This window comes from Janibacter sp. GXQ6167 (assembly GCF_041365945.1).
Taxonomy (GTDB): domain Bacteria; phylum Actinomycetota; class Actinomycetes; order Actinomycetales; family Dermatophilaceae; genus JBGFSK01.
In genome coordinates, this window is the sequence record NZ_JBGFSK010000002.1 from 292,381 (window position 1) to 349,320 (window position 56,940).

52 protein-coding genes and 3 tRNA genes (1 of these 55 only partly in view) are annotated in these 56,940 nt (G+C 69.1%); 31 read left to right on the plus strand and 24 right to left on the minus strand.

The annotated features are described in order from the left end of the window. Window positions 1–1,069: pyridoxal phosphate-dependent aminotransferase (locus AB8K43_RS04220; protein WP_370891808.1), on the plus strand; the 1,069-nt coding region annotated here is incomplete at its 5' end. A 15-nt stretch (window positions 1,070–1,084) separates the two neighbouring features. Here the strand turns inward: AB8K43_RS04220 and AB8K43_RS04225 are convergent. Continuing rightward, a complete protein-coding gene (locus tag AB8K43_RS04225) occupies window positions 1,085–2,536 on the minus strand; it encodes a sodium/glutamate symporter (RefSeq protein ID WP_370891810.1) in 1,452 nt (483 codons plus the stop codon). A gap of 174 nt (window positions 2,537–2,710) precedes the next feature. Here AB8K43_RS04225 and fbaA point away from each other — a divergent pair, with 174 nt between their 5' ends. From fbaA to AB8K43_RS04240, 3 genes are all read left to right on the plus strand, one after another. Next, entirely contained in the window at window positions 2,711–3,739 is a 1,029-nt protein-coding gene (gene fbaA / locus AB8K43_RS04230; protein ID WP_370891811.1) for a class II fructose-bisphosphate aldolase, read from the plus strand. Beyond that, window positions 3,740–4,144, plus strand: coding sequence for a DUF3151 domain-containing protein (locus tag AB8K43_RS04235; protein WP_370891813.1), 405 nt, complete (start codon window positions 3,740–3,742; stop codon window positions 4,142–4,144). 380 nt (window positions 4,145–4,524) lie between these two features. After that, a complete protein-coding gene (locus tag AB8K43_RS04240; protein WP_370891815.1) occupies window positions 4,525–5,301 on the plus strand; it encodes a hypothetical protein in 777 nt (258 codons plus the stop codon). A 21-nt stretch (window positions 5,302–5,322) separates the two neighbouring features. On the opposite strand, the gene AB8K43_RS04245 is transcribed toward AB8K43_RS04240, so the two are convergent. Next, window positions 5,323–6,612 carry an adenylosuccinate synthase gene (locus AB8K43_RS04245; protein WP_370891816.1) on the minus strand — a complete coding sequence of 430 codons (1,290 nt, stop codon included), beginning with the start codon at window positions 6,610–6,612 and terminating at the stop codon, window positions 5,323–5,325. 208 nt (window positions 6,613–6,820) lie between these two features. On the opposite strand from AB8K43_RS04245, the gene AB8K43_RS04250 reads away from it, so the two are divergent. Continuing rightward, window positions 6,821–7,003, plus strand: coding sequence for a DUF5302 domain-containing protein (locus tag AB8K43_RS04250; RefSeq protein ID WP_370891818.1), 183 nt, complete (start codon window positions 6,821–6,823; stop codon window positions 7,001–7,003). A 68-nt stretch (window positions 7,004–7,071) separates the two neighbouring features. Here the strand turns inward: AB8K43_RS04250 and AB8K43_RS04255 are convergent, their stop codons facing one another. After that, entirely contained in the window at window positions 7,072–9,267 is a 2,196-nt protein-coding gene (locus AB8K43_RS04255) for a UvrD-helicase domain-containing protein (RefSeq protein ID WP_370891821.1), read from the minus strand. 91 nt (window positions 9,268–9,358) lie between these two features. Then, window positions 9,359–10,366 (minus strand): LuxR C-terminal-related transcriptional regulator, encoded by a 1,008-nt coding sequence (locus AB8K43_RS04260; protein WP_370891822.1) that lies wholly within the window; start codon window positions 10,364–10,366, stop codon window positions 9,359–9,361. A 237-nt stretch (window positions 10,367–10,603) separates the two neighbouring features. On the opposite strand from AB8K43_RS04260, the gene purD reads away from it, so the two are divergent. Genes purD through AB8K43_RS04275 form a run of 3 tightly spaced genes read left to right on the plus strand, consistent with a single transcriptional unit; the run spans window position 10,604 to window position 13,396 of the window. Next, the gene (gene purD, locus AB8K43_RS04265) at window positions 10,604–11,872 is read left to right on the plus strand and encodes a phosphoribosylamine--glycine ligase (protein ID WP_370891824.1); all 1,269 of its coding nucleotides are present in this window, start codon (window positions 10,604–10,606) and stop codon (window positions 11,870–11,872) included. Window positions 11,873–11,913: 41 nt separating this feature from the next. Continuing rightward, window positions 11,914–12,384: a hypothetical protein gene (locus AB8K43_RS04270; protein ID WP_370891826.1), complete on the plus strand. Its 471-nt coding sequence runs from the start codon at window positions 11,914–11,916 to the stop codon at window positions 12,382–12,384. Window positions 12,385–12,427: 43 nt separating this feature from the next. Then, entirely contained in the window at window positions 12,428–13,396 is a 969-nt protein-coding gene (locus AB8K43_RS04275) for a phosphoribosylaminoimidazolesuccinocarboxamide synthase (protein ID WP_370891828.1), read from the plus strand. Here AB8K43_RS04275 and AB8K43_RS04280 read toward each other — a convergent pair. Further along, window positions 13,393–14,448, minus strand: a complete 1,056-nt coding sequence (locus tag AB8K43_RS04280; RefSeq protein WP_370891830.1) for a tocopherol cyclase family protein — start codon at window positions 14,446–14,448, stop codon at window positions 13,393–13,395. The two genes, AB8K43_RS04275 and AB8K43_RS04280, sit on opposite strands and share 4 nt — an antisense overlap. Before the next feature lie 130 nt (window positions 14,449–14,578). On the opposite strand from AB8K43_RS04280, the gene AB8K43_RS04285 reads away from it, so the two are divergent. Genes AB8K43_RS04285 through purL form a run of 5 tightly spaced genes read left to right on the plus strand, consistent with a single transcriptional unit; the run spans window position 14,579 to window position 18,474 of the window. Then, entirely contained in the window at window positions 14,579–14,785 is a 207-nt protein-coding gene (locus tag AB8K43_RS04285) for a CopG family transcriptional regulator (protein ID WP_370891832.1), read from the plus strand. Further along, window positions 14,785–15,174, plus strand: a complete 390-nt coding sequence (locus AB8K43_RS04290; RefSeq protein ID WP_370891834.1) for a type II toxin-antitoxin system death-on-curing family toxin — start codon at window positions 14,785–14,787, stop codon at window positions 15,172–15,174. Before AB8K43_RS04285 ends, AB8K43_RS04290 begins: the two co-directional genes overlap by 1 nt. Window positions 15,175–15,221: 47 nt before the next feature. Continuing rightward, a complete protein-coding gene (gene purS / locus AB8K43_RS04295) occupies window positions 15,222–15,512 on the plus strand; it encodes a phosphoribosylformylglycinamidine synthase subunit PurS (RefSeq protein ID WP_370891836.1) in 291 nt (96 codons plus the stop codon). Further along, window positions 15,509–16,180 carry a phosphoribosylformylglycinamidine synthase subunit PurQ gene (gene purQ / locus AB8K43_RS04300; RefSeq protein ID WP_370891838.1) on the plus strand — a complete coding sequence of 224 codons (672 nt, stop codon included), beginning with the start codon at window positions 15,509–15,511 and terminating at the stop codon, window positions 16,178–16,180. Before purS ends, purQ begins: the two co-directional genes overlap by 4 nt. Next, on the plus strand, window positions 16,177–18,474 hold the full coding sequence (gene purL, locus AB8K43_RS04305) for a phosphoribosylformylglycinamidine synthase subunit PurL (RefSeq protein ID WP_370891840.1): 2,298 nt from the start codon (window positions 16,177–16,179) through the stop codon (window positions 18,472–18,474). Before purQ ends, purL begins: the two co-directional genes overlap by 4 nt. A 9-nt stretch (window positions 18,475–18,483) precedes the next feature. On the opposite strand, the gene AB8K43_RS04310 is transcribed toward purL, so the two are convergent. After that, on the minus strand, window positions 18,484–19,329 hold the full coding sequence (locus AB8K43_RS04310) for a spermidine synthase (protein WP_370891842.1): 846 nt from the start codon (window positions 19,327–19,329) through the stop codon (window positions 18,484–18,486). Window positions 19,330–19,331: 2 nt separating this feature from the next. Next, window positions 19,332–20,891, minus strand: coding sequence for a M1 family metallopeptidase (locus tag AB8K43_RS04315; RefSeq protein ID WP_370891844.1), 1,560 nt, complete (start codon window positions 20,889–20,891; stop codon window positions 19,332–19,334). Between the two features lie 50 nt (window positions 20,892–20,941). Between AB8K43_RS04315 and AB8K43_RS04320 the strand changes: the two genes are divergently transcribed. Further along, a complete protein-coding gene (locus tag AB8K43_RS04320) occupies window positions 20,942–21,310 on the plus strand; it encodes a sterol carrier family protein (RefSeq protein ID WP_370891846.1) in 369 nt (122 codons plus the stop codon). Window positions 21,311–21,630: 320 nt separating this feature from the next. On the opposite strand, the gene AB8K43_RS04325 is transcribed toward AB8K43_RS04320, so the two are convergent. Next, on the minus strand, window positions 21,631–22,689 hold the full coding sequence (locus tag AB8K43_RS04325) for a Gfo/Idh/MocA family protein (RefSeq protein WP_370891848.1): 1,059 nt from the start codon (window positions 22,687–22,689) through the stop codon (window positions 21,631–21,633). 18 nt (window positions 22,690–22,707) lie between these two features. Here AB8K43_RS04325 and AB8K43_RS04330 point away from each other — a divergent pair, with 18 nt between their 5' ends. Genes AB8K43_RS04330 through AB8K43_RS04350 form a run of 5 tightly spaced genes read left to right on the plus strand, consistent with a single transcriptional unit; the run spans window position 22,708 to window position 27,160 of the window. Further along, on the plus strand, window positions 22,708–23,619 hold the full coding sequence (locus AB8K43_RS04330; protein WP_370891850.1) for an LLM class flavin-dependent oxidoreductase: 912 nt from the start codon (window positions 22,708–22,710) through the stop codon (window positions 23,617–23,619). Between the two features lie 5 nt (window positions 23,620–23,624). Continuing rightward, window positions 23,625–23,888 (plus strand): hypothetical protein, encoded by a 264-nt coding sequence (locus AB8K43_RS04335; RefSeq protein WP_370891851.1) that lies wholly within the window; start codon window positions 23,625–23,627, stop codon window positions 23,886–23,888. Window positions 23,889–23,919: 31 nt separating this feature from the next. Next, window positions 23,920–25,458 (plus strand): amidophosphoribosyltransferase, encoded by a 1,539-nt coding sequence (purF, locus tag AB8K43_RS04340; protein ID WP_370891853.1) that lies wholly within the window; start codon window positions 23,920–23,922, stop codon window positions 25,456–25,458. After that, complete coding sequence (gene purM / locus AB8K43_RS04345; protein WP_370891855.1) at window positions 25,455–26,564, plus strand: phosphoribosylformylglycinamidine cyclo-ligase; 1,110 nt, start codon at window positions 25,455–25,457, stop codon at window positions 26,562–26,564. The genes purF and purM overlap by 4 nt, the downstream gene beginning before the upstream one ends. 5 nt (window positions 26,565–26,569) lie before the next feature. Further along, window positions 26,570–27,160 carry a response regulator transcription factor gene (locus AB8K43_RS04350; RefSeq protein ID WP_370891857.1) on the plus strand — a complete coding sequence of 197 codons (591 nt, stop codon included), beginning with the start codon at window positions 26,570–26,572 and terminating at the stop codon, window positions 27,158–27,160. Window positions 27,161–27,258: 98 nt separating this feature from the next. On the opposite strand, the gene AB8K43_RS04355 is transcribed toward AB8K43_RS04350, so the two are convergent. Then, a complete protein-coding gene (locus tag AB8K43_RS04355) occupies window positions 27,259–27,456 on the minus strand; it encodes a DUF3073 domain-containing protein (RefSeq protein WP_370891859.1) in 198 nt (65 codons plus the stop codon). Window positions 27,457–27,884: 428 nt separating this feature from the next. Between AB8K43_RS04355 and AB8K43_RS04360 the strand changes: the two genes are divergently transcribed. From AB8K43_RS04360 to AB8K43_RS04390, 7 genes are read left to right on the plus strand one after another with little or no spacing between them, the layout of a single operon-like run. After that, window positions 27,885–29,180 carry a cell wall-binding repeat-containing protein gene (locus AB8K43_RS04360; RefSeq protein WP_370891861.1) on the plus strand — a complete coding sequence of 432 codons (1,296 nt, stop codon included), beginning with the start codon at window positions 27,885–27,887 and terminating at the stop codon, window positions 29,178–29,180. 16 nt (window positions 29,181–29,196) lie between these two features. Continuing rightward, complete coding sequence (locus AB8K43_RS04365; protein WP_370891863.1) at window positions 29,197–29,883, plus strand: hypothetical protein; 687 nt, start codon at window positions 29,197–29,199, stop codon at window positions 29,881–29,883. Continuing rightward, entirely contained in the window at window positions 29,880–30,413 is a 534-nt protein-coding gene (locus AB8K43_RS04370; RefSeq protein WP_370891864.1) for a MauE/DoxX family redox-associated membrane protein, read from the plus strand. Before AB8K43_RS04365 ends, AB8K43_RS04370 begins: the two co-directional genes overlap by 4 nt. After that, window positions 30,410–30,913: a hypothetical protein gene (locus AB8K43_RS04375; protein WP_370891865.1), complete on the plus strand. Its 504-nt coding sequence runs from the start codon at window positions 30,410–30,412 to the stop codon at window positions 30,911–30,913. The genes AB8K43_RS04370 and AB8K43_RS04375 overlap by 4 nt, the downstream gene beginning before the upstream one ends. Further along, window positions 30,910–31,425 carry a hypothetical protein gene (locus AB8K43_RS04380; protein WP_370891867.1) on the plus strand — a complete coding sequence of 172 codons (516 nt, stop codon included), beginning with the start codon at window positions 30,910–30,912 and terminating at the stop codon, window positions 31,423–31,425. The genes AB8K43_RS04375 and AB8K43_RS04380 overlap by 4 nt, the downstream gene beginning before the upstream one ends. Next, the gene (locus AB8K43_RS04385) at window positions 31,426–31,617 is read left to right on the plus strand and encodes a hypothetical protein (protein WP_370891868.1); all 192 of its coding nucleotides are present in this window, start codon (window positions 31,426–31,428) and stop codon (window positions 31,615–31,617) included. A 54-nt stretch (window positions 31,618–31,671) separates the two neighbouring features. Next, on the plus strand, window positions 31,672–32,199 hold the full coding sequence (locus AB8K43_RS04390; RefSeq protein ID WP_370891869.1) for a hypothetical protein: 528 nt from the start codon (window positions 31,672–31,674) through the stop codon (window positions 32,197–32,199). On the opposite strand, the gene AB8K43_RS04395 is transcribed toward AB8K43_RS04390, so the two are convergent. Genes AB8K43_RS04395 through AB8K43_RS04410 form a run of 4 tightly spaced genes read right to left on the minus strand, consistent with a single transcriptional unit; the run spans window position 32,196 to window position 37,204 of the window. Next, on the minus strand, window positions 32,196–33,305 hold the full coding sequence (locus AB8K43_RS04395; protein ID WP_370891871.1) for a glycosyltransferase family 4 protein: 1,110 nt from the start codon (window positions 33,303–33,305) through the stop codon (window positions 32,196–32,198). The two genes, AB8K43_RS04390 and AB8K43_RS04395, sit on opposite strands and share 4 nt — an antisense overlap. Further along, a complete protein-coding gene (locus AB8K43_RS04400) occupies window positions 33,302–35,056 on the minus strand; it encodes an ATP-binding cassette domain-containing protein (RefSeq protein ID WP_370891872.1) in 1,755 nt (584 codons plus the stop codon). Before AB8K43_RS04400 ends, AB8K43_RS04395 begins: the two co-directional genes overlap by 4 nt. Next, the gene (locus AB8K43_RS04405; RefSeq protein ID WP_370891874.1) at window positions 35,043–35,945 is read right to left on the minus strand and encodes an ABC transporter permease; all 903 of its coding nucleotides are present in this window, start codon (window positions 35,943–35,945) and stop codon (window positions 35,043–35,045) included. Before AB8K43_RS04405 ends, AB8K43_RS04400 begins: the two co-directional genes overlap by 14 nt. Then, window positions 35,942–37,204, minus strand: a complete 1,263-nt coding sequence (locus AB8K43_RS04410) for a nucleotide sugar dehydrogenase (RefSeq protein WP_370891875.1) — start codon at window positions 37,202–37,204, stop codon at window positions 35,942–35,944. The genes AB8K43_RS04405 and AB8K43_RS04410 overlap by 4 nt, the downstream gene beginning before the upstream one ends. Window positions 37,205–37,333: 129 nt before the next feature. Between AB8K43_RS04410 and AB8K43_RS04415 the strand changes: the two genes are divergently transcribed. The 3 genes from AB8K43_RS04415 to AB8K43_RS04425 are packed head-to-tail and all read left to right on the plus strand — an operon-like array spanning window position 37,334 to window position 40,643. Beyond that, window positions 37,334–38,419 carry a glycosyltransferase gene (locus AB8K43_RS04415; RefSeq protein ID WP_370891877.1) on the plus strand — a complete coding sequence of 362 codons (1,086 nt, stop codon included), beginning with the start codon at window positions 37,334–37,336 and terminating at the stop codon, window positions 38,417–38,419. Next, window positions 38,416–38,973 (plus strand): hypothetical protein, encoded by a 558-nt coding sequence (locus tag AB8K43_RS04420; RefSeq protein ID WP_370891879.1) that lies wholly within the window; start codon window positions 38,416–38,418, stop codon window positions 38,971–38,973. Before AB8K43_RS04415 ends, AB8K43_RS04420 begins: the two co-directional genes overlap by 4 nt. A gap of 41 nt (window positions 38,974–39,014) precedes the next feature. After that, the gene (locus AB8K43_RS04425; protein WP_370891881.1) at window positions 39,015–40,643 is read left to right on the plus strand and encodes a glycosyltransferase family 4 protein; all 1,629 of its coding nucleotides are present in this window, start codon (window positions 39,015–39,017) and stop codon (window positions 40,641–40,643) included. Window positions 40,644–41,206: 563 nt separating this feature from the next. Here the strand turns inward: AB8K43_RS04425 and AB8K43_RS04430 are convergent. The 8 genes from AB8K43_RS04430 to AB8K43_RS04465 all read right to left on the minus strand — a co-directional run bounded on the left by AB8K43_RS04430 (window position 41,207) and on the right by AB8K43_RS04465 (window position 49,680). Then, on the minus strand, window positions 41,207–43,369 hold the full coding sequence (locus AB8K43_RS04430) for a glycosyltransferase (protein ID WP_370891883.1): 2,163 nt from the start codon (window positions 43,367–43,369) through the stop codon (window positions 41,207–41,209). Then, window positions 43,366–45,777, minus strand: a complete 2,412-nt coding sequence (locus AB8K43_RS04435; protein ID WP_370891885.1) for a glycosyltransferase family 2 protein — start codon at window positions 45,775–45,777, stop codon at window positions 43,366–43,368. Before AB8K43_RS04435 ends, AB8K43_RS04430 begins: the two co-directional genes overlap by 4 nt. Further along, window positions 45,774–46,100, minus strand: coding sequence for a hypothetical protein (locus tag AB8K43_RS04440; RefSeq protein ID WP_370891887.1), 327 nt, complete (start codon window positions 46,098–46,100; stop codon window positions 45,774–45,776). The genes AB8K43_RS04435 and AB8K43_RS04440 overlap by 4 nt, the downstream gene beginning before the upstream one ends. After that, window positions 46,097–47,179, minus strand: coding sequence for a non-hydrolyzing UDP-N-acetylglucosamine 2-epimerase (wecB, locus tag AB8K43_RS04445; RefSeq protein ID WP_370891889.1), 1,083 nt, complete (start codon window positions 47,177–47,179; stop codon window positions 46,097–46,099). The genes AB8K43_RS04440 and wecB overlap by 4 nt, the downstream gene beginning before the upstream one ends. Window positions 47,180–47,259: 80 nt before the next feature. After that, entirely contained in the window at window positions 47,260–49,302 is a 2,043-nt protein-coding gene (locus tag AB8K43_RS04450; RefSeq protein ID WP_370891891.1) for an acyltransferase family protein, read from the minus strand. A 92-nt stretch (window positions 49,303–49,394) separates the two neighbouring features. Next, window positions 49,395–49,471 (minus strand) — tRNA-Phe (locus AB8K43_RS04455). Window positions 49,472–49,509: 38 nt separating this feature from the next. After that, window positions 49,510–49,583 (minus strand) — tRNA-Asp (locus tag AB8K43_RS04460). Between the two features lie 24 nt (window positions 49,584–49,607). Beyond that, window positions 49,608–49,680 (minus strand) — tRNA-Glu (locus tag AB8K43_RS04465). 169 nt (window positions 49,681–49,849) lie between these two features. On the opposite strand from AB8K43_RS04465, the gene AB8K43_RS04470 reads away from it, so the two are divergent. Beyond that, window positions 49,850–51,928 (plus strand): acyltransferase family protein, encoded by a 2,079-nt coding sequence (locus AB8K43_RS04470; protein WP_370891892.1) that lies wholly within the window; start codon window positions 49,850–49,852, stop codon window positions 51,926–51,928. 27 nt (window positions 51,929–51,955) lie between these two features. Here the strand turns inward: AB8K43_RS04470 and AB8K43_RS04475 are convergent, their stop codons facing one another. The 3 genes from AB8K43_RS04475 to AB8K43_RS04485 all read right to left on the minus strand — a co-directional run bounded on the left by AB8K43_RS04475 (window position 51,956) and on the right by AB8K43_RS04485 (window position 56,662). Beyond that, the gene (locus AB8K43_RS04475) at window positions 51,956–54,028 is read right to left on the minus strand and encodes an acyltransferase family protein (protein WP_370891894.1); all 2,073 of its coding nucleotides are present in this window, start codon (window positions 54,026–54,028) and stop codon (window positions 51,956–51,958) included. 149 nt (window positions 54,029–54,177) lie between these two features. Next, complete coding sequence (locus tag AB8K43_RS04480; protein ID WP_370891896.1) at window positions 54,178–55,221, minus strand: PHP domain-containing protein; 1,044 nt, start codon at window positions 55,219–55,221, stop codon at window positions 54,178–54,180. A gap of 4 nt (window positions 55,222–55,225) precedes the next feature. Then, complete coding sequence (locus tag AB8K43_RS04485; RefSeq protein WP_370891897.1) at window positions 55,226–56,662, minus strand: GuaB1 family IMP dehydrogenase-related protein; 1,437 nt, start codon at window positions 56,660–56,662, stop codon at window positions 55,226–55,228. 47 nt (window positions 56,663–56,709) lie between these two features. Here AB8K43_RS04485 and AB8K43_RS04490 point away from each other — a divergent pair, with 47 nt between their 5' ends. Further along, window positions 56,710–56,940, plus strand: partial view of a cation:proton antiporter gene (locus tag AB8K43_RS04490; RefSeq protein WP_370891898.1) — the 5' portion only. Its footprint extends 1,086 nt past the window's final position; only the first 231 of its 1,317 coding nucleotides appear in the window; its start codon is at window positions 56,710–56,712; its stop codon lies beyond the right edge, outside the window.

Here is a 56,940-nt window from a genome sequence, read left to right on the forward strand (position 1 = left end):
CGGCGGCGCGCCGCCGGCCGTGTCCCGTGCCGCGGCGGCGCTCCATCAGGCGGGGACCGCGCTCACGTACACCCCAGCGCTCGGGATCGCCCCCTTACGCGAAGCGATCGCCGGGCATTACCGGCGCTGGTATGACCTCGATCTCGACCCAGCGCGGGTGGCGATCACGACGGGTTCATCGGGTGCCTTCGTCCTCGGGTTCCTCGCCGCCTTCGAACCCGGGGATCGGGTCGCGCTCGCTCGGCCCGGTTATCCGGCGTACCGCAACATCCTGATCAGCCTCGGCTGCGAGGTCGTCGACCTCCCCTGTGGTCCCGAGGTGAGATATCAGCCGACGCCAGCACTCCTGCAAGCGGCGCACGACGAGGCTCCGCTCGCTGGCGTCATCGTCGCGTCGCCAGCGAACCCCACGGGCACCATGGTGAGCCGGGAGGACCTCCGCGCGATCACCACCTGGTGCGCGGCGAAGGGGGTTCGCCTGGTCAGCGACGAGATCTATCACGGGGTGACCTATCCCGTTGCGGGACAGGCAGATCCGCGAGGCGTGTGCGCCTGGGAACTCGACCGTCAGGCGCTCGTGATCAGTTCGTTCAGCAAGTACTGGGGCATGACCGGATGGCGCCTCGGGTGGATGCTGCTGCCCGAGGACCTGGCGCGTCCGGTCGACGCGCTCGCGGGCAATATCGCGCTCTGCCCGCCAGCCCCGGCGCAGTACGCAGCGGTCGCCGCCTTCACCGACGAGTCCTATGCCTTCTGTGAGGCTGCGGTCGCCGAGTTCGCGGCGACGCGGGCCCTGCTGCTGGAGTCCGCGCCGAGTCTCGGCTGGGGCGTGAGCGCCCCCGCGGACGGCGCGTTCTACTACTACGCCGAGCTCGGCGAGCACCTCGCCCCCTTCGGCAGTTCGGTTCACTATGCGGCCGAGTTGCTCGAGCGCGAAGGGGTGGCGCTGACCCCCGGCACCGACTTCGACCCGGTCGACGGCGACCGGACGGTCCGACTGTCCTTCGCGGCGGGGCAAAGGGCCAACGAGACCGCGATCGAGCGGATCGTCGCCTTCCAGGCCCGCTAGTCCAGCCCGAGCGGGCTAGGTCGCCTCGACGGCCTCTTCGGCTTCGGCAGCCTCCTTCTTGTTGCGGCCGAAGAACCACAGGCCGAGACCGATCGAGAGCGCAAACATGATCGTCATCGCGATCAGAAGGGGATACGGTCCGGTCGCGTAGATCAGCGGGATCGCGGCGGCAGTGACGAGCCCGCCGCCGAAGATCGGCTCGAAGACCAACTGTTTGTAGCCGAAGGCCTCGAAGGCGGGGCTCTCGGACTCGGGGTCGGTGATCCGCATCAGGATGAGCCCGGTCGCCGTCACGCCCATGGACTGCCCGAAATCACCGATCCCACGTTCGAACCAGTACCGCGGGATGATGCGCGGCGCGAAGATCACGAAGATCGCGACGTTGAAGGCGATCCCGACGATCGCGAGGATGACGAAGGGGGCGAAGTTCGACCCAATCGCCGAGAGGGAAAGCGTCGCGAGCGCCGAGAGGATGAGGAAGTCCAGCGCGAGACCCTGGATCCGCAGCATGATCTGGTGATCCACGAGGTGCGCCGCGCCCATCTTCTTGGCGATGAGTTGCAAGATCACGCCGCCGAGGAGCGCGAGCGGGAAGAGGGGGACGAAGGTGAAGAGCTCGAAGGCCGCGTCCTCACCGCCGTAGGTCTGGGCTTCGACCCAGCGCAGCGCCTCGAGGATCACCCACCCGATGAGGATCGCGACCGCGACGATCGCGACGTGGAGCGAGAGCGGCTCGATCGAGGCGGGGCGGGTGGTCATCTCGCCGGCGGGGTAGTTCTCATCCTTGGCGAAGAGGCCCTTCTGCTCGTCGACCGAGGCCTTGACATCCCCCTTCAGCAACTCGGTCTTGCCGCTACGCACGCCCCAATTGATCAGGGCGATCCCGATGATGATGCCGGCGAGCAGGCCCACGGTGGCCAAGCCGAGAGCAAGGTCGGCGCCGTCTTCGAAGCCGAGCTCCTCCATCACCCCGCGCATCCCCGCGGCCGTGCCGTGACCCCCTTCGAAACCGATCTCGAGCAGAGCGCCCATCATCGGCGACGAGGAGAAGAAGGGGACGAGGATCAGCACCGCGACGAGCAGGCCAACGACGTACATGCCGGAGCCGAGCGCGAAGCCCAGCGAGAGCTGCGGCCCGACGAGCGTCGCGGCGCGCTTCGGGGTCGGGATGTCTTTGCCGAGGAAGAGGGTCGCAAAGACGATGCTGATGAGCAGGCCGGGGAGGGCTGCCCACACGTCCAGCATCTCCGGGGTGAAGATCCCCGCCTCGCTAAAGCCGTCGTAGCCCGCCTGCTCCGCGAGCGCGCCGAGCACCTGCGGCCCGAGCAGCAACGCGAGGACGCCAGCGATGATCGAACTCGGGAGGAAGAGGCGTTGGACGAAGCCGACCTTGACCCGGATGACCTTCCCGACCAGCAGGAACAATCCGAGGATGAGGAGGGCGAATCCGATCTGATCGGCGGACATGAGATCCCTTCGGTCAGCGGCGTTCTGTCCTCGGCAGTCTCCCGGTTCGGTAGCGGCGGGCGCTACCCCCAAGGGTGGGTCCAACGGGTGGGGCCAGGCCTTCACCCCCTTCACCGGGACGTGAAAGGATCAGGGGGACGGCAGATACAGTCGACCGCTCGAAGGAGAGCCCCCATGCCCATCGCCACCCCCGAGGTCTACCGCGACATGCTCGACCGCGCGAAGGCCGGTTCGTTTGCGTATCCCGCGATCAATGTCACCTCCTCGCAGACCCTCAACGCCGCGATCCGCGGCTTCGCCGAGGCGGGCTCGGACGGCATCGTCCAGGTCTCGACGGGCGGAGCCGAGTACCTTTCCGGCCCCACGATCAAGGACATGGTCTCGGGTTCCCTCGCTCTCGCCGCGTACGCCGAGATCGTCGCCGCCAAGTACGACGTCAACATCGCGCTGCACACCGACCACTGCCCGAAGGACAAGCTCGACGGCTTCGTGCGCCCCCTTCTGCAGGCGAGCGCCGAGCGTCGCGCCAAGACCGGGCTGCCGATCTTCCAGTCGCACATGTGGGACGGCTCGGCCGTGCCGCTCGATGAAAACCTCCAGATCGCGCAGGAGCTCCTCGCGCTCGCCAAGGCCGCCGACATCATCCTCGAGGTCGAGATCGGTGTCGTCGGTGGCGAAGAGGATGGCGTCGCCAACGAGATCAACGACCAGCTGTACACGACCCCCGAGGACGCGCTGAAGACCGTCGAGGCCCTCGGTCTCGGCGAGAACGGGCGCTACATGGCGGCCCTCACCTTCGGCAACGTGCACGGTGTCTACAAGCCGGGCAACGTCAAGCTGCGCCCGGAGATCCTGAAGCAGTGCCAGGACGCGATCGTCGAGAAGTACGGCAGCGAGCATGGTTCCAAGCCGCTCGACCTCGTCTTCCACGGTGGCTCCGGCTCGACCGAGCAGGAGATCTCTGACGCGGTCGACTTCGGCGTGATCAAGATGAATGTCGACACCGACACCCAGTACGCCTTCACCCGCCCGGTCGCCGGTTGGATGATGACGCACTACGACGGCGTCTTGAAGGTCGATGGCGAGGTCGGCAACAAGAAGCAGTACGACCCGCGCGCCTGGGGCAAGGAAGCCGAGGCCGCGATGGCCGCTCGCGTCGTCGAGGCCTGCGAAAACCTCCGCAGCGCCGGGACCCACGCCTAAATGGCCGAGCACAACCTCCTCGGGATCCCCCCGACCTACCTCGACGTCGATCCGGCCGCTGAAGCGATCGCGGCCGGTGAGGCGCCGACCCAGGTGGCCGCCGATCACCCGACCTCGAGCCTCGCCTGGGCGGTGCTCGCCGAGCAGGCCCTCGAGGCCGGCCGGGACGTCGAGGCGTATGCCTACGCGCGTACGGGGTACCACCGCGGCCTTGACGCCCTTCGCAAGGCGGGGTGGCGCGGTCAGGGACCGGTGCCGTGGTCGCACGAGCCCAACCGCGGGTTCCTTCGCGCGCTCGCGGCGCTGGCCCGGGCCGCCGGGGCGATCGATGAGGCGGACGAAGAGGCGCGCTGTCGCCAATTCCTCGCCGACTCCTCCGCGGAGGCCGCGGCCGAACTGCTCTAAACGAGATCGCACACGACGAAACCCACGGGTGTTGCTCCCGTGGGTTTCGTCGTGTGCGGGGACCTGTGGGGTCCGTCGCGGGAAACTCCCGATTTCTCGTGGAGTTCCAGGGGATTCCCGGAATTTCCGGGGACAAAGGCCGGATCGTGTGGAGACAGACGAAGGGGGCCATTGGCGCCACGTTCGGTCCGAAAACCGAACGTGGCGCCAATGGCCCCCTTCGCTATGCGCGGGCCCCTGCTCCCGAGCATAAAAGAGGGGGACGCCGCCTCAAGAAGTCCCCTGATCCACGTAAGGCGGCGTCCCCAATGCGTTCATCCTGCCGCATCGAGACGGATTCGTCATGTCACTTAGAGGTCACTGGCACTAACCTGTCAAATATGGCCCGATCCTCGTCCGGCGACCCGCTCTATCTCCTGGAATCACTGGTCGCGCAGGAAATCGCTCGGCTCAGCACTCGGCGCGAGCAACTCGCCGACGCCGGCGACGCTCTGATGGTGCTCCGCGCGCGCATGCACCACGTGGACTTCGGCGATGAAGACGTCGGAGTGGAGTGGCTCGAGGCCGACTTTGCCGCCTCGATGGTCTCGCGGCTCGCCGATATGGTCGACCGCGTCGATCAGGTCACCTTGACGACCGAGGTCGGGTCGGCGACCGACGAAGAGGTCTATCGCCGCAACCGCGAGAAGGCCCTCGCCGGCCAGCGGCAGCGCACGATCTACCACGAGGACCTCCTCGCGACCCCCGAGGGCCGCCGCGCCGTCGATGGGATGAAGGGCCTCGGCGAGCATCGGATGAGCTCGCGGATCGGGACAGAATTTGCGGTCTTTGGCGACGACGCGGTGATCACCCTTTCGCGTTTCGGGCAGGCCGAATCCCGCTATTTGATGATCCGTAATCCCGCCCTCATCGCCTGCTTCGCCGCGTGGTTTGAGGGGGTGTGGGAGTACTCACCGGTCGTCTATGTCGATGAAGACCAGCGCGAAAAGACCCTGATCCGATTGCTCGCGCTCGGCCATAAGGACGAACTCATCGCCCGCCATATGGGCATCGCGTTGCGCACCGTGCGTCGCCGCATCGCCGGGCTCATGAGCGACTACGGAGTGACGACCCGCTTCCAACTCGGGGTCGCTCTTGCCCAAGACGATCGCGTTTAGGCAGCGACGGACGAGCCGATCTCAGCGATCGAGAAGGGGGTGCCGCTCGATGATCTCGTGGCGGCCCGGGCCGACGCCGATCGCCGAAACCCGCGCGCCGATTAACTCCTCCACGCGCAGGATGTAGGCCTGGGCATTGGCGGGCAGATCCTCAAAGGTCCGGGCGCCGGAGATGTCCTCGCTCCACCCATCGAGGTATTCGTAGATGGGCTTGGCGTGGTGGAAGTCGCTCTGGTTGACCGGCATCTGCTCGTGGCGCACCCCGTCGACGTCGTATGCCACGCAGATCGGCAGCCGCTCGAAGCCGGTCAAGACATCGAGCTTGGTCACCACGAAGTCGGTGACCCCGTTGATCCGGGTCGCGTAGCGCCCGATCACGGTGTCCATCCATCCGCACCGGCGGGGACGGCCCGTGGTCGTCCCGAACTCGGCGCCGTTGTTGCGCAGCGTCTCGCCGTCCTCGTCGAACAGTTCGGTGGGGAAGGGGCCCTCGCCCACCCTCGTCGTGTACGCCTTGAGGATCGCGATGACGCGGCTGACCCGGGTCGGGGGGATCCCCGATCCGGTGCAGGCGCCACCGGCGGTCGCCGACGAGGAGGTGACGAAGGGGTACGTGCCGTGGTCGACGTCGAGCAGGGTCGCCTGGCCGGCTTCGAGCAGGACGTTCTTGCCAGCCGCGAGCGCCTCTTCGAGGACCAGCGAGGTGTCGGCGACCATCGGCCGCAACCGCTCGGCGTACGAGAGGAGCTCGTCGACCACTTCGTCGGCCTCGACCGCGCGGGTGTTGTAGATCTTCGCGAGGATCTGGTTCTTAAAGCTGAGGGCGGCCTCGACCTTCTGGCGCAAGATCCCTTCGTCGAAGAGGTCCTGCACGCGCACGCCGATGCGGTTCATCTTGTCGGCATAGGTCGGGCCGATCCCGCGCCCGGTCGTGCCGATCTTGCGCGCCCCGAGGAAGCGCTCGGTCACCTTATCGAGCGTGCGGTTGTAGGGCGCGATGACATGGGCGTTGGCGCTTACCACCAGGCGCGAGATGTCGACGCCCCGCGCGGCGAGACCGTCGAGCTCTTCGAAGAGGACCTCGAGGTCGACCACGACACCGTTGCCGATCACCGGGACCACGCTCGGGGTGAGGATGCCCGATGGCAGGAGGTGCAGGGCGTACTTCTCGCCCTCGATCACCACGGTGTGGCCGGCGTTGTTGCCGCCGTTGAACTTCACGACGTAATCGACGTCGCTCCCGAGGAGGTCGGTCGCCTTGCCCTTGCCTTCATCGCCCCACTGGGCGCCGACCAGCACGATCGCCGGCATGTTAGGTCTCCTTGTGGCCGAATCCCTGACGGCCGTCGCGGTCGAGACATGTCGCCGGGGCCTGCCCATCAGGCGGCCCAGGCGACTGGGTCAGTCTACCGGCGGGCAATAACCGGTTGCGCCCTTGCGGTCAGGCTGCGAGCGTGTTCGGACCAGCGGCCGCGGTTCGCGCGGTATCGCGTGGCGAGTGCAAGGAGGTGGTGCACCCGTGTCGAAACACGAGAGCGCACCGGAAGATGTCAAGGCAAAGTTCCGGGAAGCGTTGGAGCGCAAGGCAGCCCACGGTGGCGCGGATGTCTCCGCCGACGGTGGCCATGGCAAGGTCGAGGAAGCTCACGGCCCGCAGACCACGGCCACCCAGCAGATGTTCCGTCGCAAGTCGGGCGGCTAACGACGCGTCCAGGCGAAGGGAGTGGAGGCGACTTCGCTCCCTTCGCCGTCCCCACTGCCGAACGCGGCTTAGGGAAGGGGACGCAGGACCCGCATCCGGTGCGCTGCGCGGGTCAGGGCGACATAGAGGATGCGCGCGCCGCCGGGGGATTCGCGAATGATCGCATCCGGGTCGACGACAACCGTCGCGTCCCACTCCAGGCCCTTGGTTGACATCGGGTCGAGGACCACCACGCGGTCATCGGCGAGGTCACTGAGCTCCTCGCGATAGCGGGCGGGGGTGATCACCGCGATCGAACCGTCGACCTCGTCCCGCAGGGCGGCGAGCGCCTCGCGAGTGACCACTCGTACCGAAGGTGCCGACGGGGTGAGGGCATCGCCGAAGGACATCTCGACCGGGTCGACCCCGACCTCTCGCACCGCCTCGGGGATATCCGCGTCGGGTACGACCGGCACGATCACGCGCCGGGCGTAGTCGAAGATCTCGCGCGCATTGCGGTAGTTGGTCCGCATGTGGAAGGAGCGCCGCTCCTGGTTCCCGTACGCCTCGTCGCGCGCACGGACCGCTTCGGCGGCATCGGCCCACGACGCCTGGGCGGCGTCGCCAACGACGGTCCAGGAAGCGCGGCGCCCCCTTCGTCCGACCATGCGCCACTGCATCGGGGAGAGGTCTTGAGCCTCGTCGACCAGGATGTGCGCGTAGTCCGCGGACCGATCGATCCGGCCGTGGAGCAACCGCTCTCGCGCCTCGGTCGGGGTCACGTGCTGGGAGATGCGGACCGGGGCGATGGCGCTGCCCATGGTGCGCAGTTCCTCGACTCCATCGAGGGAGTCGATTTCGTAGAAGCCGCGCTCCTCGGCGACGGCTTCTTCGACGATGCCGAGTCGCACGGAGAGTTCGTCGACGAGGGCAGCGTCGGCGACCGTCCAGGACCCGAGGTCGAGCGTCTCGCGCATCGAGTGCGCGAGCGCGGCGGCATCACCTTGACTGAGCACCCCGCGGGAGACGCGGTAGGTGAGTTCGGTGTCGGTTAGCCAGAGCAGGACCTCGCGGGGGTCGAGCTGCGGCCACCACGCCGCCATGAAGTCATCGACCGCGAGCGACTCATCGAACGCCTCGAGGAAGTCGGCGCGGTCGCCGTCGCGGTGTGTGGCCCAGGCCGCCTCGGCGAGGAGCGTCCGAGCCGCGGCTGCTCCCTGGTTGCGGGTGCGATCGCGCAGGACCTGGGTGCGGATCCGCGTCAGGACATCGCCGCTGAGCCGGATCGCGATCCCACCGACGAAGACGCGCAACTCGGTCGGGGCGTCGGGCACGGGTTCGGCGGCGAGGCGCTGGAGGACCGTGCGCATCCGGAGCGATCCCTTGATCGCCGCCACCTCGGGAGGATCGAGGCGGGTCGCATCGATCGCATCGACCACATCGCCGAGGGCCCGCAGCACGACCGAATCCTCGCCGAGCGAGGGCAGGACCCGCTCGATATAGGAGGTGTACGCGGCGGAAGGTCCGATGACGAGGATGCCGCCGGTCTCGTAGCGCCGCCGGTTGGCGAAGAGGAGATAGGCGGCGCGGTGGAGGGCGACCACGGTCTTGCCGGTCCCGGGCCCTCCGGTGATCTCGGTGACTCCGCGGTCGCTCGCGCGGATCGCCTCGTCCTGGTGGGCCTGGATCGTCGCGACGATGTCGCGCATCTGCGATCCGCGCGTGCGCGTCAGGGCGGCGAGGAGCGCGCCGTCGCCAACGATCACGAGGTCGTCGGGAGCCTCCGGCACCATCAGGTCGTCCTCGACGCCAACGACCCGATCATCCTTGGAGCGCAGCACACGGCGCCGGATCACGCCATGGTTGTCGACCGGTGTCGCCCGGTAGAAGGGGGATGCCGCCGGCGCGCGCCAGTCGATGACGAGCGGCTCATACTCATCGTCTCGGACGCCAAGGCGCCCGACATAGCGGACCTCACGATCGGCGGGGTCCATCGTCGCGCCGTGGTCGAGGTCCAGCCGCCCGAAGACGAGCCCCTCGTGCTGATAGTTAAGGCTCGCGAGGCGGCGGGCGGCGTTGTAGACCAACGCGTCTCGCTCGAAGAGGCCCGACATTTCTTCATCGCGGACGTCGCCGGTGCGATCGGTCCGACCGCGGGACATGCCATCGACGGCAACGAGGTCGGCGCGCCGACCGGCCTTAGCGAGTTCGGCGTAGACGCGATCCAGGTGGGCCTGTTCGGTGGCGATCTCGGCGTCTACGACATCGACGGGAGCGTCGGTCACGGTACCTCTGAAGGGGGTGCGGGTAGGTATACGGCGAACTCCCAAGTCTAACGGGGGGATCGACCTGCTGTCCTCGAGGTTGTCGGGCGTCTCACACGAGGTGTCGGCGGGCCGCCTCGACCCCGACCTGCAGTCGCGAACTGGCCCCGAAGACGGCCATCAGGTGCCGGACGCGCCGCTCGACCGTCCGGGTGCTGAGGTCGAGCTGACGGGCGACCGTCGCATCGGAGGCGCCGCCGGCCAGCAAGGCGAGGATCAAGCGGTCCCGTTCGCTCAGGCCATGGTCGTCGCCGACCCCCCGACCTTCCGGCAAGGGGACGCCGGCGCCGAAGTAGCGGCGCACGAGCAGGGCAAGGGCCGCGATCATCGGGCCTCCGGTGAGGGCGACCGATCCGCTGCCGCTGGGATCGATATTGGTGACCTCGATGACCGCGGCGCGTTCGTCGACGACGATGACGGAGAAGGGCAGAGCCCAGAGGGTGCGGGCCTTCTCGCCAGCGGCGACCCGGCGGCGAAGGACGGGCAGGACGCCCTCGCTGTCGAGCAGGGCCACGTCGTAGACGCTCTGGCGCAGGAGCGGCTTGCCGGTGCTGTCGACGAGGCTCTGGTCGTGCTCGGAAGAGGTGGGGTCGAGCATGGCTCGGGTCCGAGGGGAGTCCGCGCGGGCCGCGATGATCGAATGCTCCGCGTCCGCGACGATCGCCGACGTCGCGGACTTGATCTCGGCGACCGACGACAGGGCCTCGGCGCGTAGGCCCGCGGCGTCGACCTCCGCACCCTCTCGAGCGCGCCGATGGAGCATCGCCATCGAGCTCGCGGACGCGCGAGTGCGTCGGGCCTGCCGCTCGATCTCCGCGGCGTAGGCGTTCAGGGCGGCCTCGGGTGGGGGGACCTCGATCGTGCCGTTCTCGGTGATCTCAATAAGGCCGCGGGAGCGCAGGACCGGCAAGGCGCGGGTCACCACATCCGGGGAAACACCGGTCGCGATGATCTCCCCAGGGGTCGACGACGGGTGGGTGACGGCGGCGAGGTAGACGCTCGTGACGTCACCCTCGGTCATGGCATCGCCCAGAAGCTCGGGCAGTTGTTGCAGCGGCATCGCATTATTGTGGCGGATATCCGACAATGACGGAAGTGCGACAGGGTTGGCCTTGCGTCCGGGCGGGCAGTTTGTTTGAATCCTCACTACCGACCCGTCCGCGGGTCGAAGAGTGTGGCGCTGGTATCCCCCCCGTAACCAGCCCGCGCTGGGGCGCAGATCCGGCAGATCCCCCCTGCTTGCCGGGTCTGCGCCCTTCGCCGTCTCCCCTGCCGCTGCTCGATAGGCTGACGCATCGTGAAGGCTCTTGTCATAGGAACCGGTGCCCGCGAGCACGCTCTGGTGCGCTCCCTCGCGGCCGACCCCGACGTCGACGCGGTGATCGCCGCTCCCGGGAACCCGGGCATGGACGCGATCGCGCTCTGCGTCCCGGTCGACGCCACCGATCCGGACGCGGTGGTGGCGCTCGCGGCCGAGCATGCGGTTGACCTCGTCGTGGTGGGGCCGGAGGCGCCACTCGTCGCCGGGGTCGCCGATGCGTTGCAGGAGGCGGGGATCACCTGCTTTGGGCCGTCGGCGGAGGCTGCGCGGCTGGAAGGGAGCAAGGCCTACGCCAAGGAGGTCATGGCGGCCGCTGGGGTCCCCACCGGAGCGGCGCGGGTCTGCACCACCGAATCCGAACTCATCGCCGCCATCGACGAGTTCGCCGCCCCCCATGTGATCAAGGACGACGGGCTCGCGGCGGGCAAGGGCGTGGTCGTGACGCTCGAACGCGATGCGGCGATCGAGCACGGTCTCGGATGCCTGGCGAAGGGGGACGACGCGCAGGTCGTCGTCGAGGAGTACCTCGACGGCCCGGAGGCCTCTCTCTTTTGTATCTGCGATGGGACCACCGTCGTTCCGCTCCACCTGGCCCAGGACTTCAAGCGGGTGTTTGACGGCGACGAAGGGCCCAATACCGGTGGGATGGGCGCGTATTCGCCGCTGGAGTGGGCACCCGACGGGTTGGCCGAGGAGATCGTGCGGACCGTCGCGCAGCCCGTGGTCGACGAGATGGCCCGCCGCGGCACCCCCTTCACCGGCGTGCTCTATGTCGGTCTTGCGCTCACTGCGCGCGGCCCGCGGGTGATCGAGTTCAACGTGCGCTTCGGTGACCCGGAGACCCAGGCTGTCCTCGCCCGCCTCGAAACCCCCCTTGGCCGCCTCCTCCTCGCGGCGGGCCGCGGCACCCTCGCGGCGCTTGAGCCGCTGCGCTGGAGCGATCGCAGCGCGGTCACGGTGGTCATTGCCGCCAAGAACTATCCGGGGACTCCGGTGACCGGCGACCCGATCAGCGGTCTCGACGACCTCGACGGCGCCTATGTCCTCCACGCCGGGACCGCTCGCGATGATGACGGCGTGCTGGTGTCCGCCGGTGGCCGGGTGCTCTCCGTCGTCGCTCTCGGCGATGACCTGGAACAGGCCCGGACGGCCGCTTACGGTGCGGTCGAGCAGATCGACCTCGAGGGTTCTCACCACCGCACCGATATCGCGTTGCGTGCCGCCCGCGGGGAACTCTCGGCGTAGTCCTTCGGGAACCGGTCTCGCCCCGCTCGCGTCCAATGGGCATGACAACGAGACGGTTCCCCTTCTTCCTGGCCCTGATCATCGGCCTGGCCGGGATGCTCACCGCCTGCGGGGGCGGCGCATCGGGCACGGAGCGCCCGGCGCCCGAGCCGCGCTACGAACTGATCGTCACCACCAAGGATTGGAGTGGTTGGCTCCCTCAGGACGCCCCGCAGCCGGGGCCGCAGACGGCCAGACTCACGGTCCGGCCGCAGGCGAGCCTCACCGTCTCCACGGTCTCTGGGCCGCTCACCCTCACCATCGCCGAGGTCCGAGAGGACTCGGTCGTGATCGAGTCGGATACTCCGCTCGCCGCCCAGAGCACCAGCGGCTCTGAATGGTCGGTGGGCGACCAGACCCGGCGGTGGGAGATCCGCGAAGGGGGAGAGATCCGGGCGATCACCCCCACGCTCGACGGCGGGACCGAACTGCGGATGACGCTGGAGCCATTGGCGGACGGCGGCCAGCGATAGCCGGCGGCTTGATGCCGGGCGCGGGTGCGCGAAGATGGCTGCCATGACCGCCTCGCCCGACGCCGCCCCCTTCGACCTGCCCGGCTACGCGCACATCTACTCCGGCAAGGTCCGCGACCTCTACGCACCGCTCGGTGACGACGGCGCGCCCCGGAGCGACCAACTGCTGCTCGTCGCGAGCGATCGGATCAGCGCCTACGACTACGTGCTGGCGACCCCCATCCCGGACAAGGGTGCGGTGCTCACCCAGATGTCGCTCTGGTGGTTCGAGCAACTCGCCGATCTGGTGCCTCACCACGTCATCTCCACCGATGTGCCGCCGGCCGTCGCTGGCCGCGCCGTCCTCGTCGAGCGCCTCGCGATGCTCCCGGTGGAGTGCGTGGCGCGCGCTTATCTCACCGGCGGGGGGCTCGCCGAGTATCAGGCCGACCGGACCGTCTCTGGGGTCGCGCTCCCCGAGGGGTTGGCGGACGGATCGCGCCTTCCCGCGCCGATCTTCACTCCATCCACGAAGGCCCCCATCGGTGAGCATGACCAGCCGCTGCCCTATGAAGGGGTGGTCGCCGAGATCGGTGAGACGCTCGCCGCGCGCGTGCGAGACCTGACCGTCGCGATCCTGGCCCGCGGCAACGAGATTGCGACCGAGCGGGGCATCATCTTGGCCGACACCAAGGTCGAGTTCGGGCTGCGCGGGCTCGCGATCGATGGCGAAGAGGATGTCGCTGCGGCCGTGCGCTCGCGCGGCGCGGACGCCGAGATCGTCCTCGCCGACGAGGTGCTCACGCCGGACTCGTCGCGCTTCTGGCCGGCCGAGTCGTGGGAGCCGGGAAGGGCGCAGCCGAGCTATGACAAGCAGTACGTCCGCGACTGGCTGACCTCTTCTGCTTCCGGATGGTCCAAGTCCTCCGGCGAAGCACCGCCGGCGCTGCCCGACGATGTCGTCGAGCAGACCCGAGCGAAGTACGTCGAGGCGTATGAGCGCCTGACCGGCCGCACCTTCACCCCCTTCTAGACCGACGGGGGAGCGCTCACGGCACCCATTGGGGCGCCGCGACGTCGCAGCTCCGCCTCCGCGCGATCGAGCCCGCCATGCTCCAGCCCGGCGAGGTTCGATCGGCCGGACCACACCACGCGCGATCCGCGCCGCACGACGACCGCGAGGGTGCCGCCGAGGTGTTCGATGGCGCCAGCGGTGTTGCGCTGCTCCGCCGGAAGGGGGACGGGGAGCACGTGGGCAGCGCTGAGGGGTGCCTGCGCTTCGACGTCGATCGTCCAGTCCTCCCCGAGCCGCCGCGCGTGCCCACGTAGCGACCAGGTCTCGTCGCCCACCCGGGCCCGTACGGGCGAGGTGACGGGGTTGCCCTGGCGCAGGATCGTCCCATCGGGCAGCCGCACGACGAGCCCGGTCACCTCGGTGCGTAGCGGGCCGGAGTGGACCTCGCCACCGGCGAAGGCGACGCATGCGGCGGGCTCGTCAAAGCCCTGCGCCTGCCCCCACCACCAGGCATCCGGGAAGCCCTCGCGTCCCCAGTTCTTCTCGCCGTACACCTGCGCGCCCACGATCTGCCAGGTCCGGCCATCGAGGGTCGCGGTGCCGTCGGCGCGGCCGCCAAGCAACCAGGGGTGCCAGTACTGATTGAGTGCGGGCACGCTGTGAAAGTAGCTCGACCCGCCGTAGGGGCGCATCGGCCACCGAATCGGCTCGCTCACGCGGACATCGATCCGACAGTCGGGCCCAAGATCGACCGTGAGCCGGGCATCGTCAGCGACGAAGGCATCACCGGCCGCGACCGATAGCCGGTGTGGATCGGCGAAGGCCCCCTCGTGGGCCCGGATGCTGAGGTGCCCCCCAGGATGGTCGGCGACTCCGAGGGTGGCCCAGGCCCCCTTCGGTCCCTGGTTGATCCCGATGAGCGCGACCAGCGCACGGCCGCTCACGGGGTCACTGATCCGCCAGAAGTACCCCTCCATGGCGCCGCCGTGCGTCCCGAGCGGGTCTCCGAAGGGGAGGTCGGCGCCCCCTCGTCGGTAGGCGGTGAGCAGATCACGCAAGGGGTTCGGCATTGATCGACCCTAGCGGCGGGACGCTGAAGGCGAGGTTTAGCCGGTGTCGATCTTACGGATGGGGTCACTGCCCTTGCCGACGGTGTTGCAAAAGAGCTTGGCGAATGGTATCGAAGTGATACCATTGGCCATGGCCTTCACGCTGCGTACCGACGACGAACTCGAAGCCGCCCTGGACGCGATCACCTCAGCGGAGGGAATTTCGCGCCAAGACGCGGCGCGACGAGCGATTCTCGAAAAGGCGCAGCGTGACGGCCTCCTTGAGCGCGTTGAGGTCAGCGGCGCCGCGATGATTGAGCGGTGGGGCGCGGTCCTTGACCGACTCGGATCGGTCTAGTGCGCCTCCTCGACCTGGATTCGCTGATCCGACTGACCCAGATGCTCGGCGCCGGGCCCGTGAAAGACCCGGGCCTACTCCAGTCGGCGGCGCTGCGTCCCTCGACGACGGTGTTCGGAGAGGATGCCTACCCCACGATCGAGCTCAAAGCGGCGTCCTTGCTTCACTCCATCGTGAAGAACCACCCCTTGGTCGATGGCAATAAGCGACTCGGATGGCTCGCATGCGTGGTGACCTTGGACCTCAATGGACTCGACCCGTCGCTTAGTCATGACGGGGCGTTTGATCTGGTCATGGAGGTTGCCGCTGGTGACCTCGCGATCGCTGAGATCGCGCGGCGGCTTCAGGCTGAGCCCCGGGCGGACGGGGGCGCGCCTAGCGGCGCCTAGACTGGGCGGCGGACCCTCCCTTCCACACGCCTTCAGGAGCTACGCCCGTGGGACGCATCGTCGTTGACGTCATGCTCAAGCCCGAGATCCTCGACCCGCAGGGACAGGCCGTGCGCGGCGCCCTTCCGCGGCTCGGGTTCGACCAGTTCACCGATGTGCGGCAGGGGAAGCGCTTCGTGCTCTCCGTCGACGGGGAGGTGACCGATGAGCATTTGGCGCAGGCGCGTCAGGCCGCCGAGACCCTGCTCTCCAACCCGGTCATCGAGGACGTCGTCGACGTCCACGAGCTCACGCACGACGAGCCCGAGCAGGCCCCGGTCACGGGAGCCATCGCGTGAAGATTGGGGTCGTTACCTTCCCCGGCAGTCTCGACGACCACGACGCGCGCCGGGCGATCGACCTCAGCGGCGGGACATCCGTCGCGCTCTGGCACCGCGATGCCGATCTGCTGGGCGTCGACGCGGTGGTCCTGCCGGGCGGCTTCTCCTACGGCGATTACCTGCGCGCCGGGGCGATCTCGCGATTCGCTCCGGTGATGGACGAGGTCATCGCGGCGGCGAAGGGCGGGATGCCGGTCCTTGGGATCTGCAATGGCTTTCAGATCCTCTGCGAATCCCACCTGCTGCCCGGCGCGATGATCCAAAACAACCACCGCACCTTCGTCTGCGCCGACCAGCGGCTTCGCGTCGAAAACGCCGAGACCGCCTGGACCTCCGACTTCGAGGCGGGCCAAGAGATCACCATCGTGTTGAAGAACCAGGATGGCCAGTTCGTCGCCGACGAGGCCACCCTCGATGAGTTGGAGGGCGAAGGGCGGGTCGCTTTCCGCTATCTCGGCACGAACCCCAACGGCTCCTCCCGCGATATCGCTGGGATCACCAACGAACGCGGGAACATCGTCGGGCTCATGCCCCACCCCGAGCACTGCGTCGAGGCCGGTTTCGGACCGAGTCTCGATGGGCGCGGATTCTTCACCTCCGTCTTGAAGCAGGTCATCGCCTCGTGAGCACCCCCCTCGACACCGTCAGCAACGCCGAGCAGACCCCCGAGGTCGACCAGCCCTGGGCCGACCTGGGCCTCAAGGACGACGAGTACGCCCGGATCCGCGAGATCCTCGGGCGCCGCCCGACCATCGCCGAACTCGCGATGTACTCGGTGATGTGGAGCGAGCACTGCTCCTACAAGTCCTCCAAGGTGCACCTGAAGACCTTCGGCGACCTGCCCGATGAGACCCCGCTCGGCAAGACGCTCGCCGGGATCGGCGAAAACGCCGGGGTCATCGACGTCGGTCAGGGCTGGGCGGTCACCTTCAAGGTCGAGTCGCACAACCACCCGTCCTATGTCGAGCCCTACCAGGGCGCCGCGACCGGGGTCGGCGGGATCGTGCGCGACATCATGGCGATGGGCGCTCGGCCGATCGCGGTGATGGACCCCCTTCGGTTCGGCGCGATCGATCACCCCGACACCGCCCGGGTCCTGCCCGGCGTCGTCTCGGGCGTCGGCGGGTATGGCAACAGCCTCGGCCTGCCCAATATCGGTGGCGAGGTCGTCTTCGACTCCTGCTACCAGGGCAACCCCCTCGTCAACGCCCTCTGCGTTGGTGCGCTGCGGCACGAGGATCTCCACCTCGCCAAGGCCTCGGGGACTGGCAACAAGGTGATCCTCTTCGGCGCCAAGACCGGCGGCGACGGGATCGGTGGCGTGTCTGTGCTCGCGTCGGAGACCTTCGACGAAGGGGGACCGACGAAGCGCCCAGCCGTCCAGGTCGGCGACCCATTCGCCGAGAAGGTGCTGATCGAGTGCTGCCTGGAGCTCTACCGCGCGGGCGTGGTCGAGGGGATCCAGGACCTCGGCGGTGCCGGGCTCTCCTGCGCCACGTCCGAACTCGCTTCCGCCGGTGACGGCGGCATGCAGATCGAGCTGGACCGCGTCCCCCTTCGCGACTCCACCCTGCGGGCCGAGGAAATCCTCATGTCCGAAAGCCAGGAGCGGATGATGGCGGTCGTGACGCCGGAGAAGGTCGACGCCTTCCTCGCGATCACCGACAAGTGGGATGTCGAAGCCACCGTGCTCGGCGAGGTCACCGACTCCGGTCGCCTGATCATCACCTGGCACGGCGAGGTGATCGTCGATGTGCCCCCGCGTTCGGTCGCGCACGATGGACCGGTGTACGAGCGCCCGATCGCCCGGCCCGACTGGATCGATGCCGTGCAGGCGGACACGAGCGCCTCCCTTCCGCGCCCGGCGGACGATGAGCTCGGCCAGGTCGTGCTTGACCTGCTCGCCTCGCCCAACCTCTGCGACAAGACCTGGATCACCAACCAGTACGACCGCTACGTGCTGGGCAACACCGCCCAGGCGATGCCCGCCGACGCCGGCATCGTGCGGATCGACCCGGATACCGGGCTCGGCGTCGCGGTGTCCACCGACTGCAATGGCCGCTTCGGGCGGCTCGATCCCTACGCCGGCGCCCAGCTCGCGCTCGCCGAGTCGTACCGCAATGTCGCGACCTCGGGCGCGCTGCCGCTCGCGATCACCGACTGCCTGAACTTCGGCTCGCCCGAGGACCCGGCCGTGATGTGGCAGTTCCAGCAGGCGGTGCAAGGCCTCTTCGACGCCTGCCTCGAGCTCGGCATCCCGGTGACCGGCGGCAACGTCTCCTTCTACAACCAGACCGGTGATGTCGCGATCCACCCGACGCCCGTCGTCGGTGTCCTCGGCGTGCTCGACGACGTGACGAAGGGGGTCGGCGCGGGCTTCGCGGCTCCCGGCGACATCGTCGTGGCGCTCGGCGTCACGCGCGACGAACTCGACGGCGGCGAGTGGGCGCACGCGCTCCACGGTCACCTCGGCGGTCGTCCCCCGGTCGTCGACCTCGCCGCCGAGAAGGCGCTCGCCGACGTGCTGGTCGCGGCCGTGCGTGGTGGGTCGATCACCTCGGCGCACGATCTGTCCGACGGTGGTCTCGCGATCGCGCTCGCCGAATCGGTCATGCGCTACGGCGTGGGCGCCTCGATCGACCTCGCTCCGCTCACGGGCCGAGATGAGGTCGACACCTTCACCGCGCTCTTCAGCGAGTCGACCGCGCGGGCGATCGTCACGGTCGCTGGCGAGGAGCAACTGGCCCGCATCGTGAGCCTCGCGGCCGAGCACGGGGTCGAGGTCGCACGCCTTGGCAAGACCGACGGGGATCGTCTGGTCGTCAAGGGTGCCTTCGACCTCGGCGTCGAGGAGATGCGCTCGGCCCACCGCGCGACGATGGCCCGATACTTCGGCGAGACGGTGACGATCACGGCCTGATCGGCCGCGTCAGCGCACCCGCCAGCGTCCGGCCTCCGGCGCTTGCGGGGGCGTGAAGTCCTCGCCGTCGCGAAGGGGCCGGGCCCCGGTGGTCCGGCGCGCGAGCTCCTTCGGAGACAGCACGCCGGTCGGGAAGGGCCAAAGGCCCACCTGGCGCCGGATCTCGTCGCAGTCGAGCGACCCGCCGCGCCGCGCCACGAGCACGGTGTTGCCGTATCGCCGACCCTTTAAGACCTCGTGAGTCGCGATCAGGGCGACCTCGCCGCGCGGGCCGCCGCCCCCTTCGACCGCTTCCCGCAGGCCTGCGGCGACGCGCCCGAGATGGCGCATCCCCGGTTCGTCGGGGCAGTTCATCAGCACGACCCCGCCGGGGCGCAGGACTCGCACCACGTCGGCGAACCACTGCGAGGTGACGAGTTCGCGGGGGACGCTGCCGCCGGCGAAGGCGTCGATCACGACCACCTCCGCGCTGTCCCCCTTCAGCGCCGTCATGCCGGTGCGGCCATCGACGGGGCGGACCCGGATTCGGTGACCACGTGGGAGGGGGAGCTCGGCGCGGACGCGTTCGGTCAGGGCGGTGTCTGGTTCGAGGACGATCTGCGGCGATCCGGGTCGGGTGTGCTGCACCCAGCGCGGCAACGTCAGGCCCGCGCCTCCGACATGGGTGATCCCGATCCGGGGATGGGTGCGGGCGGGAAGAAGGGCGTCGATCGCTGCCGCGAAGTGCTGGACGTACTCGAAGACCAGAGCCCCCGGATCGTCCGGGTCAACATAGGACTGGGGCTGATCGCCCACGATGACGGTGACTCCGCCGTGCTCGTCGCGCTCGAAGCGCACGTCGCTTGGCTCGGCCACGGTCAGTTGGAGTCACCATCTTGCTCAGGGCCGTAGGGGGGCGATCCCGGATAGGGCACGCGCTCGATGCCCTCGAGGCCGGCGGCCTCGGTCGGCTCCGGACGCTGCGGGGTGTCGAGCCAGATCGTGAAGAAGTCGTCGAGGTCTTTGCCGCTGACCTTCGCCGCATGCTCGCGGAAGGCATCGTCGGTCGCGGTGTCGCCCGCCCGCTCCTTGGCCCAGGTGCGGACGATCCGCTCGAAGGTCTGATCACCGACCTTGCGCCGTAGGGCAGCGAGCGTCATCGCGCCGCGCTCGTAAACCGCCCGATCGAAGATCCGCTCCGGTCCCGGATCCCCGATGGTCAGCTGCCAAAAGGTCGAGGGGGATGGAACAGACCAAGACCGCGCAAGGGATTGCTCGGTGGTGAGCCGGTCCTGGTCCTCGGCCCACTTCCACTCGGCATAGGTCGCGAAGCCCTCGTTGATCCAGATATCGGCCCAGGAATGCACGGTGATCGAGTCACCGAACCACTGGTGGGCGAGCTCGTGGACGAGGATCTCGTTGTTCTCACCCACGCCCCAGAAGACGGGGTCGTAGACCGGGCGGGTCTGGGTCTCGAGGGCGAAGCCAGCGCGCATGTCCGGGACGACCCCGCCCGTGACCTCGAAGGGGTACGGGCCGATCCAATCCTCGAGCCACGCGACCACGTCGGGCGTCTTGACCAGGCCCGTCGCGGCGGCGCCCGTCACCCCTTCCTCCACAGCGTTCAACCAGGGCAGACCGTCCTTGCCCTCGCCCTCGGTCACCCGGTACTTCCCGATCGCGACGAAGGCCAAGTACGGAGCCATCGCATCGCGAGCCGCCCACTGCCAGGTCGTCGTGTCTTCGGAGGAGGTCGTCTTCGTCAGGCGGCCGTTGCTGATCGCCGTGAGGCCCTTCGGCACGGTCAGTCGGACCGACATCGTCGCCCGATCGCGCGGGTGATCGTTGGCGGGGAACCACCAAGCCGCGGCATGCGGTTGACCAAGAAGGAGCTCGCCGGTGGGCGTCCGGTACCAGGGGTTCTCGTCGGGGTGCGGACGGAGCGGTTCGCTCGTCCGGTCGCCGTATGTGACCCTGACCGTCATCGTCGCCCCCTTCGCGATCGGACGGGTGGGAGTGATGACGAGGTCTTGTTCGCCGGTCTGCTCGAACTTCGCCCGCTTACCGTCAACCGTCACTGAGCGAGCCCGAAGTCGCAGGTCGAGGGCGAAGGAACTCAGCGCCGTGGTGGCCGTCGCTTTCATGGTGCTCGTCCCGGTGATTTCGCCATCGTCCCAGGCCAGGGCGATGTCGTAGGACGTCGCGTCGTACCCGGCATTGCCGTGGTCGGGGAAGTAAGGATCGCCGATCCCGGTGGCGGCGGGTCCAGGGTCGGAGGCCGTGGTCGAGGGCGTCGCGCTGTGCGTCGACGAGGGGGACGTCGCCGTCTCCGCGGGCGCCGGAGCACTGGGCAGGGCCACGGCCACGGCGAGCGCGGCGGCGAGGGCTCCTCCGAGGAGGATGCTGGGAAGGGCGCGAGAGCGCTCGCGAGGGGGCATGGGCGCTCCTGGTTTGCGTCACCGGTGGTCGTAGGGGTGACGATAGCGCCATGGCACGACGACGGATCAGCGACGAGGACGGTGGGGCTGCCGTGCGCGCATGGATGGCGGCCTTTGGATCGGCCGACCCGGTCGCCCGCCCCGTGCTCGCGGCGGCGGTGCGGTGGACCTTAGAGGAGCTCGCCTCTCGGGCGCCTGGGCGCAGCGTCGAGGTGCGCGTGCCCCCCTTCGCCGCGGTGCAGTGCATCCCCGGCCCGGTCCACACCCGCGGAACGCCGCCCGCCGTGATCGAAACCGACCCGGACACCTGGCTGGAGATTGCGACGGGCGCACTGAGTTGGGCCGATGCCCAGCGCTCCAGGCGCCTGCGCTCGAGCGGTCAACGCGCGGACCTCACCCCGTTCCTCCCCCTCACCTGAGTCCCGGACCGGGTGGGTTAGTGCCTGGCGGTGTCGGGGTTGGTGCCATCGGACGGGGTTATTGCTGGGTCACCTGGCACTTTCCGGGCGCGGGAGTCGGACGGCGGGGACGTTGTCACTGGGCGCGGAAAGTGCACCCGGGCGGGGTTGATGCCGTGGGGCGCGGATAATGCCTGGCGGTGTCAGGGTTGGTGCCATCGGGCGGAGTTATTGCTGGGTCACCTGGCAGTTTCCGGGCGCGGGAGCCGGTTGGCGCGGACGTTGCCACCCGGCGCGGGGAACGCGTGGTCTGGGCACCACGCGTGCGCGCCGCAACACGCTCAGGGGTAGGTGACGCCGACCTGCGAGCGGATCTCGTCCATCGCCTCCATCAGGGCAACCGTCTCGGCAAGAGGCATGAGGGGCGACTCTGTCTCCCCGGCGTGGACGCGCAAGGCCACCTCGGCCGCTTCGTGGCGCAGGCCGCGGTGGAGTTCGAAGGGGTCGGCCTCCACTTCGTCGAGGATGTACTCGTCGGCGCCCACCAGGCGGATCGTGGTCGGTGCATAGAAGGGGGTGTCGATCTCGATCCGAGCGGCAGACCCGCAGATCATCGCCCGGGTGGGAGTGAGTGCGCTCATATCGCAGGAGAGCGCCCCGACGCCGCCCGTACGCCCGAGGACTGACATCGCGAGGCGCGCGTCGACCCCTTCAGGAGTCAGTGCACCGACCGCCGTCACCGATGCGATCCCACCGAGCACCATCGAGGCGAGCGACAAGGGGTAGATCCCCAAGTCCAAGAGCGAGCCTCCGGCCAGGGCGGGATCGGCGAGACGCCGCGGTCCACCGGGCCAGAGCAGTTGACCGTGGTCGGCGAGCACGGTGCTGATCGGCCCGAGTAGACCTGCGGCGACCGCCTGGCGCACGATGTCGTAGTGCGGCAGGAAGCGCGACCACATCGCTTCCATCGCGAAGACGCCCGCCTCGCGGGCCGCCGCGACGACCTCACGAGCCTCGGAGGCATTGCGCGTGAAGGCCTTTTCGACGAGCACGTGCTTGCCCGCCGCGATGGCAAGGAGGGCATGGGCCCGGTGCTCGCTGTGTGGGGAGGCGACGTACACGACATCAACCCTCGGGTCCGCAACGAGGCCGCCGTAGGAGCCATGCCAGGCCGGGACGCCATGCCGCTCGGCGAAGTCGCGGGCACGCCCCGCGTCTCGAGACCCGACCGCGACGACTTCCTGACGCGTTTCGGTGAGCGCTCGGGCCATCTCCGAGCCGATCCAGCCGGCACCGAGGATGCCCCACCGCAGCCCCGGCGCCGCTGCCGGATCGGGCCGTCGCGATGGCGGCAAGGTCAGGCCGGGGACGTGGGCGCGCGGGCGGCGATCGGGACTCACCCTGCCTAGCATGCCGCTATGACGCCTTCGCCCTTCGCGCACCCGCCGACACCGGAGTCCGCAGGGGGCGGGCCGCGCTTCGGGATCACGATCCTGCCCGAGCACCGGTGGGCCGATGCGGCGCCGATGTGGCGCGAGGCGGAGGCGATGGGTTTCGCCCACGCGTGGACCTATGACCACCTCGTGTGGAGCGGCCTGCAAGAGGCGCCGTGGTTCGCGGCCGCCCCGACACTCGCGGCTGCCGCGGGAGTCACCGAGCGGATCGGCCTCGGGACCTTCGTCTCGTCCCCGAACTACCGCCACCCGTACGTGGCGTACCGGGACATCATCAGCCTGGATGACATCACCGGGGGTCGGTACCTCGCTGGACTCGGGACCGGGGGTCAACTCGATGCCGGGATCCTGGGCGACGATCTCCCGCTCAAGACCCGAGTTGACCGCTTCCACGAGTTCGTCCGCGTCCTCGATCGGCTGATGCGCGAGGACCGGGTCGATCATGACGGTCAGCACTATCGGACGGTCGCCGCCCGGACCGCACCCGGGCCCACCCAGCGACCGCGGACCCCCTTCGTCATCGCCGCGAACGGTCCCCGCTCGATCCGGCTCGCCGTGGAACTCGGCGACGGGTGGGTGACCACCGGTCCGCGCGCCGAGACCGAGGAAGAATGGTGGGAGGGCCTGAAGAGCCTCACCGAGCGGGTCGATCGGGCGTTGGCCGCGGCCGGTCGCACCCACATCGATCGGTATTTGAATCTCGACAGCGGGCCGGCCTTCGCCTTGGAGAGCGTCACCCGATGGGAGGACATGGTGGGTCGGGCGAGCGCGCTCGGGTTCACCGACCTCATCACGCACTGGCCTCGCCCGGACGGTCCCTATGCCGGGAGCGAGGCGACGCTCGCCGAGGTGGCCTCGCGATCTCTGAGACAATGACGCCCGTGAAGAAGCGTCGCGAACCGAAGATCCTGTCCTTCCTGCTGACGGGAGCGATCATCGGGTTCGTCGTGTTCGGACTCGTCGCAATCTTGAACCCCGAGCTCGAGAACCAGTGGGGCGCGACGTACTCGGCGACGACTGCGGTCGGGTACATGAGCGTCTTCGGGATGCTCCTCGGGGCGATCTGCGGCGCGGTCGCCGCCGCCATCGCGGCTGGTCCGGGCGATCCGAGCCAGCGCCGCCGCCGCAAGCGCAAGGGCGACTGACCTTCGGCGTTCGGCGTGAGATGATTCGGTCGTGCCACGCGGAGACGGAAACCTGTCCCACGACATCCTTCCCGGCGAGAAGGGGCCCCAGGACGCCTGCGGTGTCTTCGGGGTCTGGGCTCCCGGAGAAGATGTCGCCAAACTGACCTACTACGGGCTGTACGCGCTACAGCACCGCGGCCAAGAGTCGGCGGGCATCGCGACCTCCGACGGCCGGAGCATCCTCGTCTACAAGGACATGGGCCTGGTGAGCCAGGTCTTCGACGAGCGCTCCCTCGATGTCCTGCGCGGGCATCTCGCGATCGGCCACTGCCGCTACTCGACGACGGGCGGCTCTACCTGGGAAAACGCCCAGCCGACGCTCGGCGGTCACGATGAGGGGACCGTCGCGCTCGCGCACAACGGCAACCTGATCAACTCCCACGAGTTGCGCGAACTGGTCGCCGAGCGCCAGGGGGTCGACCGGAGCGACTCCGAGGGCCGTACCTGGCGTGAGGTGCAGCCGAAGGGGGAACTGCGTCGCGGTAACACCTCTGATACCGCCCTCGTCACCGCGCTGCTCGCCGATAACCCGGACCGCACCCTCGAGGCCGCGGCCCTGGAGATCCTGCCCAAGTTGCGCGGCGCCTTCTGCCTGACCTTCATGGACGAGCACACCCTCTACGCTGCCCGCGACCCGCAGGGTCTGCGCCCGCTCGTGATCGGCCGGCTGGAGCGCGGCTGGGTGGTCGCCTCCGAGACCGCCGCGCTCGATATCGTCGGCGCCTCCTTCGTCCGTGAGGTCGAACCCGGCGAGCTCATCGCGATCGATGAGGACGGCCTGCGCTGCCAGCAGTTCGCCGAACCCGCCCGCAAGGGCTGTGTCTTCGAATACGTCTACCTGGCCCGGCCGGACACCACGATCAGCGGACGGGTTGTCCACGAGGCTCGTGTCGAGATGGGCCGGACCCTGGCGCGGGAGTACCCGGTCGACGCCGATCTGGTGATCCCCACGCCCGAGTCTGGGACCCCCGCGGCGATCGGTTACGCCCAGGAGTCCGGGATCCCCTATGGCCAGGGCCTTGTGAAGAATGCCTACGTCGGGCGCACCTTCATCCAGCCGAGCCAGACGATCCGGCAGCTCGGCATCCGCCTGAAGCTCAACCCGCTGAAGGAAGTCATCAAGGGCAAGCGCCTCGTCGTTGTCGATGACTCAATCGTGCGGGGCAACACCCAGCGCGCGCTCGTGCGGATGCTGCGCGAGGCCGGCGCGGCCGAGGTCCACGTGCGGATCTCCTCGCCCCCGGTGCGCTGGCCCTGCTTCTTCGGGATCGATTTCGCGACCCGCGCCGAGCTGATCGCGACCGGGCTCGGGATCGAAGAGGTCTGCCGCTCGATCGGAGCGGACAGCCTCGGGTATATCAGCGAGGACGGGATGATCGCCGCCACCGGTCAGCCCCGTGATGAGTTGTGCAGCGCCTGCTTCAGCGGCGTCTACCCGATCGAGCTCCCCGACGAGGAGCGGCTCGGTAAGAGCCTGCTGGAGCTCGATTTTGGCCCCGCGGCCGAAGAGGCGGTGCGTCGCCCGTGACCGGCCAGCCGATCACCTACGCGAGCGCCGGCGTCGATGTCGAAGCCGGCGACCGGGCCGTCGAACTCATGAAAGCGTCGGTCCGCCGCGCGACGCGACCGGAGGTCCTCGGGGGACTCGGCGGTTTCGCCGGAATGTTTGATGCCTCCGCCCTGCAGGGGATGCGCGCCCCGGTCCTCGCGACCAGCACCGATGGCGTCGGGACCAAGGTCGCGATCGCCCAGGCGATGGATGTCCACGACACGATCGGGCAGGACCTGGTCGGCATGGTCGTCGACGACATCGTGGTCTGCGGCGCCGAGCCCCTCTTCATGACGGACTACATCGCGACCGGCCGGGTCGTGCCCGAACGCATCGCCGCGATCGTCGGAGGGATTGCGAAGGGGTGCGAGCTCGCCGGGGTCGCTCTCATCGGTGGCGAAACTGCCGAGCACCCGGGCTTGCTCGACCCGGACGAATACGACGTGGCGGGCGCCGCGACGGGCGTCGTCGAGCGCGATGAGGTCCTGGGCGCTCACCTCGTCACGCCGGGCGATGCGGTGATCGGGATCGCCTCGTCGGGCCTGCACTCCAATGGGTACTCCCTCGTCCGCCGGGTCGTCGCCAGCGCCGGCTGGGCGTGGGATCGTGACGTCCCCGAGCTCGGGCGGACCCTGGGCGAAGAGGCCTTGGAGCCGACTCGCATTTACTCCCTCGATCTGCTCGATCTGATCCGCTCCGAGATCTCGGTCCACGCTCTGTCGCATGTGACCGGCGGCGGCCTGGCAGCGAACCTCGCCCGCGTCTTGCCCGCCGGATCCTTCGCGCGGGTCGATCGCTCGACCTGGGAGTTGCCAGCCATCTTCGGGCTGATCGGCGAGCTCGGTCAGGTGCCGCAGGCCGATCTCGAGCGCACCTTGAACCAGGGGGTCGGTTTCGTTGCCCTGGTGCCCGGCGACCACGCCGATCGCGCCGTCGCGCACCTGGCCGCCCGCGGACTTCCCGCCTGGGTGATGGGCGAGGTGCACGATGAGAAGGGGGCGCCGGTCGCCGACGGCATCGACATCGTCCACGGGGCGAAAGGAGTCGATGGCGGGTCCGTGCAGGTCGTGGGGGAGCACCCCTGAGCCGCATGCGTCTTGTGATCCTCGACGCCGACCCGTCCTCGCGGATGGCGCTCGCCGATGTCCTCAGCTGTGACGGGGATGTCTCCGTCCTCGGCGCGGTCGCCGAGCCCGCGGCCTTGGTGCCCTATCTTGCCGATACCGAGGCGGTCGCGATCGTCGCCGACCTGACGACCGAGGACCTGACGCCGGTGATCGGTTGGCTACGGGACGAGGCTCCAGATGTCGCTGTCGTGGTGCTCAACCCCGATACCGAGGAGGAGCGCGACGAGGTGCCGAGCGGAGCCCACGCCTGCTTGTTGCTCGCGGCGACCCCCCGCCAGATCGTCGCTGCGGTGCGCGGCGCGATCCGGGAAGCGAACGACGGTCCGAGCACCGGACCGTTGATCCAGCAGACCCCCCACGCCGCCGAGTTGACGCCGAAGGAGCGCGAGGTGATGCGCCTCGTCGAGCGCGGAGCGACGAATCAGCAGATCGCCGACCAGCTCTACCTCAGCGTCTCCGCGGTGAAGTCACACCTATCGCACGTCTTTGGCCGCCTCGGCGTCGGCAGCCGCGATGGAGCTGTCGCCGAAGCGCGGCGCCAGGGCGTGCTCTAGCGCAGGGTCGCCGACGAGAGCGGCGGTGGTGGTGACGAAAGAATCGACCTTGACGAGAGGTGCGCCCCGGATGAACCCCAGGGGCGCACCGCCCGACGTCAATCCTGACGGCTCCAGCGGTCGTAGTCGTCATCCTCGTCCCAGGAGGAGTGGGCGTCGGTGCGCCCTTCATCCCGTGACTGGCTGGACTGCCCGTGAAGCTCTCGCTCAAGCGCGCTCAGGTCGGTGTCCGGCGAGTAGTACTTCAACTCGCGGGCAACCTTGGTCTGCTTGGCTTTGGCCCGGCCGCGCCCCATGGCGTGACCCCCTCATACGTCGTGCGGGACGGCACCCACTGGTCTACCTCGTCGTGGTGGACGGGGTAGATGAGCGGTAGCGGTCCCGGGATCAATGTGTAGTCGTGGAGCCAACGGTACATGGTGAAGGGGGATGCTCGCTTCCCCGGTGCGGGCCGGAATCGTGCGAACTCGCCGAGATCGGCCTCACAGAGCGAGTTTTCCCAATCGCCTACTGACGGGTCACTAGCGTTGCTACCTTCACGAACGTGTCGGAACGTTCAGGGCGACGGCCCCTCAAGCGTCGAGCCGCCGTCGCGGCCATGGTGGCTATCGGCATCGTCGCGTCAAGCCCGGCTTATGCCGCAAGTGGCGACGCTCCCCCCTTCGCCAGCCATCCAAAGGGCCAGGCGCCTTGCCCGGAGGGCTGGTCGCGATCGGGCACGTATGTGAGCGATCTCGGCGACCGGACGATCCCGCAGGCGAGGTTCGCGCGCGGGTGGAAGCGAGTCTCTGGCACGCGGATTGCTGGCGGCACGTACCTCACCTCGACGGTCAGCGGCAGCAGTGCCTGGTTCCACTTCACCCCCTGGAAGGCTCACCCGGGACGCCGAACCTACGTGGCGCTCGCGCACCGGGGATGGATTCAACAGGGCGCGGGGCGGGTCTCGGTCAACGACCAATTGATCTCGGTCACGTCGCGCTCGAGTGCCTGGCGGGGACTGATCTCGAACGTCACGGACGCGACCACGACCGAGGGCGGAGAGATGTACCCCTGGGTCGAGCACCGCCGCACGGGATCCCGGGCCACCTGGAGCATCGACAATCTGCAGGTCTACACCTGCCGCGAAGCCAAGGCCGTCTCGCGCGTGGCGGAGGCCGACAGCTACGCGTTGTCGGCGCGGCTCGCTGGCGAATGGGAGCCAGGCGTCAAGACCATCGTCCTCGCCAGTGGAGAGTCGATCGGCCACAGTGTCACGGCCGGTGCGCTCGCGGCGCGCGAGCGAGGCCCCCTGCTCTTGACCCGACGGGGGAGTGTGCCGGCCACGGTGCGGGCCGAACTGCAGCGGCTCAATCCGAGCCGAGTGATCATCGTGGGGAGCCCGTCGATCGTGAGCGATGGGGTCGCCGAGGATGTGGCGAGCATCGTGCCGACCGTGCAGCGGCTTAGCGGATCGGATCGCTACGACATGGCCGCCAAGGTCTCCGAGCGATTCGCGACCGGCCGCAGGGTCTACATCGCCTCCGGCCAGACCTACCAGGATGCCATGTCTGGTGCTGCGCTCGCCGGACGCGAGAAGCGTCCACTTCTGCTCACCCCCACCGCGACGCTCTCTCCCTCGGCCGCGGCGGCGCTGAGGCGACTGAAGCCCAGCTCGATTGTCATCGTCGGCGGGACCGGCACGGTGAGTTCCTCGGTGCAGCGGTCGTTGGCGGCCTATGGCCCGGTGAGTCGCGTGGGCGGTTCGACTCCATACGCGACCTCGGCGGCAGTCGCCAAGCGGTTCGGGAAGAGGGTGCAGCGGAGCTATCTCGTGAGCGTCCACCGCACCTCCGACGCGATCCCGGCGGGCGCGCTCGCGGCGAAGAACGACGCGCCCGTGCTGCTGACCTCCCCGGGTTCGCTCCCGGCTCCGGTCGACAGCTACCTCCGATCGGTCAGCGACACCCGCGGGGTCGTCCTGGGCCCGACGAGCCGCGTGGGATCCATCGTGCGCGACCAATACGGTCGCACGATGCCGTGAAAGGGGACGCACAACCGTGAAACGACGCCGCAGGATGCTCGACGGGACCGTCGTCATGCTCAACGTGCCCGATGCCCTCACGATGCCCCCGCCCACGGCGATCGGGGTGCTGCGCCTGGACGGAGCCGAGGTGGAGCTCACCGCCTCTGACGCCGACGGGGCCGCCTACTTCGCGGAGGTCACCCGCACCCCGCTCGGTGCGCCCACGCCGATGCGCAATGGTCGCTCCCTGCGCACCGGGCCGCTCGGCGGAGACGCAGCCCTGGGCCTGGGCTTCGTGCTCGAGGTTGGGTCGCAACGCGTCTTCGGGTCGGTGCCGCCCGCGGTGTCCCGCACGGACCTCGCCCGGTGGCTGGGGCGCATTCAGTGGAAGGTGGTCGACTCCTCGGTCCAGGCCGACCTGACGGGGGTCGCCGAATGGGTTCCCGAGCGCCCGCAGGTCCTCGCCCAAGAAGTTGACCTCGAAGGGGGCGGCAACTACCTCCTCGACGTCCGCCGGGCCCGCGGCCGTCGGCGCGAGCGTCGGGCCGGTAGCGGGGGCCGAGCGCGAGGTGGGGATCTCTACCGGAGTGCGCAGGATGAGACGAGGCCGCACGTGATCCTTGAGGCCGATGACTTCGTCGCCTACGGCATCCCGATGCCGGCGACGCCGATCGATGATGTCGTCTCGTCGATGCTCGACGTCACGACGACCACCGAATGAGCGTCATCGTCTGGCTCGTCGTGGCTGGCGTCCTCGCGGTGAGCGGAACCCAGCACATCCGACGGCCCGCGCATGCGTCTCGGGCGGTCCGGGCGCACGGACTGGTGTCCCCGTCGCCGGCCGCCATCACCGGTCTCGGCATCGCCGAAGTGGCGCTCGCCGCCGGTCTGCTCGGAGCCGTCGTCGGGTCATGGTCATCGGCGGTGACCGCATCCTTGGGTGGCGCGAGCGCCGCCTATCTCCTCGCCTGCGGCGCGTACCTCTTCGCATCCTGGCGGCGCGGCGCGGCCGGTCTGGATTGTGGGTGTGGGCTCGGTGCTTCGCTCGTCGGAGGATGGGCGATCACCCGAGCCGTGGTCCTCGGAGCGCTGGCTGGGCTCGCCGCCATCGTCACCGCGACCGGTTCGGAGCTCGCGCGCCCGGCGCTCGTGGCGGAGTGGGCCGTCGCAGTTCTGGCATCAGCAGCCTGCGTGGGCCTCGCCTTGCTGCTCCCGGCAGTTCGGGTCCCGGCCGAAGGGAGGAAGGCATGAGCTTCCAGTTGGCGGCACTCCTGCTCACCTGGGCGGTGCTGCTCGCCCTGGTCCTCGCGAGCGCGGGACTGCTGCGGATGATTCAAGACCTCCAGCGCCGGCTGGCCGACGGCGCTCTGGAGGGCGGATCGCGTCCAGGCCCGACGGGGGTGACGGGGCTCGCGCTCCCGGCGACCGGCCCGGGGGCCGCCTTGCGTCCAGACGGCGCCGGGGTGGTGCTCTTCGTCGCGCCGGGATGCCCTGCGTGTGGGGGCGCCATAGAGTTATTGGCTCAGCGCGCGACCCCGACGGTGGTCGCCTCGCTCGGACCCTGCCCAGAGGCTGCCGTGCGCACGCGGTGCGTGCCCGACGCCGATGCGCTCGCCGATCTCTTGCAGGTGCCGGCGACTCCCTTCGTCCTCGCGGTCGACTCCGCGGGGACCATCCGCGGCTCGCTGCTGCCCGAATCCACCGATGACCTTGCTGACTGGCTCAACCACATGGAGGCGACGACCCGATGACCCGTTTTACGGACCTGCCCGAGGTCGACCCCCAGCACATCCGGGAGCGGATGATGCCAGCGAGGGCGAGCCGCCGCGGCCTGATCCGCGGTGTCCTCGGCGCCGGCGCGGTCGCCGCCCTGGGCGGGCTCTCGCTCGTGAACTCCAGTAGCGAGAAGGCGTACGCGGCCTACTTCGAGGACTGGACCAACACCAAGACGGGGCCGTGCGCGCCGGGCGGCTACGCCAGTGGCCACACCGAACGAGGATGGAAGTGCGGCCCGTCCACGCCCTGCTACAACCTCTCGTGCTGCTGGCGCTATCGCAGTGGCGCAGGCAACCGGGTGGGCTGGCATAAACAGGGTCCGGGACTGAAGGGGTACTTCCTCCACCGACCCGACGCGTGCTGGGCGGGCAAGTACGACTCCTGGCACTGGCGCTTTAGTGATGGCAAGACCTATCGCTGCTCGGATGGTTGGACCTGCTCGTCGTCGGGGAGTTGCTTCCGCTCGATCTGTCCCTGGGCGGTGTAGGTGAGCGCACCGGTCGTCACGGGCAGCGTGGCGCGCCAGTGGGCGGCCGACCCGCTGACGAGTGCCATCGCGCTGAGCGCGGGCGTTGGCGTGCTGGGCCTTTCTGCTGCTCTCAACCACCCACCGCCGGTCACCGCGGTCATCTTCCTCGCGGCCCTGATCGCGGCGGTCGCTCAGTCGGGCTCAACCTGAGGCATCAACAGCGCTTGGGCGCTGTTGGCTTCGGTCCGAGGCCATACCGAACGCGTGCCGCTTGGTGCGGCCTTTACCGCTGGGACCACGCTCGGCGGCACGATGACCGGCGTCATGCTGACGATCCTCGCGGGTCTGCTCTCGCCACTGCCGTCAGCGTGGCGGCTCGGCGCGGCGGTTGTCCTGGCGATCGCTTTGGCCGGCCTCGATCTCGCGACCTCCAGCCTCCCGCTGCCCCAACGCACGACGCTCATCCCGCAGGAGGTCTTCCATCGCGGGATGCGGCGCGGCCTCTTCCTCTTCGGGATCGAGTACGGAGTCGGCTGGCGCGTGCTCATCCCCTCGGCGGCGCCCTGGATCATCGCGGCCACCCTGGTGCTGATCAACCCATCGTGGTGGGTCACGGTGGCCGCGGGGACGGTCTTCGGGCTGGGGCGCTCGCTGGCGATCTGGCAGATGCTGCTGTGGGGAGAGGACGGATGGCAGTGGCGCCTCGCCCGGCACAGCCGGCTCCTCGAGCGCATCGGCAGTGTCGCGACCGCGGCCCTGGTGCTGCTCGCGGCCTGGCTCATCGTGGGCTAGGAAACCCGCTGCGCGATCTCTTCGAGAGCGGCGACGAACTCCGGTCCCTGCCGTCCCCAGTCGAAGTGTTCGCGGGCGTAGGCGTGCCCGAGCGCGCCGACGGCGGCCGCCGCGCCGGGATCATCGCGCCAGGCCAGGACGGCTGCGGTGACGGCATCCGGATCGTCGAAGGGGACGACCACGCCCCCTCCGGAGCGCTCGATGAGGTCGACCGCGAGCGGTAGCGGCGTGGTGATCGCGGGCACGCCGTGGGCGAGGTACTCGATGACCTTGGTCGGCATGCTGGGCCGGTAGTTCGGCAGGTCCTGCAGGAGCGACAGCCCGGCCAATGCTCCGTCGAGGAGGGGCATCGCTTCGGCGGAAGGGAGGAAACCGTGCCAGACGAGGTCACCCGCCGCATGGGCACGGTTGAGGAGCTCGGTCGAGCGGGCGTCTCGAGCGGGGCCGATGACGTGCAGCGCGATATCGCCGTCGGTCGCCGCGCGCACCTGCCGCGCAACCTCGACCATGGTCTCGACGCCCCTCGCGACGGTGACATTGCCGACGTAAACGACCCGATCGGTCCCCACGGGATCGCTCGTCTCGGGCACGGTGGCGGTGTTGGGAACCACGCGATGACTCCGGCGGAAACGCTCCGCGTAGCCCTGCTCGGCGAGGAGCAGTCGCCAGCGCCGTTCGGCGACCCGCTCGAAGCCGCGCCAAGCGCGGGCTCCAATCCCGCGAAGGGGGCGGGGCATCCACTCCTTGACCTGCAGGGCCGCGGCCGGATCCTCATGGACATCCCACACCAAGTGGTCCAGGCCGAGCCCGATCGCGGCGAGCAGCACCTCGGGATCGTGCACCACGATGACATCGTGCCGAGGCCCCTCCCGCGCGAGTAGCGCCCGCACGGCCCGCCCGGCAGCGAACCGCCGCCGTCCGGCGGCGCGTGGCAGGTCGATCCCGGTGAGCGGCTCCCCCTTCGGCACGGCGAGGTCATAGCCGGTGAAGGGGGCGGCGTAGGTGACCTCCCACCCCCCTTCGAGGAGGGCGGCAATCTGGCGCGCTCGGATCCGTGAGTCCTCCGGGTGGTGGACCACGGTGACGACGAGCGCCCGACGGGTCATGTACTGAGGAAGCCGGCGAGCTTGACCCGCACCGCTGGGCTGATCACGCTCGGGCCGCCGATCAACACGATGCGACCGGGCCGAAGGCGGTGCAGAGCCTGCTCGGTCTCCTTGGGGATGACATCGCGTTGGGTGACCAAGATTGGCGCCTGATCGGGCACGGCCGCCGCCACTCCGGCGATGGTCTCGCCCCCTTCGCCGCTCGGGACGACGTAGACGGTATCGGCGGGCCCCTGATCATCGGCGCACAAGGCGGCGTAGGCCGCGGCAGGGGAGCGCCAATCGCGGGTCACCATTTCGGCGTCCGTCTGCGCCGCGACCGACGCGAGCTGCGCGGCGGTGTCCTTCGGGAGCGCGCCGGGCGCGCCCAGTTGGGTCACGACGAGGGGGTCGACGGTCCTCAGGTAATCGGTGCTGGCTTCATCGAGGACATTTGGTCGGAGGACCAGGAGCGGGACATCGTCGCGCCATGAAGCAATGACGGCGGGGAGCAGCCGGCGCACCTGGGATTCTGAGACCACGTCGAGGCGCTCGGCCGAGCGGGCGTCGGTCGGGACGCGGACGGGCGCCGTGCCGTCCTCGTCGTCGAGCACCCGGGTGATGGTGTCGAAACCGAATCCCGTCAACTGATCGACGGTCTCGGCGCTAATCACCGACTCGTCACCGACGATGAGGATCTCCTTCGGCATCAGCCGACTGATCTCACTCAGGGTGGATTCGGGGACGAGTTGGCGCTGAGTGACGAGCACCGGCCACCCCCGCTCCCAGGCCAAGGGCAGGGCGGCCGCAGCCAGCACGGGTCGGTTGTCACTGACGAGCACCACCCCCGCCGAGCGATGGGGGAAGCGCTCGCGCGAGGCCTTAGCCGACGCAGCGAAGCGGTCCTTGCCGCCCCAGCGCTCCACGCCCGGGACGTCCTTGTCCTGGACGATCCGACGTTCGCGAGACGTGCCCGCCGCCAGCGCGTCGGTTCGCTCCTTGTACGCCGAGAGGACCTCGTCGGTCGGGCCGTCCATCAGCAACTCGCCCTGCTCGAGCCACAGGACGCGGTCGCAGATTTGGCGGACCGTCGCATTGCTGTGGGAGACGAGGAAGACCGTCGAGGCCTCTTCGCGAATCTGGCGGATGCGGCGGCTCGACTTGGCGCGGAAGGCGGCGTCTCCGGTCGAGAGCGCCTCGTCGACCATGAGGATGTCGGGCGCGGTCGCGGTCGAGATGGCAAAGCGCAGGCGCGCGGCCTGACCGGAGGAGTAGGTGGACATCGGCCGGTAGACCGCGTCGCCGATCCCGGAGAACTCGACGATGTCGTCAAAGCGGCGCTCGATCTGGCCGCGGGAGAGCCCCATAGCTTGGGCGCCGATATAGATATTGCGCTCGCCGGTCATCTTCGGCATCAAGACGGCGTTGACGCCGAGCAGGGCTGGTTCGCCGGAGACCCAGACGCGGCCCGCGGCGGGGGGCATCAAGCCCGCGATGGCTCGGAGCAGCGTCGACTTCCCGGAGCCGTTGGTGCCGATGATTCCGATCGACTCACCGTGGTACGCGACAAAACTGACGTCCTTGACGGCGTGCACGCGGTGAACCGCGCCCACTTCCTTGCTGGATCGCACCAGTCGGGTCAGCGCACTCGCTTCGTCATCGCCCTCGGCTGCGGGCTTGCTCGCGCCGAAGACGCGGTAGGTGATGTCGAGGTGGCTCACGATGACCGACGGGCGCCGGCCTTCGTCGATCGGTAGGTCAGCCTCGGCCATACTTCGCCTCGTCTCGCCAGAAGAACCAGAGCCCCACCCAAAACAGGCCAACCCCCCACGCCGCCATCACGACCCAGTGCATCGGCACGATCGCATGGTCGACGAGCAGCGCCTCGCGCGCCGTGGTGAGCGGGAGAGCGAAGGGCTGGTAGTTCATGATCGCCGAGGCGACCGAGTTGTTCGGGGCGTAGTGCGAGAGCGAGAAGAACACCCCGGAGATGTAGCGCAGCACCCGCAGCGCGACCGGGATGAAGTTCGCGAGGTCCCGCGACATGTTGACGATCCGCGCACAGATGAGCGCGACTCCCGTCAGGATCAGCATCTGGAAGGTGATCGCCACCGGGAAGAGCAGCCACGCCACTTGTGGCCGCTCCCCGATGAGGAACATCACGCCGATCAGGACCGCGAAGGCCGGCAGGTTCGCGAGGAACTCCGTCAGCGCGACCGACAGCGGAAGGACGGCGCGTGGGAAGTGGAGCGCCCGCATCAGCCCGTTGTTGCTCACGATCGACTTCGCGCCAGTACTCACCACGGTGGCAGAGACGGTGAAGAGGATGACGCCGATCGAGAGGAAGGCGATCCGCTGGCCCGGCCCACCGTTGCCCATGTTGGTGCGCAGGATCAGGCCGAAGATCACGTAGTAGCTGATGATCATCAGCACGGGGTTGAAGATCGACCACAGCCAGCCGAGCTGGTTCGCCTGGTGCTTGCCCGTTGACTGGGCGCGCGACAGCGTCCAGATGAACGCGCGACGACGAATCAGTTCGCGAACGTAGGTGAAAAACGGTGGGCGCTCACCGAGGGTCTTTAGGCCATGCTTCTTCGCAAGGGCCTCGGCTTGCTCCACGGTGAGAGCCGGCCCTGGGGCGGCCCCAGGGGCCTGCGTCACAGACGTTCGGCCTTCTCGCTGTCGTGAGCCGCACCGCGGGTGTCGAAGAACCGCTGCGAAGCCTCGGCCAACGCGTCGATGTCATAGGACTTGTGGTTCTGGACCAAAATGGTGAGGTCCGCCGCCGCCACCGCAGCGTTGAGGTCACTCACGCCCTCGACACCGTCACCGGCAGCGGTCCAGTTGGTCACCATCGGGTCGTGGTACTGGACCTTCGCGCCGCGCTCCATGAGCTGCTTGGCGAGGGGGACGGCCGGGCTCTCCCGCTGGTCGGCGATATTGGGCTTGTAGGTCACGCCGAGAAGCAGGACGGTCGAGCCGCGCAGCGCCTTCGCGTCGTCGTTCAGGATGTTCTGCGCACGTCCGACCACGTAGGCGGGCATCGTCGCGTTGATCTCCTGGGCGAGCTCGACGAACCGGAAGGGGTAGCCGAGCTTGCTGCGCACGTTGTAGGAGAGGTAGTTCGGGTCGATCGGGATGCAGTGACCGCCGACGCCGGGACCCGGGTAGAAGGCCTGGAAGCCGAAGGGCTTGGTCTTGGCGGCCTCGATGACATCCCAGAGGTCGATGCCGAGGTCGTGGCAGAAGCGCGCCATCTCGTTGACGAGCGCGATGTTGATGTGCCGGTAGGTGTTCTCCAGCAGCTTCGCGGTCTCGGCCTCGCGGGTGCCCTTGGTCCGCACGACGGTGTCGACGAACTGGCCGTAGAAGGCGGCAGCGGCGTCACCGGAGGCCTCGTTGTGCCCACCGACGACCTTGGGGGTGTTCTTGGCGCCGAACTTCTCGTTGCCCGGGTCGATCCGCTCCGGGGAGAAGGCGAGGTGGAAGTCCACGCCAGCCGTCAGGCCGCCGGCCTCAAGGACCGGGCGCACGACCTCGTCGGTGGTGCCGGGGTACGTCGTCGACTCCAAGATGACGGTCTGACCGGGCTGGAGGTGCTTGGCCACGGTCGCGACGGCCGCGTTCACCGGACCGAGGTCGGGGCCGCCGTCTTCCGCAAGCGGGGTCGGCACGCAGATCACGAGGGTCTTGACCTCGGCGAGCTGCTCCGAGTCGGTGGTCGCGTGGAAACCGGCCTCGACCATCGCCGCCACATCGGCGTCGGAGAGGTCGTCCACGTGCGAGCGGCCAGCGTTGAGGTCGTCGACGACCCCCTGGTTGACATCGAAACCGAGGACCTTCACCCCGACCTTGGATGCCTCTTGCGCCAAGGGCAAACCGACATAGCCGAGCCCGATAATGGCGGCATCAAACGACATGACACTCCTTTTACATAACAATGAATCGCGACTGAGCCTACTACTCCTGCAACTCCTCCCTGGGCCGCTCGCCCAGCTCGGCCATCGGTGGTTCGGTCGGCGGCAATTGTCGGTGGCAAGATGCGGGGCATGCCCGAACTTCCCCGCGACCGGCCCCGGATCCTGCTCATGTCGAGCAACGGGACCGGAATGGGCCATCTCAGCCGCCTGATCGGATATGCCCGGGGGATCGGCGACCGGGCGGACGTGAGCTTCCTATCGCTGTCGCTGGCCGCGCCCGTGGTGGCCGATCTTGGGTACGACTACGAGTACCTGCCGTCTCAGGACGCGACCCAGATCCGTCCCGCGGCCTGGCGCCGGCTCTTCCTCGATCGGTTGAGCGACACCCTTCGTCGGCTGCGACCCGATCTCGTCGTTTTCGATGGCGCGCACCCCTACGTCGGGATCGACGTCGTGCGTGAGCGATTCCCGCAGACCCGGTGGGTGTGGTCCCGACGAGCGTTCTGGAAGCCCGGCATCGGGCTCGATCAACTCGCGAAGACCGCGTGGTTTGATGCGGTCCTCGAGCCCGGTGACCTCGCCGAGGCCGCAGATCGCGGGGCGACGGTGGGCGAGCCGTCGCACCACATCAACCCCGTCACCATGCTCAATCCCGGTGACCTCGGGGACCGCGCCGCCGACCGGGCCGCCCTCGGCCTTCCGGCTGACGGCCCGCTTGCGCTCGTCTCGCTCGGGACCGCAGACATCACCGACCGCAGCCGCCCGCTCGGCGCGGTCGTCGCCGCGCTGCGCGATCACGGCGTGGGGGTCTGCCTCACCCAGTCGGCGCTCGTGGCGAGCGCCAGCGGCATCGACGGGGTCCACCTGGTGCGCGACTTCCCGATCGCGCGCCGGTACGCCGCCTTCGATATCGGGGTCACCGAGGCCGGGTACAACGCCTTCCACGAGGGACTACGCCTCGGTCTGCCGAGCCTGTTCATCCCCCGCGCCACCACCGCGCGAGACGACCAGCAGGCCCGCGCTCGCTTCGCTGCCGAGGCCGGTTGGTCCCTCGTTGCGGACGATCCGAGTGCAGAGGAGGCGCACAGCGCCGTGGCTGAACTGCTCGAGCGCGGCGAGGACCTCGCGCGCGCTGCCCAGGCCGCAGACCCCGGTAACGGCGCTCCGCAGGCCGGGGACTTCTTGATCAATCTCGTCGAAGGGGGCGCGCGATGAGCGAGCGGAAGAAGCGGCTCGCCCGACGCGTGCGCTCCACGCCGGGCTTCCAACGCGTCAAGGAGACGGTCCTGCCGCGTGTCCAGGGCAGCGAGACCGCCGTCGACATCGCGACGAGGGTCTTTGGCGACCTTTTCCGGCTCGGGGCGCGGGTCCCCCTTCGGACGGCGACTCATCTGCGCGATCCGGAGGCGCTGCACTGGCCGGTGGTCGTCGTCACCTTGGACCAGGTCTCCGCCGGTGACGCCGATCGGGTGGTCCGGGACATCCAGGCGTTGCAGGATCGACTGCGGTGCTTCCGGCCGGTCTTCGTGATCGATCGCGCCGAGATCGGGGCGATTCGCGAGCTCGGTCAGCCCTTCGAACTGCTCGCCGCGAAGACGACCTTCCCGGACGAGGCCGCCTGGGTCGCCCACCGGAGCCGGCGCATCATCTCGATGACCGATCACTACGGCGCCTGGCTCGTGATGGACGCCGACGATGACGGCCTCGCGGAGCGCGATCTGCTGCTGCTCGAGGCCCTGCCCGCCTACCTCGCCGACCAGGACCTGTAGCGAGGACGGCCGAGGACCCCGAGTCCTCTTATGCTGGCGTCATGCCGAGTCCCCGTCAGCGCCTCGCCTCCTTCGCCCGCAAACTGCGCCAAGGCGCTCAGGATCGCGATCCGCGCCGCAGCGAGGCCGCCGAGTTGACCGCCTTGCTGCGCACGCTCACCTCGCAGCGGCAGCACGCCGAGGCGGTCGCGGTCGCCCGCGAGGCGCTCGCAGCGCACCCGGACGATCTCGCGCTGGTCAAGCAGGTCCGCGTCAGCGCGACGAAGGCCGGCGAGATCACCCTCTTGCACGACGGCACGGTGGCCCAGCTCAAGCGGTGGCCCACCGATGACCTCGCGGCCCGCGAGCGTGAGCAGCGCGGACGCCTGCGCGAAACCGACCCGCAGTGGTCGCCGACGATCACCGACGCGCCGGCCCCGGTCACGGACCCGGTGCCCGGGCGGATCGTGCACCTGCTGAAGATCTCGATGCCCCATCGCCAGAGCGGGTACTCGGTTCGCACCATGTACACCCTCACCGGCCAGTTGGAGGCCGGGCTGGACCCGGTGGGGGTCACCGCCTTGGACTTCCCGCGATCGATCGGTGCCGAAGATGCCCCCGTCGAGGAGGTCGTGGGCGGCGTGCGACACCGGCGCATCTACCGTGACGAGATCCCGCAGAAGGAGGCACCCGATGCCTACCTCGATGCCTTCGCCAGCGAGTTTGCCCAGGTCGTCGCGCAAGAGCGCCCCGAACTGATCCACGTCCACTCCGGGCACCGCGGGTTCGAGACGGCCCGCGTCGCCCTCGCCGTCGGCAAGGCCCTCGGCGTGCCGGTCGTCTACGAGGTGCGTGGCTTCTTCGAGGCCCTATGGACCTCGGACTACCGCTGGGCCGAAGAGGCCGAGACCTACCGTCGCCGCTACGAGATTGAGCGGTACTGCATGACCGAGGCCGATGCCGTGGTCACCTTGAGCGAGTCGATGCGTCAGGACATCGTCGCCCGCGGGGTCGCACCGGAGCAGGTCTTCGTCGTCCCCAATGGCGTGAACACCGAGGGGTTCTCGCCACGGGAGCGGCGTGCCGACCTGGTGGAGAGCCTCGGTCTCGCTGACCGCTTCGTCTTCGGGTACGTGAGCAACCTCGACCACTGGCGGGAGGGTCACGAGTTGCTCATCGAGGCCGCCCAAATCCTCTCCGAGCGGGGAATCCCCGCCACCGCCCTCATCGTCGGTGACGGTAGCCGCCGGGAGGAGCTCGAGGCCCTGACCGATGAGCGCAACGCCCGCGATGTCGTCGTCTTCACAGGGCGGGTCCCGCACGACGAGGTCCTGGACTATTACGCGCTTTACGACGCCTTCGTCGTCCCGCGCGTCGACGAGCGCGCGGCGCGACTGGTGACCCCGCTCAAGCCCTTCGAGGCGATGGCCGCTCAGATCCCCGTGGTCGTCTCCTCCCTTCCCGCCCTCACCGAGATCACCGGCGAAGGTGCGTGGGGCGCGTCGTTCGAGGCCGGGTCGGCGGCGGCGCTCGCCGACGTCTTGGAAGAGCTGCAGCGTTCGCCGGAGCGGCGCGCCGAACTCGCCGCCGCCGGGCGCGAATGGGTGCTCGCCGAACGGCAGTGGTCCAGCAACGCGGCCCGCTATGACGCCGTCTACGACGCCGTTCGCGCCGGCCGCGCGCAGGCTTAACGCCCCCTAGACCGGAGCTTCCCCCGGTCGCGAAGTGTCGGGGAGTGCACACTCGGGTGCCTTAGAGACGTTTCCGGGGTGGGGAAGTGTTGGTGAGTGCACACTCGCGTGGCGCGCGGACATTTCGGGGGTCGGGAAGCGTCGGTGAGTGCACACTCGCGTGCCTTGCGGACGTTTCGGGGGTGGGGAAGTGTCGGTGAGTGCACACTCGCGTGCCTAACGGACGGTTCCGGGGTAACGAAGTGTCGGTGAGTGCACACTCGCGTGCCTCACGGACGTTTCGGGGGTGGGGAAGTGTCGGTTAGTGCACACTCGCGTGCCCAACGGACGGTTCCGGGGTAACGAAGTGTCGGTGGGTGCACACTCGCGTGCCTCACGGACGTTTCGGGGGTGGGGAAGTGTCGGTGAGTGCACACTCGCGTGCCTAACGGACGGTTCCGGGGTAACGAAGTGTCGGTGAGTGCACACTCGCGTGCCTCACGGACGTTTCGGGGGTGGGGAAGTGTCGGTTAGTGCACACTCGGGTGCCCCGCGGACGGTTCCCGAATCACGCGGGTGCGCGGTCAGAGCAGTTCGCGGTACGTCTCGTCGATCCGGGCGCTGATCGCCGACCAGTCGCGTTCGGCGACGACCCACTCGCGGGCCGCGTCGCCGAGGCGCTGGCGCTGCGCGGGGTCGTCGAGGAGTTCGCGCAGGACCCGCGCGAGGTCAGCGGCATCCCCCTTCGCGAAGCTGCGTCCGGTCACGCCGTCAGTGACGATTTCGGTCAGCGCGGCGACATCGGAGACGACGACCGCCTTGTGCATCGCCATCGCCTCGAAGGGCTTGATCGGCGAGATCAGCTCGCACACCGGGAGCGGCAAGCGGGGGAAGGGGGTGATATCGATCAGCGAGAGGTAGCGCTCGACCTCTTCGTGCGGGACGCGCCCGGGCATCGTCAAGATCGAGTCGTCGAGGCCGAGCTGCTTCGCCGCGGCGACCACCTTGCGTTGATGGGCGCCGTCACCGACGAGCAGCACGTGGAAGTCGTCGCGCTCGCGCCGGAGCGTGGCGGCGGCTTCGAGGAGCAACTCCAGGCCCTCGTAGACCACGAACCCGCCGACGTAACCGATGACCGTCTTGCCCTGCAGCCCGAGCGCGGCCTCGAGCTCGCGGTCGCGGTCGCGGGGGGTGAAGCGATCGACGTGGACCCCATTCGGGACCGTGACGAGCTTCGCCGGATCGACCCCGAGCTCGACCATCCGCTCGCCGAGCGCATCGGTGATCACGAAGACGCGATCGGCGTGGGTGGCGACCTCGGCCTCGATGAGGTCGAGGTACTGCTCCTTCTCGGAGCCAGCGAAGCCGGGGACGCGGGCCTCTTCGAGCAGCTGCTTCAGGCCCCGCATCTCATAGACGAAGGGGACGCCGAGGCGGCGCGCGGCACCGAGGCTCGCGAGCCCCACGTCGTAGAGGCTGGAGGCGTGGATGAGGGAGGCCCCATGGCGCTGCGCGACCTCGGCGATCCCGTCGGCCCCCTTCGCGACGTAGGGCGCGAGCGGCCAGCGCTCGTAGGTACGGACGCCCGGGGTGAGGATCCGGTGGTACTCGATGTCGTCGACGACATCGACCGGCGCGGCCTCTCGGGGGTCGTCGTCCTTCCACCACAGGTCGTAGGGGAAGCCGAGGCGGGTCGCAGCCGCCATATCCCACCCGCGGTGGGCGAGGCTCGTGATGATGCCGTGCGAGCGGGTCGCGTACCCCCCGGTGCGGATCGGCAGGGACTGGCCGAGGACCGAGAGGATCGCGCCCTCGCGAGGGGTGTGCTCGATCGGCGTCCCGCTGGGCTGGGTCCAGCCGTCAGCGATCGTGGCCGCCTGATCGTCGGCTTCCTTCAGGGCGGTCGCGAGCGACGAGTTCTTCGTCTGGGTCAGGACCATCCGGGCGAGCTCGCGGCCGTTGGTGAGGTCGCCCTCGGTCAGGGCGCGAAGGGCGCCGCGCGCGATGGTCGTCATCGGGAGCTTGCCACCGGTGCCGTCGCTCAACGCAGCGCCAAGGGCGGGCGCGAGGCGGGCCCAATTGCGCTCGCGGGTGAGAATCGCCGTGATGGCGGGATGTGGGGGGCCGTCGGGCCCCGCGCTCAGGTCGGCGATCGCTGCGTCGAAGGCTTCCGGGCCCTTCGCGTAGGCCTCGGCGAGGGTGGCGCGCGTTAGAGCCTGGTTCGCCGGAGCTGGATCGAGGCTTGGCGCCTCGGTGCGCACAGTCTGGAGGTAGCGCTCCAGATCCTCGCGGCGCCCGTACGAGAGCGTCTCGAGGGCTTGCTCGAGTTGCGCGCCCGTCGTCGGTGCGGTCGTGATGAGCCGGGCCCGGATGCGTTCGGCGAGCGCCTGATCCTCAACCTCCAGCGCGACCTGATGCCAAAAGGTCAGCATCGCGGTCGTGACGGCTCCGGCCTCGACGGCCTGCTCGGCGAGAGCCAGAGCCGCCGGCCGGTCCTCCAACCGTCGGTGGGCCCGCATCGCGAGGGTCCAGGCCGGTGCAGCGGCTGGTCCCTCCCGCAGCAGCGGCGTCACCATCTCCCGGGCCTTCGCCGGGTCCTCCAAGAGCACCGCCTTGGCCCGGGCGAAGAGGACCTTGCCGCCGATGCCCTTGGTCCCGAGGACCTTTTCCACCCGCGGGATGCGTTGCAGGGTCGAGATGGCGCGGTTGCGTGCTCGGCGACGAAGGCCAGCGACCGATGGACTCACGAGGGCTCCTTAGTGATGCTCCGACCGAGCAGGGTGGTCAGCGCGTCCGCGCTGAGGCGGGCCGCTGCAGATCGTCCCGCTCGGCTCTGGCGTTCCCAGGCGTCGCGGTCGGACCACAGCGCCGTAATGATGGAAATGACCTGATCTTCGGGGGCGTAGAGGGCGAGGTCGCCGAGCGTCGCAGCGAACCGCTCGGGAAGGACGACGACGGCGCCGGCTCGGGCGGCCCCAATCGCGGCGGTAGCGACCTGAGTGTCGGCCTTCGACGAGGCCGTCGAGACGAAGGCGTCAAGGGCCGCGAGGAAGGTGGAAATGGTGGTCCCGGCGTGATCGCCCAGCCCGACCCACGCGGGTGGCAGGCGCTTCTCGCCGAGCGCGGCAAGGGCCGAGCGGGACCGAGAGGCGATCCGCACGTCCACGGAACCCCCTTCTGGCAGCACCTCGAGGATGGCCTGGCGCCGGGTGTCGCGATCCAGGTCGCTGCGCCACATCACCGGCAGGTCGGGCAGATGGTGACCGACCACGGGGCGGCCCCCACCGGGGCGCCTCGGGAAGGAGCGCGTCGGTCCAGCGGGGAGAAGGGGGACGACCCCGTCTGGGTCAGCGAGGGCCGCTGCGACGGTGGCATCCCGCGGGACCACGCTGATCTGGGCGCCCGGCCAGAGCGCCGCAGCGGTGGCGCTCGCGCGCTGGGCGAGCGTGGCGCCTTCGCCCCCTTCGTCACGGGCAGAGACCCGCACGCTCTCGACATGCCAGCCGCTCCCGTCGAGGTCCCGCAGCTCCAAGGCCGCCGGGTCGACGACGAGGACGACCTCGGCGCGAAGCTCTTCGCTCAGATGGACTCGCGTGGCCTGGCCGGAGTTGATCAGGGCTTGGATCTCGGCGGCGATCGGTCGGCGCCTGCTCACGAGCGGGTCGGGGCGCTCGAGGTGAGCGATACCGACCTGGAGGCCATGGGTACTCAGCGCGGTGATCTCGTCGATGGCGGACGCCGCCGGGACCTCCTCGGAGAAGTCTCCAGCGACCACCACATCCCAGGCGCGGGGTCGGGCGGACTCCCGGTCAGGTCCGGCGAGGAATTCGGGGAGTGGGACGGCGAAGGGGCGGGAGGTGGCTTGCGGGCGCAGCGCCGGCGGGTTGTGCCGAGGGTCGGCGCCACGAGCGATCCGGCCGTGCCATTCGAGATAGGCATCGCGATAGGCCATCCGACTCCAGTGGGTCCACCCGGGCACCGCGTCCGAGCGCGACAACGAACCCATGCGCAACTGGGTGACCGCGAGCGGAGCCTTGCGACCTAAGTCAATGACCGACCTCGGTCGGGCGGCGAGCAGCCGGCCCGGGTACTCCATATCGGCACTCTTGCGGACCCCGTCGAAGCCGCCGATCAGGTCGAGGACGGCCGCGCGGCGAAAGAGCAGCGACGAGGCGTTGAGCCGGTTCGGGGGATAGCCGACGTAGGTCGTCGTGAGGTCGGAGTAGGCGCGGATGGCCCAGGAGCGGCTGCCGATCCCATGCTTTGACCGGCGCACCGCCTCCACCTGGCGTTCGATCCGGCGAGGGTGGGCGAAATCATCGGAGTCGTGGAAGGTGATCCACTCCGCGTCACTGGTCAGCAGCGCGATATTGCGGGCCTGATAGGTCCCGCCGTTGACCTCGGCGCGGTGGACGCGCACTCGCGGGTCGAGGGAGCGAGCCGCGTCGAACCAGCGGGCCGCGCCGGGATCCGGCGAGGCGTCATCGACGATCAGGATCTCGAGGTTGGTCCAACTCTGATCGACGAGAGAGCGGACCGACATGAGCAGGTCGTGATCGGGGTTGTACGCCGAGACGACCACGCACACGCGCTCGGGGTCATCGACGGTCTCGGTCGGTCGGGCGCGCAGCCGTGCGAAGGGGGAGAAGCTCGACTCGTCATCCCCGGCGAGGTCTGGGACCTCGAGGTAGGGGGTCTCGAGATCGGCGGCGGAGAAGGCCTGACCGAAGACCTGCGTCCACTCATCCCACGTCGATCGCTCGGCCGGACCGCCGACAGCAGGATTGGCGAGATCGCTGGCGAGGCTCCACGCGGCGACCGCCGGGAGCGGGGCGTCATCATCGGCGAGGAGGGCAGCCACTTCGTCGCGGCGCCCTGTGCGCAAAAGGCATTGGCCGAGCAGGACTCGATCCGACTCCGTGAGTTCGGAGGTGGGGGCGGCGGCCAGCAGGTCAGCCGCGGCCGCCCACCCTTCTTCGTCTCGGCCGAAGGCGAGCACGCGAGCCAACTCGCTGGTCCAGGCGCGGCTTCCGGCGGCACGCCGCTCGATCACCTGTCGGCCCAGTTCGGACCGGGCCCTCATCACCCAGTTCGCGAAGACCGGAGCATCGTCGTCGGTGAGCTGGGCCGCCCAGCGATCGACAGCGTCGTTCACTGGGGGTCCGCCTGGAGGGTCCCGCCCTTCTCGTGCGCGAGATCTAACAGGTCGTTGCGGATCGCGGATGTGCTTTCGACCTGACGGGCGGCGACCTGGTCCACGCGGTCGGCGAGATCGTCCAGGGCCGGTCGCAGCGACGGCCCGCGATAGGCGTGGAGGGCGCTGAGCGCGGCAGCCGCCGCACCAGCGGCCGCGAGACCACCGATCAGGGCCAGCGCGGCGCCGGGCCAGCCGAGGGCCACGAGCAGACCCGTGATCAGCAGGCCCATTCCTCCTGCTGCGGCGACCAGCAGGGCCGCCGTGCGAAGGGGGATCGTCATGGGCCGAGCACCTTGGTCACCACATCGGCGATCCGCTCACCGGCGTGACCGTCCCAAAGCGGCGGGGTCGGCCACGTCTCGGGGCGATCCACCGCGAGGACCTCGCGGACCTTCTCGGCGAGGTTCTCCCGCGTCACGAGCTGGTTGGTGCCGTGCGAGATCGTGACCGGGCGCTCGGTGTTGGGGCGCAACGTGAGGCACGGGACCCCGAGGATCGTCGTCTCCTCCTGCACGCCCCCAGAGTCGGTGACCACCGCGCGCGAGCCCCGGACGAGACCCATGAACTCGAGATAGCCGAGCGGGTCGATGACGCGCATCTTCGGGTGATCGAGGAAACCGGCCTCTTCCAAACGGGCCCGACCGCGCGGGTGAAGGGGGATCACGACCTCGGCCTGGTCGGCGACCGCGTGCATGGCGGCGACCAGGGCGCGCACATCCTCGGGGTCATCGACATTGCCGGGGCGGTGCAGCGTCGCAACGATGTAATCACCCTCGAGACTGAGCTCGGAGCGGATCGCCTCGGCATCAAACCGGTCGAGGTTCTTCAGCAGCGTGTCGATCATCGGGTTGCCGACGAAGTGAATCTTGTCGGGATCGGTGCCCTCATTGCCGAGGTGGGCGACGGCGTCGACGCTCGTCGTGAGCAGGACATCGGAGAGGCGGTCGGTGACGAGCCGGTTGATCTCCTCGGGCATCGTCATATCGAAGGAGCGCAGCCCCGCCTCGACGTGGACGAAGGGGATGCCCATCTTCGAGGCGACGAGGGCTGCCGCGACGGTGGAGTTGACGTCGCCGTAGACGATCACCATCGCGGGTTCGCGCTCTTCGAAGAGCTCCTCCAGGGCGCTCATGACCGCTGCCGTCTGGCGACCGTGGCTTCCCGAGCCGACGCCAAGGTTCACATCGGGCTTCGGGATCCCGAGTTGCCGGAAGAAGATGTCAGACATCTTGTCGTCGTAGTGCTGTCCGGTGTGGACCAGGAGCTGCTCGACCCCGCGGTCGGCCAGGGCAGCGAGCACTGGGGCGGCCTTCGGGAAGTTCGGGCGAGCACCGGTGACGTGCACGACGAGCTGTGACATGAAGAGATCCTTGCGTGAGCGGTGTGCGGGTCGGTCTTTGTAGTTTGCCGTACAGCGTGGTGCTTGTGCTGCGGGGTCGCCTAGGGCCGGACGAGCTTGGGGGCCACCTCGGGCAGGACGGTGTCGAGTTCGGCGCCGATCACGGGCGCCATCTTCTCGGCCCAGGTCGCGGTGATGTGCGATCCCTGGCGGTAGACGAGGACATTGCCGATGACCGGCGGGCAGGTGCCCTCGGGGCACTGCCAGGGGGTGAAATCGAGCAGAACGGCGCTCTTGCTCTCCTCCGCCGCGGTCCGCAGGGCCTTCGTTCCGAGACCGCCGCGACTGCGGAAGGTGCACTCGGTCATGAAGGTGTCCGGGTGCTCGGCGACGCACTCGTAGACGGGCTTGCGCGGGTGCGGCGTGTCGGCGAGCACGATCACCGGGATCCCGTGCGCGGCGAAGTCGTCCCACGTCCGGGCGTAGCTCGCGGTGAGTCGGTTGGGCGTGGTGTTGGTTTTGTCGGCGAGAGTCTTGGTCTCGCCCGAAGAGGTGATGATGAGGTCTGGGCGATCCCCGCCGGTCAGGTCCGCCCGGACCGCCTTGCCCCACTCTCGGCATGAGGTGTACTCACCGTCATCGGAGGCCACGGGCTCATCGATGACGGGGCATGCCGACTTGGTGTGGGTGACGATCTTCCAGCCACGCTCCTTGGCGATGATCTCCAGGCCGGGAAGCCACTGCAGGGCCTTGGAATCACCGATCAGCGCGATGGTGCGGGACCCTTCAGGATCGCCGAAGGTGCAGGTGATGTTCTCGCTGCTGTCCTGGTCGACCTGGCAGTTTTCGTCGTAGGCCCGAGGGATGTCCTCGACGGCCTTCAGCGGGTCGGGGTACATCGAGGTCTCGGTGTCGCCAACCGCCTTCAGCGTGGGAGCGGATGAGCCATAGACGCCGGGTCCGCTGGCCTCCGCCGGGTCGATCGCCTTCAGGGTCGGGGTGAGGAAGACCAGCGCGAGGCCGGCGACCACGCCGGTGATCGACAGACCCGCGCCGAGGAGGAGGGCCGGACGGGCTCGGGTCGAGAAGAGTTTCGCGTGACGCACGGGATTTTCGATGAAGCGGTAGGCGAGCCAGGAGGGGATGAGCGAGGCCGCGACGGTGGCGACGAGGGCCTTGGCGTTCCCCGGCCACAGGGTTTGGGCGGCGACGGCCATGGGCCAGTGCCAAAGGTAGAGGGAGTACGAGAGCCCCCCGATCCAGACCATGGGGCGCAAGCCAAGGACCGCGACCGCTCCGGATCGTCCGGCGGTGAAGCCCCCGACCAGCACGGCTGCCGCGCCAAGGACCGGGAGCGCGGCAGCGGAGCCGGGCCATGGGGTTGAGGTGGACTGGGTCAGCGCTCCGATCGCGATGGCGGCAAGGCCGGCCCACCCGAGCAGCGCCCCAGCGCGCGCAGGCAGGCGGGTCCACACGGTGGCGCCGATCGCCACGAGGGCGCCAATGGCAAGTTCCCACAGGCGCGTCGTCGTGACGAAGTAGGCGCGGGCGGGCTCGGCGCCGGTGAGGTAGACCGACCAAATGAAGGAGGGAATCGCGATGGCGACCGCGAGGCCAATCGCCATGGTCGGGCGAGTCGGGAGGCGGAAGCGGCGCAGCAGGAGTGCGAGGACGAGGATCAGCAGCGGCCAGACGATGTAGTACTGCTCTTCGACCGCGAGCGACCAGAAGTGCTGGACGGGCGAGGCGTTGATGTCCTCGGCGAGGTAGTCGACCGAGCGTCCGGCAAGGCGCCAGTTGATGATGTAGGCCGCCGACGCCGCGATATCGCCGCCGTAGTCGCGCCAGACGGTCTTCGGGAGGACCAGCCAGGTCATGATGGCGGTCGCGACGAGGACCGTCGCGGCCGCGGGGAAGAGGCGCTTGGCGCGCCGAGCGTAGAAGCGGGGCAGGCTTACCGTGCCGCTCCGCTCGACTTCCTTGACGAGTTGGCTCGTGATCAAGAACCCGGAGATGACGAAGAAGACATCGACGCCGGCGAAACCGCCGGTCAACCAGGGCAACCCGGCGTGGTACCACAAGACGAGCCCCACGGCGACGGCGCGGAGCCCTTCGATATCCGGGCGGAAGCGAGCGGGCTTCACGCTCGCCGATGCCTCAGTTGAAATGGTCCACCTCCCGGAGACGGCTAAAAGGGGCGGACCATTCGGTTCGCCCCTTTACCGCTACTTCCCGCTGGTGGCCAGGGGCGGGGTCGAACCGCCGACCTTCCGATTTTCAGTCGGACGCTCGTACCAACTGAGCTACCTGGCCCTATCGCGACCCGGATCGTGAATCCGTGTCGTGACGAGCGACCCCGACGGGACTCGAACCCGCGACCTCCGCCGTGACAGGGCGGCGCGCTAACCAACTGCGCTACGGGGCCTTGATGAAGCAAGGCCAACTTGCGTATCCCCAACGGGATTCGAACCCGTGCTACCGCCGTGAAAGGGCGGGGTCCTAGGCCGCTAGACGATGGGGACCTAGTCTCGCCGGACCCCTCGCCGCGCAGCAGGCAGCACCCGAATCCGTCGAGGACGTGTTGAACTATAGACGCCGCTTTTTCGATTCGCCAAACCGGCGGGTCGACGGTGGGGGGCGGGGGCTCACATCGCCCTCGTGGCCCGGCGGCGAACCGATACGGTCGAGGCCATGTCCTCGGCTCTCACGACCGGCCTTCCCGAGCGCCGGTATCGCCCCGAGCTGCATGGGTTGCGCGGCCTGGCGATCGTGCTGGTGGTGGCCTTCCACCTCTTCGGGCAGGGGCGGGTTTCCGGGGGAATCGACGTCTTCTTGTGCGTCTCGGGATACCTCTTCACCGGCATCTTGCTGCGGGAATCCGCGGGGCGAGGCGGGCCCGTGTCGGTCTCGGCGTATTTTGGCCGACTCGCCCGAAGGCTGCTGCCCCCCATGATCGTCGTGGTCGCGTCGGTCACGCTCGCTGGCCTCATCGTCTTGCCGGGGATGCGGCACGAGGCGCTGCTGCGCGAAGCGGGGGCCTCGCTCCTCTACGTCGAGAACTGGGCCTTGATCTCCTCCCAACTTCAGTACGAAGCGGCCGGACCCGCGACGAGCCCCTTCCAACACATCTGGTCACTCTCGGTCCAAGGCCAGTTCTATCTGCTTTGGCCCGTCCTCACCGTCGCCGCTGTCCTGGTCGCGAAGAGGATGGGCTGGTCGGCTCGCCGCGCCATGATCGGCGTCTCGGGGGCCGTGGTGATCGGCTCCTTCAGCTACGCCGTCTTCCTCCACGAGACGGACCAGGCGGTCGCCTATTTGCACACCGGCAGCCGGCTGTGGCAGTTGGCGATTGGCGCTCTGCTCGCGTTGATCGGCACGCGAGTGGTCCCAAGGAGAGCCCGTCCGGTCACCGGATGGATTGGGATCGCGCTCATCGTCTCCTGCGGATTCATCCTCGATGGCGCAGAGCTCTTCCCGGGGCCGTGGGCGCTCTGGCCGGTCCTCGGCTTCGTGCTCGTGATGACCGCAGAACATCCGGCCCCCTGGGGTGTCTCCCAAGTGCTGGCGCGAGCCCCCTTCTCCGCGATCGGCGACATCTCCTATGCGCTCTACCTATGGCACTGGCCGCTGCTCATCTTCTGGCTGACGCTGCGCGGACGCGACGAGCTCGGGTGGCGCAGTGCGAGCGTGATCCTGATCGGCGCGCTGATCCTGTCGTACCTCACCCACCGCTTCATCGAGCGACCGGCGACCGTGTGGTTTACCCCGCGACCGAGAGTCGCCATCGCCGCGGGGGTGGTCTCGGTCGCCCTCGTCGCCGGGGGTGCGTTGGCTGGCCTGCGTGTCGTCGAGGCCGCGCACGCCGATCGACTGGCCGAGGCCGTCGCGGCAGACCCGGACCGCTACCCCGGTGCCCTCGCCCTCGATCCGCGCAGCCCGCGTCCGGTGCCGAAGGGGGTCGAGCCCATCCCATCCTTCGACGTCGCCCACCAAGACCAGCCGGACTACTACGCCTGGCCCTGCCGCCAGACGCCGAGCGGGTCGGGAGAGGTCACCGTGTGCGATGACCCGGAGCACCCGGAAGGATCGCCCGGCTGGCGGGACCGTCCTGTCGTGCTCGTCACCGGTGGGTCCCATGCCGGGCAGTGGGTGCCGACCTTCCGGGTCTTGGCGCAGCGTCACGGATGGCGCGTGCTGGTCGCCGATATGGCGGGCTGCCAGCTGACGACGAATCGCGGGCAATACCCGCCGCCACGGGATGTCCCCGTGTCCGAGGCGTGCCAGGAGTGGAACGAGGGGATCGTCGAGGTCATCGACGATCTCGCGCCGGATGCGGTCTTCACCCTCGCGACGACCAGTCTCGGGAAGCCCGAGAGCACCCCGCTCGGCTTCTTGGACCAGTGGGAGCACCTACGCGAGCGGGAGATCCCGGTCGTCGGCATCCGGGACTCACCGCGACGGGTGCAGCCGGTCCCGGAGTGTCTCGTCGCCGCCGAGGACCCGGATGATTGCACGGTGAACCGGCGGTCCGGGGCCTACGGGCTCGCGGACCCTAGCCCCTTCACTCAACTCTCGCCGAGGCCGGATATCGGCTATGTCGATCTCTCGCAGTGGTATTGCCCGGGGACAAAGTGCCCTGCCGTGATCGGCAACGTGCTCGTCTACCGCGACGCCTCACACCTCTCATCGGCCTACGCGCGCTCGCTTGCCGATCCCCTCGATGCCGAGTTGCGCCGGGTTGCCCCGCAGCTCTACCGCTCGCAGGACTAGCGGCCGTTCGCCGCGCCGGACGATCGCCTACCGAGCGGACTCCCCCTTCGCCAGGATCGCGTCCAGCTTCGCGGCGAGGATCGGCTCCATCGTCTCGACGTAGGTCTTGGTGAGGTGCGAGCCCTGCCGGTAGATCAGGACCTCGCCAATAACGGGCCAGCACCGGCGGCTCGACCCGTGACCGGGACAGAGCCAGGGGCTGGGGTCGATGACGGGGGTGTCGGTCTGCTTGGCGGCCTGGAGCAGAGGCGGGGTCCCGGCGCCCTGCCGAGGGGTGAAGGCGCAAGCGGTCATGTAGTCATCCGCGTGGTCACCGACGCATTCGTAGACCTTGGACCCCGGGTGTGGGTTGTCGGTGATGACGACGACCTGGGACCCTGCGTCGGTGAGTCGCTTCCAGTAGGTGACGTAACCGCGGGCGAGGGCGGTGCGGCTCGGTTGACCGGATTCGTTCAGCGCCCGGCTCGCGACCGCCGAGACGATCACGATGTCGGCGCGATCGGACCCGGTGAGGCGGGTGATGACCGCCTCGTTCCAGCGGTGGCACAACCCGTCGGGTTCGTCGTCTCGGACTTGGAGGGCGGGCGAGAAGGCGCAGGCCGAGCGAATCCAGATGACCACCCGCCACCCCTCGCGTCGCCCGTAGTCGTCGAGGGCTGGGAGCCATTGCAGGGCCTTGGAGTCGCCGACCAAGGCGATGGTCCTGGTCGCGTCGAGATCACCGAACTCACAGCTGCGCACGGTGTCCTCGACCATCTGGACTTGGCAATTTTGGCTATAGGCCGAGGGGACATCGGCGGTGGCCTTCGCCGGGTCCGGGGTGACCGCCGTCGCCGCCATGGTGACCTTGCCCGGATCGGCGGTGGTGAGGCCGAGGATCCGCGCGCCGGGTGCGGTCGCTGGGTCCGCGAGACGCACGCTGGGGGTGGCGTGGCCAAGGCCCAATCCGACCACGATGCCGAGAGCCGTCAGGCCTGCCCCGAGGATCAGGGCGGGGCGCGCGCGCACCGAGAAGCGGCGCGCCTGGCGCACCGGGTTCTCGATAGCCGTGTAGGTCAACCATGACGGGATGATCGAGACGGCCACCGCGAGCGCCGCGGCGCGCCGCCCTCCCCACACGGTCTGTGCGGCGACGACGAGCGGCCAATGCCACAAGTAGAGGGAGTACGAGAGCGAGCCGATCCACGTCATGAACCGGCGGCCGAGGAGCGCGACCGGTCCCCACGACCCCGCGCGGAACCCACCGATGATCACGGCCGCGGTGCCGAGCGTCGGCACGAGGGCCGCTGACCCCGGCCATGGCGTGGTCGTGGACTGGACGATGGCGCCGATCCCGATGGTCGCAAGCCCGACCCAGCCGATCATCATGGCGACCCGTGGGCCGAGCTTGACCCACAGGACGCTGCCGATCGCGACGAGGGCACCGATCGCGAGTTCCCAGAGGCGGGTGGTGGTGACGAAGTAAGCGCGCGGCGCGGCGACGCTCGTCAGGTGAATCGACCAGGCGAGGGAGGGAAGGGCGACGAGCGCGCCGAGCGCAATCGCGAGGGTCGGGCGCACTGGGAGTCCCTTGCGGCGGATCAACCAGGCGATGACGACGATCAGGAGCGGCCAGATGATGTAGTACTGCTCTTCGACGGCCAGCGACCAGAAGTGCTGGACCGGAGACGACGCGAAGTCCTCGGCCAGGTAGTCGACCGAGCGGTTCGCGAGCCGCCAGTTGATCAGATAAGCGGCCGAGGCCGCGATATCGCCGCCGAGTTCGCGCCAGGCCGCGCGGGGGAAGACCGCGACGATGAGAATCGCGGTGGACACAAGCACCGTTGCCGCGGCGGGGAACAGGCGTTTGGCGCGGCGGGCGTAGAAGCGAGGGATCGAGATCTTGCCGTCCCGCTCGACTTCGCGAAGGAGGAGCCCGGTGATGAGGAAGCCGGAGATGACGAAAAAGACGTCCACGCCAGCGAACCCACCAGAGAGCCCCGGCAGGCTCGCGTGGTACCAGAGCACCAGGCCGACGGCGACGGCCCGAAGGCCCTCGATATCGGGTCGAAAGCGCGCGGTCACCCCAGCGGCGGGCGGGGGCTGATCGCGCTCGGACACCGATGTCCTCCTGACGGACGCATCGCTGCCCCTCCAGCGGCGAATGACGTCGTGACGATCCGCACTCTAGACGCGCGGCGGTGGGTGCACCCCGAAAACCACGACAACTGAGTCCGCAGATCTATGGGTCCGCTGACGACCTGTCGTTCCTAGGTGGTCGCCCAGGCGCGGAGTTCATCGACCGGCCAGGTGGTGATGATCCGATCGGCGGGTACCCCGAGCCGGGCGGCGCGCTCGGCCCCATAAACCTTCATCTCGAGTTGGCCAGGCGCGTGGGCATCGGAGTCGATGGCGAAGAGGCAGCCGAGCTCGAGCGCGAGGGTGATGAGTTCGTCCGGAGGATCGCGGCGCTCGGGACGGGAATTGATCTCGACGGCGACGTCATGCTCCGCACAGGCCGTGAAGACGGCCTCGGCGTCGAACTCGCTCTGCGGGCGCGTCCCGCGTCCGCCTTCGACGAGGCGACCCGTGCAGTGGCCGAGGACGTTGACCCGAGGGTTCGTGACGGCGCCCAGCATCCGCGCGGTCATCGCCGCCTTCGGCGCGCGCAGTTTGGAGTGGACGCTCGCGGTGACGAAGTCCAGTCGCGCGAGCATCTCGTCGCTCTGGTCGAGAGCGCCGTCGTCGAGGATGTCCACCTCGATCCCCGCCAAGAGGTGGAAGCGATTCCCGAGCGAGTCATCGATCGCGCGCACCAGGGTGATCTGTTCGGCGAGGCGCGCCGCCGTCAGGCCATTGGCGATCCGCAACCGCGGGGAGTGATCGGTGAGCACCATCCACTCCTGCCCGAGTTCGACCGCGGTCAGCACCATCTCCTCGATCGGCGAGCCGCCGTCGGACCAGGTCGAATGGGTGTGGCAGTCGCCGATGATCGCCTCGGCGAGCTTTTCGCCCCCTTCGGTCAAGGGCTCGGCCTCGTCCTGGAGTCGAGCCAGGTAGTCGGGGAGTCCACCCGCGGCGGCCTGTTCGATCACCCCGGCGGTGCTCGACCCGATCCCCGCGAGGTCGGTGACGGTGCCTGCCGCGAGTCGCTGGTCGAGTTCGCCCGGGTCGAGGGCCCGGATCGTGGCGGCGGCCCCGCGAAAGGCCTCGACCCGCCGCGAGTGCGCTCGCGAGCGCTCGAGGAGGAAGCCCACCCGGCGCAGGGCCTCGGCCGGGGTGACGGGCGCGGTCAGCGGGTCGAGGGAACGCACGGCGTCACCAGGAGGTGTGGAGCGGGCGCCCCTCGGCGTACCCGGCGGTGGACTGGATCCCGACGAGCGCGCGCTCGGCGAACTCGGCGAGGCTCGACGCCCCCGCGTACGTGCAGGAACTCCGTACGCCCGCGATGATCTGGTCGATCACGTCCTCGACGCCGGGGCGCGTCGGGTCGATGTACATGCGGGCGGTCGAGATGCCCTCTTCGAAGAGGGATTTGCGGGCCCGGTCGAAGGGGGAGTCCTCGGCCGTGCGATGGCGGACCGCGCGAGCCGAGGCCATCCCGAAGGACTCCTTGTACATCCGCCCTTCGGGGTCCGTATAGAGGTCGCCGGGCGACTCGAAGGTACCGGCGAACCACGACCCGATCATCACGTTGGAGGCGCCCGCGGCGAGCGCGAGTGCGACATCGCGCGGGTGGCGCACCCCGCCGTCGGCCCAGACGTGCTTACCGAGCTCACGGGCCGCACCGGCGCAGTCGAGGACCGCGGAGAACTGGGGACGGCCGACCGCGGTCATCATCCGGGTCGTGCACATGGCCCCCGGGCCGACGCCGACCTTGACGATGTCGGCACCGGCCTCGATGAGGTCGCGGGTGCCCTGCGCGGACACCACATTTCCGGCGACCAGGGGGACCTGCGGGTCGAGGGCGCGAAGGGAGCGGAGCACCTCGAGCATCTTGTCCTGGTGGCCGTGGGCGGTATCGACGACGAGCACATCCACGCCGGCGTCGAGCAGCGCCTCGGCCTTACCGGTGACGTCGCCGTTGATGCCGACTGCTGCGCCGACCCGAAGATGCCCCGCCGAGTCGAGCGCGGGGGTATAGAGGGCCGCGCGAACGGCGCCCTTGCGGGTCTGGACTCCGACCAGACGACCGTCGTGGTCGACGACCGGAGCCATATGGCGGCGAGCGTGATGAAGCCGGTCATAGGCCGCGCGCGGATCATCCGAGACGTTGATCGTGAGCAACTCGGTCCCCATGACGTCGTGCGCCTGAGCGAAGCGGTCCACCCCTTCGAGGTCGCGCTCGGTGACGATCCCGACCGGCCGCCCTTCCTCCACGACGACCGCAGCGCCGTGCGCCCGCTTGTGGAGCAGGACCAGGGCTTCACCGGCGGTAGTGGTGGGGTCCAGCGTGACGGCCGTGTCATGCACGGTGTGCCGGGTCTTGACCCAGCCGACGACGTCGCGCACGACCTCGACGGGGATGTCCTGCGGGATGATCGTGAGGGCACCTCGGCGCGCGGTCGTCTCGGCCATCCGGCGCCCGGCGACCGCCGTCATGTTGGCGACGACGAGCGGGATGGTCGTCCCCGTCCCATCGGTGCTCGCCAGATCGACGCCATGACGCGACGCCACGTCGCTGCGCCGCGGCACCATGAAGACGTCGTCGTAGGTCAGGTCATGCTGAGGCTCTCGGCCATCGAGGAAGTCCACCCCGGGAGTGTGTCACGCCTCACGGCCCGCGCTCCTACGCTGGGAAGGTGCTCGCCGCCTTCGCCGTCCTCATCACGGTCACCGCCCTGCTCGGATGGGTCAACGAACGTTTCGTGAAGGCGCCCACCACGGTCGGGGTGACCCTCGCGGGCGCGATCGCGAGCATCCTCGTGATCGTTGCCGACTTCTTCGGGCTCGCGCCGCAGGTCCGCGACGAGATGGAGCAGATGCTCCAAACCCTGGACTTCAGCGATTTCGTGCTGAACGGCATCCTGTCG

What these genes read in the sequence shown, in the direction of transcription:
- AB8K43_RS04275 (WP_370891828.1), top strand. Translation starts at nt 12,428, where the DNA reads ATGACCGCCTCGCCCGACGCCGCCCCCTTCGACCTGCCCGGCTACGCG.
- AB8K43_RS04440 (WP_370891887.1), bottom strand. Translation starts at nt 46,100, where the DNA reads ATGACGATCCCCCTTCGCACGGCGGCCCTGCTGGTCGCCGCAGCAGGA.
- AB8K43_RS04245 (WP_370891816.1), bottom strand. Translation starts at nt 6,612, where the DNA reads ATGCCGGCGATCGTGCTGGTCGGCGCCCAGTGGGGCGATGAAGGCAAG.
- AB8K43_RS04420 (WP_370891879.1), top strand. Translation starts at nt 38,416, where the DNA reads ATGAGCGAGCGGAAGAAGCGGCTCGCCCGACGCGTGCGCTCCACGCCG.
- AB8K43_RS04380 (WP_370891867.1), top strand. Translation starts at nt 30,910, where the DNA reads ATGACCCGTTTTACGGACCTGCCCGAGGTCGACCCCCAGCACATCCGG.
- AB8K43_RS04375 (WP_370891865.1), top strand. Translation starts at nt 30,410, where the DNA reads ATGAGCTTCCAGTTGGCGGCACTCCTGCTCACCTGGGCGGTGCTGCTC.
- AB8K43_RS04235 (WP_370891813.1), top strand. Translation starts at nt 3,740, where the DNA reads ATGGCCGAGCACAACCTCCTCGGGATCCCCCCGACCTACCTCGACGTC.
- AB8K43_RS04470 (WP_370891892.1), top strand. Translation starts at nt 49,850, where the DNA reads ATGTCCTCGGCTCTCACGACCGGCCTTCCCGAGCGCCGGTATCGCCCC.
- AB8K43_RS04315 (WP_370891844.1), bottom strand. Translation starts at nt 20,891, where the DNA reads ATGCCCCCTCGCGAGCGCTCTCGCGCCCTTCCCAGCATCCTCCTCGGA.
- AB8K43_RS04395 (WP_370891871.1), bottom strand. Translation starts at nt 33,305, where the DNA reads ATGACCCGTCGGGCGCTCGTCGTCACCGTGGTCCACCACCCGGAGGAC.
- AB8K43_RS04400 (WP_370891872.1), bottom strand. Translation starts at nt 35,056, where the DNA reads ATGGCCGAGGCTGACCTACCGATCGACGAAGGCCGGCGCCCGTCGGTC.
- AB8K43_RS04425 (WP_370891881.1), top strand. Translation starts at nt 39,015, where the DNA reads ATGCCGAGTCCCCGTCAGCGCCTCGCCTCCTTCGCCCGCAAACTGCGC.
- AB8K43_RS04260 (WP_370891822.1), bottom strand. Translation starts at nt 10,366, where the DNA reads ATGCCGCTGCAACAACTGCCCGAGCTTCTGGGCGATGCCATGACCGAG.
- AB8K43_RS04320 (WP_370891846.1), top strand. Translation starts at nt 20,942, where the DNA reads ATGGCACGACGACGGATCAGCGACGAGGACGGTGGGGCTGCCGTGCGC.
- AB8K43_RS04285 (WP_370891832.1), top strand. Translation starts at nt 14,579, where the DNA reads ATGGCCTTCACGCTGCGTACCGACGACGAACTCGAAGCCGCCCTGGAC.
- AB8K43_RS04350 (WP_370891857.1), top strand. Translation starts at nt 26,570, where the DNA reads ATGCGTCTTGTGATCCTCGACGCCGACCCGTCCTCGCGGATGGCGCTC.
- AB8K43_RS04240 (WP_370891815.1), top strand. Translation starts at nt 4,525, where the DNA reads ATGGCCCGATCCTCGTCCGGCGACCCGCTCTATCTCCTGGAATCACTG.
- fbaA (WP_370891811.1), top strand. Translation starts at nt 2,711, where the DNA reads ATGCCCATCGCCACCCCCGAGGTCTACCGCGACATGCTCGACCGCGCG.
- AB8K43_RS04330 (WP_370891850.1), top strand. Translation starts at nt 22,708, where the DNA reads ATGACGCCTTCGCCCTTCGCGCACCCGCCGACACCGGAGTCCGCAGGG.
- AB8K43_RS04270 (WP_370891826.1), top strand. Translation starts at nt 11,914, where the DNA reads ATGACAACGAGACGGTTCCCCTTCTTCCTGGCCCTGATCATCGGCCTG.
- AB8K43_RS04410 (WP_370891875.1), bottom strand. Translation starts at nt 37,204, where the DNA reads ATGTCGTTTGATGCCGCCATTATCGGGCTCGGCTATGTCGGTTTGCCC.
- AB8K43_RS04355 (WP_370891859.1), bottom strand. Translation starts at nt 27,456, where the DNA reads ATGGGGCGCGGCCGGGCCAAAGCCAAGCAGACCAAGGTTGCCCGCGAG.
- AB8K43_RS04415 (WP_370891877.1), top strand. Translation starts at nt 37,334, where the DNA reads ATGCCCGAACTTCCCCGCGACCGGCCCCGGATCCTGCTCATGTCGAGC.
- AB8K43_RS04225 (WP_370891810.1), bottom strand. Translation starts at nt 2,536, where the DNA reads ATGTCCGCCGATCAGATCGGATTCGCCCTCCTCATCCTCGGATTGTTC.
- wecB (WP_370891889.1), bottom strand. Translation starts at nt 47,179, where the DNA reads ATGTCACAGCTCGTCGTGCACGTCACCGGTGCTCGCCCGAACTTCCCG.
- AB8K43_RS04370 (WP_370891864.1), top strand. Translation starts at nt 29,880, where the DNA reads ATGAGCGTCATCGTCTGGCTCGTCGTGGCTGGCGTCCTCGCGGTGAGC.
- AB8K43_RS04280 (WP_370891830.1), bottom strand. Translation starts at nt 14,448, where the DNA reads ATGCCGAACCCCTTGCGTGATCTGCTCACCGCCTACCGACGAGGGGGC.